The organism is Streptomyces sp. NPDC048650 (assembly GCF_043199095.1).
Classification (GTDB): Bacteria; Actinomycetota; Actinomycetes; order Streptomycetales; family Streptomycetaceae; genus Streptomyces.
This window is the reverse complement of sequence record NZ_JBICVM010000018.1, coordinates 1-57,671: the sequence shown is the minus strand read 5'-3', so window position 1 is coordinate 57,671 and position 57,671 is coordinate 1. Positions and strand designations below refer to the sequence as shown.

The following is a 57,671-nucleotide window of genomic DNA, read 5'->3' as shown; positions in this document are numbered from 1 at the left end:
CACCGAGTGTCGTGGTCCTACATGGACGCCCTGCCCCGGTGGCGGCACCTGAAGAAGGTGCGCGTCACCCCCGAAGCAGCCGCTCTGAAGGCCGGTGGCCAACTCGGCTTCGACTTCTGAGCGGTGCGGGACGTCAATTCGGTACCCGATGACGTGTCCCGCACTTACGTTTGATAGACATCCCTTTATGCCTCTCATCCCCGAGGAGCCTCAGATTCACGAGAGTGTCCCGGGTCCCCGCGCAACTCCGGCCGCCGGCCGTACCGCGCCGACCCCCCGCCCCGTTCCTGGTCCCGGCCCGCGCCCCGCGCCTCCGCGTGGTGCTCCCGCCTCCAGTGCGCGTCCGGGCAAGCCCGGACCCGCTGCCCCGCCGCGTGGGCCCGTCGCCGCACCGCCGGCGCAGCGCACCGGCCCCCCGCAGCCCGCAGCCGCCCACCCCGACGCCACCACAGAAGCGCAGCTCCAGCTGATCCCGGCACCCGCCGACGGCGCCATCGACGCCGCCGACGAAGCCGTCGACCTGCTGCTGGACGCCGGGCGGGCACCGTCCGAGATCCTGGTGCTCACCACGGGCGAAACCCACCCGTGGGCCGCCCACGAGCTGTCCTTCGGTGAGGCGTCCTACTGGGCCCAACACGACGCCGCGGACGACGTGTTCTACGCGGACGCCGCCGCCGACCGTGCGGCCGGACGTCCCGTGGTGGTCGTCGCCGTCAACGGTGGCACGGACGAGGTCGCCGCCCAGGCGCTGCCCTCGGCCATGGCCCGTGCCGGCACCCTGCTGGTCGTCTGCGGCGACCCGCAGCGCATCAACGCCGTTCTCGGCGCCAACGCCTGAGCGAAGTCCGCGCGAAGCAGCCCGTCGGCCACCGGCCGGTCGGGCCTGCTGGCGTTCCCGCAGCCCCGCGCGTCCGTCCCCGGCGCCGTCCGACGGCGATCAGCGGGCGGCGGTGTGCCGCTGGGCCTGAACGGCGCCGCCCCCGGAACACCGTGGCGCCGCACGGTTGCCGCCGAGCGGCGGCTCGGCCGACGGCAGCGCCCCCGACGCCGGCACACGCGGCGAGGGCAGATGAGGCGGCAGGTGCGGGGGCACGGTGAGAGCCGGCGCCCCCCGGCGTGCTTCCCCGCGGGCAGGCTCCGCGCGAGGCGCCCGCGGCCCCGGCGACACCGGTCCGTCCGGCCGCGACGGTCGCGGCCGCCGCCCGCCGCGTTCCTCTCCCAGCACCTGCCAGCGGTCCCGGGTCAGGGCGATGTACGGCCCGCACCGCAGCCCGTGCAGGGTGCAGGCATCGCGCAGTCCCCACATCCACGCCCCGTCCGCCTCCGTCCAACGAGGCTCGCCCTCACGGCAGTAGAGCAGCACGGCCGTCCGCACCGGGGACCGCAGCCGCAGATCATGCGGAATGACCCGGCGCAGATGCGCCAGCAGCACATTGCGGAACTCCCAGCCGTCGGGCAGGGTCGCGGGCTCCGTGAAGGATGCGCTGGCCGCCACCCGCTCCAGCGGATCCAGCACCGCCACGACGGCGGTCGACGGCCCTGGACGATGCCGGTCGTGCAGGCCGGTGACGACCTCCCGGGGGTTGCGCAACAGCGGAATACCGGCCGACGCCCACTCGGAGGGCTCCAGCATCCGGCTCAGCCGGGCAGCGGAATCGGCGGACGCGGGCCGGGAAACATTCGCGGGCGGGGCGAAACCGAAGACCACGGCTCTCCCTTCGTCTACGCGTCCACGTGACGGGCGACGGTCGGGCGCGAGCGCACCACGACACGGCCCTGCCTGACCGCGGACGGCCGGTACGGGAAGCAACTCCAATTCTTCCTGTCGTACACGCATGCGGCAACGAGCAATTCGCCGCACACCCCGGAATCGCCCGGTGCGTGTCGGTAATCCTGCCCGCCGCACCGGCCTCTGATGCTCGCCGGCCCCGGCTCCCGCCTCCGGGACGGCTAGCCCTGTACGGCGAGGACCAGCGGAAACACGCCCTCGGCACCCGCACCGCGCAGCAGTCGAGCGGCCACCGCCAGCGTCCAGCCGGTGTCCGCGTAGTCGTCCACCAGCAGCACCGGGCCGCCCGCCTCCGCCAGCGCCTTCGCCAACTCCGGCGGCACGCCGAGCGAACCGTGCAGCGCGCGCAGCCGCTGGGCGCTGTTGCTGCGCGGAATCCGGCCGTCCGCGCCGTCGTCCGGCGAGGTCACCGTGCCCAGGAACGGCATCCTGCCCACCGTCGCGATCCGCTCCGCGAGGGAGTGGATCAACTGCGGTCGGGTGCGCGAGGAGAGACACACGACGCCTCTCGGGCGCGCCGGTGCGTCCGCCGCTCCGGAGGCCCAACCCCCGGGCCCCTTGGCCCAGTCGGCGAGGACCGTGACCACGGCGGCCGCGACATCGTCGGGCACCGGGCCGTCCGCGGCCTGCGGCGTGAGCATCGGCCGCAGGCGGTTGCCCCAACCGATGTCGGACAGCCTGCCCAGGGCCCGGCCAGTGGCGGCCAGCTCACCCGCCGGGATGCGCCCCTTGAGGTCGACCCCGATCGCCGGAAGCCCCGTCGGCCACATACGCCGCGGCTCCACCTCCACACCCGGGCGCCCCAGCTCACCGCGCGCGGCATCCAGCGCCGTGGTCGACACCTCGGCGGTGAACCTGGCCCCGGCGCAGTTGTCACAGCGGCCGCACGCCACCGCCTCCCCGTCGTCCAGCTGCCGCCGCAGAAACTCCATCCGGCAGGCCGTCGTACCGGCGTAGTCGCGCATGGCCTGCTGCTCCGCCGCCCGCTGGCGGGCCACCCACGCATAGCGCTCCGCGTCGTACGACCACGGCCGTCCGGTGGCCGTCCACCCGCCCTTCACACGGTGCACCGCCCCGTCCACGTCGAGCACCTTGAGCATGATCTCGAGGCGGGAGCGGCGCAGCTCGACCTGCGGCTCCAGAGCCGGCAGGGACACCGGACGGTCGGCGGCCGCCAGAACGTCCAGCGTCCGGCGCACCTGCTCCTCGGGCGGGAACGCGAGCGAGGCGAAGTACGTCCAGATCGCCTCGTCCTCACGGCCGGGCAGCAGCAGCACCTCGGCGTGCTCGACGCCACGGCCCGCCCGCCCCACCTGCTGGTAGTACGCGATGGGCGACGACGGCGAGCCCAGGTGCACCACGAACCCCAGGTCGGGCTTGTCGAAGCCCATTCCCAGTGCGGACGTCGCCACCAGTGCCTTGACCCGGTTGGCGAGCAGATCGTCCTCGGCCTGCTGCCGGTCGGCGTTCTCGGTCTTGCCGGTGTACGCGGACACGGTGTGACCCCGGTGCCGCAGGAACGCCGTGACCTCCTCGGCCGCGGCCACCGTCAGCGTGTAGATGATCCCCGAGCCCGGCAGTTCGTGCAGATGGTCCGCCAGCCAGGCGAGCCGGTGCGCGGCGTCCGGCAGGGACAGCACCCCCAGACTCAGGCTCTCCCGGTCCAGCGGGCCGCGCAGCACCAGCGCCTCCGCCGTGCCCTCACCCGTCCCCAGCTGCTCGGCGACGTCGGCCGTCACCCGGGCGTTGGCAGTGGCGGTCGTGGCGAGCACCGGCACCCCGGGCGGCAGGTCGGCGAGCATCGTGCGCAGCCTGCGGTAGTCCGGCCGGAAGTCATGGCCCCAGTCGGAGATGCAGTGCGCCTCGTCGACCACCAGCAGGCCGGTGGCGGCGGCCAGCCTGGGCAGCACCTGATCGCGGAAGTCGGGGTTGTTGAGCCGCTCGGGACTCACCAGCAGCACATCGACCTCGCCCGCGGCCACCTCGGCCTGCACGCTCTCCCACTCCTCGGTGTTGTAGGAGTTGATCGTGCGGGCCCGGATCCCGGCCCGCGCGGCCGCCTCGACCTGGTTGCGCATCAGCGCGAGCAGCGGGGAGACGATCACCGTCGGCCCGCTGCCGCGCGCTCGCAGCAGCGCCGTCGCGACGAAGTAGACCGCGGACTTGCCCCAGCCCGTGCGCTGCACGACCAGGGCTCGGCGGTGGTCGGCGACCAGCGCCTCGATCGCCCGCCATTGATCCTCGCGCAGCCGGGCCTTTCCGTCGGGATCCCCGACGAGTCGGGTCAGGACGGCATCGGCCGAGGCGCGCAGGTCTTCGTTGCTCATGCCCCCATGCAACCCGATGCCACTGACAACGCGCGAACGCCCGCCCCAACCTGTGGAAAACCACGTCACCCGTGAGTTATCCACAGGGGTCGCGCGGCTCTGGCCGTCCGCGGGATCTTCGAGGCATGAATCCGCACAGCGAACCGTCCGAGCCCGACTCTCCCGACAACTCCTCGCCGGCCGGGCATGCCTCGTCCCACTCCTCTCATCCCTCCGGGCCCGCGGCATTCTCCGGCCCTGCCCGTCCCGCCGGCGCCACCTCCGGCCCGTCCTCCGGCGCCACTCCCGCCCCGCCCGCCGAGCCCCTGGTCATCCTGCGCGGCCCCGCCGAACTCGCCGACGCACTCCCGTACCTCATGGGCTTCTATCCGGACGACAGCGCCGTCCTCGTCGCCCTGCACGGGGAGCGCGGACGGTTCGGCGGCCGGGTCCGGCTCGGGATCCCGACGGATGCCGCGCAGTGGCCGGATGCCGCCGACCAGCTCGCCGACTGCCTGATCTCCGGCTCGCAGGACCGTGCCGGACGCCCCGACGCCGTCCTCGTCTTCCTGTGCCAGGAGCCCGCGGCGGGGGAGAGCGGCAAGGACGTCAAGGACCGGCTCCGCCCTCTCGCCCAGCGGCTCAGGACCGCCTGCGGAGCCCTGGACGTCCCGGTACTCGAAGCGCTGTGCCTCGCCAACGGCCGCTACTGGTCCTACTGCTGCCCGGACTTCCGCTGCTGCCCCGTCGACGGCACACCCCTGGTGATGCCCGGCACGTCCGTGATGGCCGCGGCCGCCGCCTACTCGGGAATGCAGGTGCGCGGCTCGCTCAAGCAGATGGAGGCCCGGCTGGCGCCCCGTACCGGCCCCCGGGGCGACGACCAGGAGAAGTCCCTCGACGCCGCGGCCGCCGCGCTCGTACCCAGCATGCTCCGCCCGGACGGAGCGGCCGCCGTCCGCCGCGACACCCTCGAGCTGGCCGAGACGATGATCCGCCGCTTCCGTCTGGACACCCCCTCCGGCAGCAACCGGGCCAGGGACGCCTGCGACGACGCGCTGATCACCGACGCCGAGGCGGCCGCCCTCATCCTCGGACTCCAGGACCGCCTCACCCGCGACCGGGCGGCGGAGTGGATGGAGGGCTCCGCGGCGGCGCCCGCCCTCAGGCTCTGGCGCGCCCTCGCCCGCCGCTGCGCCGGCGGCTATCTCGAACACGCCGTGGCACCGCTGACCCTCGCCGGATGGGTCTGCTGGGCCACCGAGGACGCGCCCTCGGCACGCGTCACGCTCGGCCGTGCCCTGAGCATCGACCCCGGCTACGCCTTCGCCGACCTGCTGCACCGCGCCATCAACGACGGCCTCGATCCGGAGCCACTGCGCCGCTGCCTGCGCGAGCAACGCACCGAGCACGCGGCGGCCCTCGCCCCGGGCTCGCCCACCACACCCGCCGAGGAGGCGCCCCGCCAGACCGCCCCACGGTCGCCGTCCACCCGATCCGGGGGCGCCGACCGCCCGCTCGGACCACGCGGCGGCACCCGTCCCGGCGGCCGTACGACCGGGGGACGCACCAGGCGCCGGGCCGGCCGGGACGGCGACCGGAGCCGGCGGTGAGCGGCGCGGCACTGCCCGGCCGGCGTGACCTGGGTCCCGGCCGGGCCGTTCACGAGGGGGGCGCAGGCCGTACGGAGCCCCGACACCACCAGGGAGCGCAGAGCGTGCCAGGCATCGTCCCCACCACCCCGCAGGCCCGCCGGCCGTCCGCCGCGCGGCGCCCTGCGCGACCCCGCATTCCCCAGCCCCAGCCCGTCCACTCCTCGCTGATCTGCATCTCCCTGCCCGCTCTCGCCGTCTCGTCCGCCTCGGGGCAGCTGACCGGCCACGGCCTGGACGGCTACTACCGCGACGGCCTGCGGATCCTGTCCCGCTGCGAGGTGCGGGCCGCGGGCGGGGAGCCCCTCGTGGTCCAGGGGCGACTGACGTCCGCACACTGCGCGCGGTTCGTCGCGACGATCCGCAGAACGGGCGACCGGGGCCCGGATCCGGAGATCCGGATGGAGCGGCTGCGGTCCGCCGACGGCACCGAGCAGATCACCTTCCGCAGCAGCGCACCCCGGCACGTTCGGCTGCCGGTCGAGATCAGGCTGGGCACCGACCTCGCAGAACTCGGCGCCGTGGCCGTCGGGCTCTCCGGCCCCGAACTACGGGCCGCGGTCCATGGTTCGGGGCTTCGCTGGTCGGGTGCCGGAGTCCACGCGGTGCTCTCCGCGACCCCGGCGCCCCAGGACGCGCTGGCGTCGGCGGGCCTGCTGCGCTGGGAACTGGACGTGCCGCCCGGCAGCCACCGCACCGTCGAACTGCGGGTCAGGCTCGAGCGGGACGCCGAACTCCCGCCGGAAGGCCACCTGACCGGACGGCGGCGGGGCGGGGGCACCTCGGCCCCCGCCCCGCGGGACACCACACCTGCCCTTCGCACCCGCGGCGACCGGCCGCCACGCCCCTGGTCGCACGCACGGCTGGAGTGCGACGACCACCGCGCCGACGCCCTCCTGGCGGGCAGCCTCGATGACCTGTACGGCTTGCTGACGCGCGACCCCGCAGCGCCCCAGGACGTGTACGTCGCCGGCGGCTTCCCCTGGCGGTGCGGCCTCGCCCCGGCAGAGGCGCTCTGGACCGCCCGGATGCTGCTGCCGCTGGGCACCCGGCTCGCCGGGGGCACCCTGCGAGCACTCTCCCGTACCCAACAAGCCACGCCAGGGGCGGATTTCGGCCGAATTCCGGGAGCGCTCCGGGACGCCGGACCGCACGCCCCGCCGAGCTGCACGGGTATCGAAGCCACCCTGCTGTTCCCCACCGTCCTCGCGGAGGCCCGCCGCTGGGGTCTGCCCGACCACGAGACGGAGCGGCTGCTGCCCGCCGCGGAACGCTGCCTGCGATGGCTGCGCACCGCTACCGAAGCGACGGGCGGAGAAGGCGGCGGTTACCTCCCCGACCCCGTGCCCGACGGACCGTTCCGCTGTGAGACCCAGGCCCACGCACACCGTGCCGCACTCCTGGGCGCCGATCTCCTCGATGCCGCCGGATACCGCGAAGCGGCGGAGCTGCGGGAGTGGGCAGCGGATCTGCGCGCCCGGTTCCGGACGGACTTCTGGCTCGAGGACCGTGCGGGCGGCCGTCCCGCCGCGCTGATCGGCGGCGACGGCCGGCCGCTGCCGCACCTCGGATCCACCGCGGCGCATCTCCTCGACACCGGCCTGCTCGGCGGTGGCGCCCTCGCCCCCGGCCTGCTGGACGCGGGGCAGACGGACCAACTCGCCCGGCTCCTGAGCGGCCCGGCCCTGGACACCGGCTGGGGCCTGCGCGGGCTGAGCTCCAAGGAGAGCGGTTACAACCCGTTCGGTCACCGCAGCGGCGCGGTCCGCGTGCACGAGACGGCGACCGCCGTCGCCGGCCTGGCCGCGGCCGGCCATGACAAGACGGCCGGCGTCCTGGCCCGCGGCGTCCTGGACGCCGCGGACGGATTCGGCCACCGCCTCCCGGAGATGTACGCGGGCGAGCAGCGCACCGCCGGCGCCGCCCCCGTCCCGCATCCGGCGGCCTGCCGACCCGCGGCCGTCGCTGCGGCCGGCGCCGCCCAGATATTGATCGCCCTGGCAGGCCTGCGCCCCGACGTCCCCGCGGGGACGGTGGCCCTCCGGCCGCTCGGCAGCGCGCCACTGGGCGCGATGCAGTTCACCGGCCTGAGGATCGCGGAACAGCCGTTCGCCGTACGGATCAGCAGACTCGGCATGGGAATGGTGGAAGTGGCGGCAGACGGTCTGCAACTGGGCTCCTGACAGACGACAAGACCTGTTTATCGTCAGGCGGACGACTATGATCGCGGGCATGCCTCCCTACGACCCGTCGGCCTTTCCGCCCTTCGCCGTCACCGTCGACCTGGTCGTGCTCACCGTGCGCGGCCATGCGCTGTGCGCGCTGGCAGTGCGCCGCGGTGAGCCGCCGTTCCAGGGCCGCTGGGCCCTGCCCGGCGGCTTCGTCCGGGTCGACGAGGACCTCGAGGAAGCGGCCGCGAGGGAACTCGCCGAGGAGACCGGCCTGCACGCGCAGTCCGCATCGGGTACGCCGCCTGCGTACGGCGCGCACCTCGAACAGCTCGCCACCTACGGCGACCCCGGGCGTGACCCCCGTATGCGGGTCGTCAGCGTCGCGCACCTCGTCCTCGCGCCCGACCTGCCCGCCCCGCGGGCCGGTGGCGACGCGCACAGTGCGCGCTGGGCACCGGTCGAGACCCTCCTGGACCAGGACGGCGCCCATGCCCGTGAAGGTGAACTGGCGGCGCCACTGGCCTTCGATCACGCGCAGATCCTCGACGACGGCGTCGAGCGGGCACGCTCGAAGATCGAATACTCCTCCCTCGCCACGGCCTTCTGCCCGCAGGAGTTCACCGTCGGCGAGCTGCGGCGGGTCTACGAAGCGGTCTGGGGCGTCTCTCTGGACCCGCGCAACTTCCACCGCAAGGTGACCGGCACCCCAGGCTTCCTGGTGCCCACCGGTGGCACGACAACCCGTCAGGGCGGCCGCCCCGCACAGCTGTTCAGGGCCGGCGGCGCGACGCTCCTCAACCCACCGATGCTGCGCCCGGAGGTCTGATCCGACCCCGGCGAGGACGGGACACGACGGAACATCATCACTCGGCAATTACGGGTAAATAGGACATATAGCGTTACCTTGGCCGAGTGAGCCCTCTCGTATCGCCCGTGACCGCCGAACGGTCTCACGCCCCGCGAGGGACGCGATGATCCAGGCCGTCGGACTGACCAGCGCCCCCCGCGGCGAACTCCCGCCCGCCGTCGACGACCTGACCTTCGAAGCGCGGCCAGGGCACATCACCGTGCTCCTGGGCGGCGCCGGAGCAGGCAAGACCACCGCCCTGCGGCTGATTCTGCAACTCGAACGCGGCCGCGGCGTCGCCCTCTTCCGCGGCCGCCCCCTGCACCGCATCCCGAACCCGGCCCGCGAACTCGGCGTCCTCCTGGGCGACGCCCCGGCCGACCCGTCCCGCACGGCCCGCACACATCTGCGCATGCTCAGCGCCGCCGCCGGAGTCCCGCCCACCCGAGCCGACGACGTCCTCGACCTCGTCGGCCTCAGCGGGCTGGCCGACCAGCGCCTGGGCGAGTTCTCCCGCGGCATGGACCGCCGGCTGGGCCTGGCCGCGGCGCTCATCGGCGACCCCCACACCCTCGTGCTCGACGAACCCGCCGACGGGGTCTCGCGGCGCGAAGCGGCCTGGATGCACGACCTGCTGCGCGGTTACGCGGCACAGGGTGGCGCCGTCCTCACCACCTCCCGCGATGCCAAGGAGAGCGCCCGGCTCGCCGACCGCGTCGTCACCGTCGGCGAAGGTCGACTTGTCGCTGATCAGGAAGCTGCCGACTTCGCGCGCACCCGCCTGCGCCCCCGGGTGGCCGTCCGTTCCCCACAGGCCGACCGGCTCGCCACCCTCCTCGTCGACGAGTCCCAGCGTGCCGACCACGCCGCGGACCCCGTCGTCGCGCGCGTCATCGAGGTCGTCCGCGAGAGCGGCACCCGCCTCGCCGTCTACGGCAGCAGCTGCGCCGCCGTGGGGGAGGCCGCCTACCGCCACGGCATCCTGGTGCACCAGCTCGCCGACGAGGTCGGCGACACCGGCCCGGTCACCCCGCTCGAGCGCGCCGACGGCCGCCCCTCGGGCCCTGCCGCCGGCACCCCGGCCACGCCCGCGCTCTCGGCCGACGCGCTCCCCGCGCCCGTCCCGAGGCCGATGGTCCGCGTCCTCCAGGCCGCCCGCGCCGCCATCGCCCCCAAGGGCTCGGACACCGTGTCCGACACCCTCACCCTCCCGGTCGTCGCGGCCACCGTCCCCGCGGCCCGCCCGGCCCGATCCTCGGCGCCGGCGGTCGAAAAGCTCGCCATCCCCCGCCTGCCCGCCCCCGGCCCCGCCTGGCCCCTGCGCTACGAACTGCGCCGCACGCTCAGCGACCGCGCCGGCCTGCTCGCGGCCGCCGCATCCGTCCTCCTCTCCCTGGGCCTGGCGCTGCTGCTGGCCCGGCACGGCGAGGCCCCGATGTCCCGTGTGCTCATGGGCTGGCCCCGTGAGCTGCCCTTCCCTCCGGCTGCACTCGGTGCCGGACTCCTCGGCGCACTCGCCTTCGGCCAGGAGTTCCGCTACCCCGCCCTCGCCGCCGAACGCGGCACCGTCCCCCGACGCCTGGGACTGCTGATCGCCAAGCTCCTGGTCAGCGGCGCCGCCGCACTGCTCCTCGGCCTCTTCGTACTCGTCGCCGACGAGGCCGGCGTCCGCAGCCTGTTCGGACCGCAAGCCGCCGTGAGCATCACCGAATGGCCACTTCTCGCCGCCGGTTGGATGGGGCTGCTGATCTGCTGCGCCTGGGCGGGCGTCCTCGCCGCCGGCGTATTCCGGTCCACCGCAACGGGGTTGGCCGCCGTACTCGCCGTGCCCGTCGTCGTCCTGCCGCTCGTGCAGAGCGCGGTCGCCGAGCCCGCGGCACGGTCACTGGTGGGGCTCCCGGGGCGACTGGGGTCGTCGGCTCTCTACCGCTGGCCTTCCGGAATCGACCAGGGCGTAACGGTCGTCATGCGACTTGTGACCCAACCCGTAGGCAGTGCGATGGCGTTGTCGCTGACCCTGCTGGTCTGCGCGTACGCCCTCACGATGTTTCGGGGATGGGCGCGCTGACCACGGATGGCGCCCGTTTCGCGGCCCTGTTGTTGCGCCGCTGTCCGCAAGTCACCACAGGCGGCGCGTTTCCTTCCGATAAAGCGTCAATTGAGAGATGACGGGCGATCACCCTTTCGTGTGCTTTTCACCAAAGACCTCAAGGGTGTTCAGGGTGTCGCCGACAAAAGAGGCGTGAGTACCCTTGCGCACACCATGATGACCGCGGCTCGCCCCGGCGACACCGGCCTCGCAGGTCCGGGCGAGCTTGACCGCTACTCCTACGCCAACGGTTCCCCTGCCGCGAACGCGACAGGCGTGGACCGCACCGAGCGCGTCTCGCCGGTGTGGGACGGCTCCGAAGCCGACATGGGCCGGGTCGGCCGGCGTGCCGCCGGCAGCCGCGGCCGCGGCCTGCACGGCCAACTCGTCCAGCAGCTGGGCCAGATGATCGTCTCGGGCGATCTCGGCGCAGACCGCCCGCTAGTCCCCGAGGAGATCGGCCAGCGCTTCGAGGTCTCGCGGACCGTCGTCCGCGAGTCGCTGCGCGTCCTCGAGGCCAAGGGCCTGGTCAGCGCCCGCCCGAACGTGGGCACCCGGGTCCGCCCGGTCAGCGACTGGAACCTCCTCGACCCCGACATCATCGAGTGGCGGGCCTACGGGCCGCAGCGCGACGACCAGCGCCGCGAGCTGTCCGAGCTGCGCTGGACCATCGAGCCGCTCGCCGCCCGCCTCGCCGCCTGCCACGGCCGCGAGGACATCCAGCAGCGGCTCGCCGACATGGTCGAGATCATGGGCCACTCCGCCGCCCAGGGCGACACCGTGACCTTCGGCCGCGCCGACGCAGAGTTCCACACCCTGCTGCTGCAGCTGGCCGGGAACCGCATGCTCGAGCACCTCTCGGGCATCGTCTCCTCCGCGCTCCACGTCTCCGGCGGCCCCTCGGGTGGCTGCGAGCGCCCGATCGAGACGTCCGTGGGCCAGCACATGCGGATCGTGGACGCCATCGGCTCCGGCGACGCCACGGCGGCCGAGTCCGCGATGCGCCAGCTCCTCGCCGCCCACGGTGAGGTCGGCCAGGGCTCCGGGACGCCCGACGGTCACGTCGTTCCCGCGCCCCGCGAGCACTGAAGGCCCGTACCCGAACACGTGCGGACCGTAGGCGCCGCGCGGGTGGGTGCCCCGCCGCTCCTTCGGTCGGGTGCGCCGGACGTGTCGAGGCGCGCGAGATCGTCGGATCCGGGAGCGTCGCCCGGATCCGACGATGCGCCTTAGGAGGATTGCATGTCATATGACTGGGAATGGGTCGTTATGGGGTGTGACTCGGGCCACGCAGATTGGGCGTAACGCTCTTCGGGGAAGCGCGATGACTTAAGAGGTGATAGCCGAGGAAGGAATGCGGACGGCGTTCGTGACGCTGTTCAACTCCCCGGTTGCCCGCGCGCCGTCGGTTCATCCCCACCGGCGGTCGTCGGCTCCGATCCACACAGGACGGGGTCGGAAGCCGTTTCCATCGTTCCGAGAGGTTGTTCGTGTCGGCCAGCACATCCCGTACGCTCCCGCCGGAGATCGCCGAGTCAGAGTCTGTGATGGCGCTCATCGAGCGGGGAAAGGCTGATGGGCAGATCGCCGGCGATGACGTGCGTCGGGCCTTCGAGGCTGACCAGATTCCGCCAACCCAGTGGAAGAACGTTCTGCGCAGCCTCAACCAGATCCTCGACGAGGAGGGTGTGACGCTGATGGTCAGTGCCGCAGAGGCGCCCAAGCGCACCCGCAAGAGCGTCGCAGCGAAGAGTCCGGCAAAGCGCACCGCCACCAAGACCGTCGCGGCCAAGACCGCCACGGTGAAGAAGGCCACCGCCGCGTCCGCCGCCCCGATGGCGGATCCGTCCGGTGAGACCGACCCCGCGCCTGCCAAGAAGGCAGCGGCAAAGAAGGCCGCAGCCAAGAAGACGGTCGCCAAGAAGACGGTCGCCAAGAAGACCACCGCCAAGAAGACCGCGGCCAAGAAGGACGTCGACGAGCTGCTCGACGACGAGGCCACCGAGGAGACCCCGGCGGCCGGCAAGGGCGAGGCCGCCGCCGATGTCCCCGAAGGCACCGAGAGCGCCGGCTTCGTCCTGTCCGACGACGACGAGGACGACGCGCCCGCGCAGCAGGTCGCCGCTGCCGGCGCCACCGCCGACCCGGTCAAGGACTACCTCAAGCAGATCGGCAAGGTCCCGCTGCTCAACGCCGAGCAGGAGGTCGAGCTCGCCAAGCGCATCGAGGCGGGTCTGTTCGCCGAGGACAAGCTGGCGAACGCCGACAAGCTCGCACCGAAGCTCAAGCGTGAGCTGGAGATCATCGCCGAGGACGGCCGCCGGGCGAAGAACCACCTCCTGGAGGCCAACCTCCGTCTGGTCGTCTCCCTGGCCAAGCGGTACACCGGCCGCGGCATGCTCTTCCTGGACCTGATCCAGGAGGGCAACCTCGGTCTGATCCGCGCGGTCGAGAAGTTCGACTACACCAAGGGCTACAAGTTCTCGACCTACGCGACTTGGTGGATCCGCCAGGCCATCACCCGCGCCATGGCCGACCAGGCCCGCACCATCCGCATCCCCGTCCACATGGTCGAGGTCATCAACAAGCTCGCGCGCGTCCAGCGCCAGATGCTCCAGGACCTGGGCCGCGAGCCCACCCCGGAGGAGCTGGCCAAGGAACTCGACATGACCCCCGAGAAGGTCATCGAGGTCCAGAAGTACGGTCGCGAGCCGATTTCGCTGCACACCCCGCTGGGCGAGGACGGCGACAGCGAGTTCGGTGACCTCATCGAGGACTCCGAGGCGGTCGTCCCGGCCGACGCCGTCAGCTTCACGCTCCTGCAGGAGCAGCTGCACTCGGTGCTGGACACCCTCTCCGAGCGCGAGGCCGGCGTGGTCTCGATGCGTTTCGGCCTCACCGACGGCCAGCCCAAGACACTGGACGAGATCGGCAAGGTCTACGGCGTCACCCGCGAGCGGATCCGCCAGATCGAGTCGAAGACCATGTCCAAGCTGCGTCACCCGTCGCGGTCCCAGGTGCTGCGCGACTACCTCGACTAGCCGAACGGCCACGGACCCTCCTGCGAGCCCGGTACCTCCTTTGTGGAGGGGCCGGGCTCGCCGCCGTCCGGGTGCGGGGGGCATCCGTTTGGGTCACTCTGGGTGGGCGACCACTGTCCCCAGAGTCAGGAGTCCGTATGCGTCCGTCCCACGCCGTTCTCGGAGCCCTCGCACTGGTCTTCGCCGCACCGACAGCCGCGACAGCGGACGGGTCGGTGGTCGGCGGCTCGCCGGTGGGCGTCTCACAGAGTCCATGGGCGGTCGCACTCGCCTCCCACACGCGGTTCGGTGCCGCGCGCTCCGGGCAGTTCTGCGGTGGCGTCCTCGTCGGCAGCTCGACGGTGGTGACTGCTGCGCACTGCCTGAGCAGAGAAGTGCTGGGTGTGCCCTGGCAGCAGGTGAGCGATCTGCGGATCGTCGTCGGACGTGACAACCTCGCTCGCCACGGCGGCCAGGAGATCAAGCCCGCCAAGATATGGGTGAACCCGGCCTACGACAGCTGGACGAACGAGGGCGACATGGCCGTCCTCACGCTGGCCAAGCCGGTCAGGAACCGCCCGATTCCCATAGCGAGCCAAGACGACGACGCCTACCAGGCGGGCAACGCGGCTACGGTCTACGGCTGGGGGGACATGACCGGTGAGGGCAGCTACGCCTCCCGGCTGAGGTCGGCCGAGGTGAATGTGCTCCAGGACGCGGTCTGCGCGAAGGCGTACCCCGGCAACGCCGACGGAACGTACAAGCCCGTTTCCATGCTGTGCGCGGGGGAGCCGGGGGGCGGGCGGGACGCCTGCCAGGGGGACAGTGGTGGGCCGCTGGTGGTGCACGGGCGCCTGGTGGGGTTGGTGTCGTGGGGGACCGGATGCGGCAAGGCCGGCAGCCCCGGCGTCTATACGCGTGCTTCCGCCCTGCTCCCGGCGGTGTCCGGGCACGGGGCGGGTTGAGTGGGGTCGGGGATGGAAGGAAGCGGCCGAGCGTACGAGTGCGGGCGGCCTCCCCGGTGGTGCCGGGGGACCGCCCGCCGCACGGCCTCAGCCGCTACTCGCTCGTCGGGGATGCGAAGTGTCAGCGTTCCTCGTCGGACGCGGACGCCGGAGGGGCGGTCAGCCGCTCCGTCTCGTCCTGTATTTCCGCGGCGATCTTCTTGAGTTCTGGCTCGAACTTGCGACCGTGGTGGGCGCAGAAGAGCAGTTCGCCGCCGGACATCAGGACGACGCGCAGGTATGCCTGGGCGCCGCAGCGGTCGCAGCGGTCAGCGGCCGTCAGCGGGCTCGCGGGTGTCAGAACAGTAGTCACGTCGCCTCTTCTCTAGCTCGACGAGCTGTCGTACCAGGGTCAACATCCAACCAGGCCGAAAACGTTCCCGCTTGTGCCTTTTCCTCGAAAAAACTTCTTCGAGGGGGCCGGGTGCTGCCGGGTGGCGGCGAATGAGCCGTATTGCTTGGTGGTCTGATTCACATTGGTTGTCGTTGTCAGCCCTCCCGGCTGGATTGCCGGTCGTTGATGAGGACGTGCCCGGAGCCTAAATGGTTCATGCCTGGAAGGGAACGTGATGTGCACGTCACTGGGACGTCATACTATCGAGGGATCGAACATGTGAGCGAAATCGGACTACCATGGACGTGGTTACGGGTGGCGTCACATCGGCTCTACCAGGCCTCGGTACCCTCTCACCGGTGACACCGCCACAACCGAGTCCGCGGAATGCGGACTGCCAGAAATTCAGCGAGGAGCGAACCGCGTGACCGCCGAGATGTCCGTGCCGTCCACCGCCGTGCTGACCGGGGCAGACCGGGACGGATCCAACTACACCGCGCGGCATCTGCTCGTCCTCGAGGGTCTGGAGGCCGTCCGCAAGCGCCCTGGCATGTACATCGGCTCGACGGACAGTCGCGGCCTGCTGCACTGCCTGTGGGAAATCATCGACAACTCCGTCGACGAGGCGCTGGGCGGCTACTGCGACCACATCGAGGTGATCCTCCACGACGACGGGTCGGTGGAGGTCCGAGACAACGGCCGAGGGATCCCCGTCGACGTCGAGCCCAAGACCGGGCTCAGCGGCGTCGAGGTCGTGATGACCAAGCTCCATGCCGGTGGAAAGTTCGGAGGCGGCTCCTACGCGGCCTCCGGTGGCCTGCACGGCGTCGGTGCCTCCGTCGTCAACGCCCTCTCCGCACGACTCGACGTCGAGGTCGACCGCAACAGCAAGACGCACTCCATCAGCTTCCGCCGAGGGGTCCCCGGGGTCTTCACCGAATTTGGCCCCGACGCCCCCTTCGACCCGGGCAACGGCCTGATCAAGGGCAAGCGCGTCGCCAAGGCGAAGACCGGCACCCGGGTCCGCTACTGGGCCGACCGGCAGATCTTCCTCAAGGACGCCAAGCTCTCCCTGGAGACGCTGCACGCCCGCGCCCGCCAGACGGCCTTCCTGGTGCCCGGCCTGACCCTCGTCGTCCGCGACGAGCGCGGCATCGACGGCGCCGGCAAGACCGAGGAGACCTTCCGCTACGACGGCGGCATCAGCGAGTTCTGCGAGTACCTCGCCCAGGACAAGGCCGTCTGCGACGTCCTGCGCCTCACCGGCCAGGGCAGCTTCAAGGAGACCGTCCCCGTCCTGGACGACCGCGGGCACATGACACCCACCGAAGTCACCCGCGAACTGGGCGTCGACATCGCACTGCGCTGGGGCACCGGCTACGACTCGACCGTCAGGTCGTTCGTCAACATCATCGCCACGCCCAAGGGCGGCACCCACGTCTCCGGCTTCGAGCGTGCGATCGCCAAGACCGTCAACGAGGTCCTGCGCGGCCAGAAGCTGCTGCGGGTAGCCGAGGACGACGTCGTCAAGGACGACGCCATGGAGGGCCTCACCGCGGTGGTGACGGTACGGCTCGCCGAGCCGCAGTTCGAGGGGCAGACCAAGGAGGTGCTCGGTACCTCCGCCGCCTCTCGGATCGTGGCGCAGGTGGTCAGCCGCGAGCTCAAGGCATTCCTGACCTCCACCAAGCGGGACGCCAAGCAGCAGGCCCGTTCCGTCCTGGACAAGGTCGTCGCCGCGGCCCGCACCCGCATCGCCGCCCGCCAGCACAAGGAGGCCCAGCGGCGGAAGACGGCCCTGGAGTCCTCTTCCCTGCCGGCCAAGCTCGCCGACTGCCGCAGCGACGACGTCGACCGCAGCGAACTCTTCATCGTCGAGGGCGACTCGGCACTCGGCACCGCGAAGCTGGCCCGCAACTCCGAGTTCCAGGCGCTGCTGCCGATTCGCGGCAAGATCCTCAATGTCCAGAAGTCATCGGTCTCGGACATGCTCAAGAACGCCGAGTGCGGCGCCATCATCCAGGTCATAGGGGCCGGATCCGGCCGCACCTTCGACATCGACGCCGCCCGCTACGGCAAGGTCATCTTCCTCGCCGACGCCGACGTCGACGGCGCCCACATCCGCTGCCTGCTGCTGACTCTCTTCCAGCGCTACATGCGGCCGATGGTCGAACAGGGCCGGGTCTTCTCCGCCGTACCGCCGCTGCACCGCGTCGAACTCGTCAGCCCCAAGAAGGGCCAGGACAAGTACATCTACACCTACTCGGACAACGAGCTGCGCCAGACGCTGCTCGAGCTCCAGCGCAAGAACGTCCGCTACAAGGACAGCATCCAGCGCTACAAGGGCCTGGGTGAGATGGACGCGGACCAGCTCGCCGAGACCACCATGGACCCGCGCCACCGGACTCTGCGGCGGATCAACATCAGCGACCTCGAAGCGGCCGAGAAGGCCTTCGATCTCCTGATGGGCAACGAGGTCGCCCCCCGTAAGGAGTTCATCACCAACTCCGCCTCCACGCTGGACCGCTCGCGCATCGACACCTGATCCGACCGCGGCCTCCCGTCGGGCGTCTCTCCACCCCCGGGTGGAGAGACGCCCGACACGTTTTCCACCCGCGGCCCACCCCTGCTCCGATCCGGCCGGCCGGGCCCTCTCCGTAGCGTCGGGAGCGTCGAAACTCCCCGTCCCACGGAGGCCCAGGCCATGAGCGGCTTGCTCACCATCGTCGCGATCACCGCGGTTGTCGTGCTCGTACTCGTGCGGCAGTTCACCGCCCGGCGCGTCACGTCGGAGGGCGGGAAGTGGTGGCTGATCCCCGTCGTCCTGACGGTCGTGGCGTGCCGGGAGCCCGGCCTGGTGGATCCCGCCCACCGCACGGCCTCCGTCGCGCTGCTCGGTGTGGGAATCCTGCTCGCGCTGGTGAGCGGAGCCGCCTGGGCCTGGACCACTCGTATGTGGACGGACGCGGACGGTGGTGTGTGGACCAAGGGAGGTTGGGCGACGGCGGGTGTGTGGTTGTGCGGCATGGCGGTACGTGTCGCGCTCCTGGGGGCCGGCTCGCTCATGGGCGTCCACCAGGGCAGCCCGGCACTCACCCTGTCGGTGGCCGCGATGCTGCTGTCCCGGACCGGCGTCATCGCCTGGCGGGCCCAGGCCGCGCAGCGGACGTACCGTGTCCCTGTCGCCGGCTGACCCCGTCGCGCGCCCCCCGACCGCCACACACCGATCACACACCGATCAAGGACCGCATGTGCCGCTGAACTCCTGGACGAGCTGGCCCCTGCGGGAGTCGCTGGCCCGTGAGGGCATCGGTGGGACCCGGCTGTGGATCGGCCGGGCGGTCCGTGCCCTGGTGGTGGTGGGACTGGTATGGACCACCCTCTCGGGGCGGAACTTCAGCGGCTGGGGGCTGGTGGCGGCGGCCGCCGGGATGGCCGGCGCCCTGCTGGCGTTCCGCAGCTTCTTCCGGATGACGCTGGCCCGCCGCCTGCTGCCGTCCATCGGGCTGTTCTTCCTGCTGGAGGGCGCAGCCCTCGCCTTCGAGCTCGCCGGGGCGCGGACACCGGCGATCGTGCTGTGGTGCGCCTGCGCCATCCTGGCGATGGAACGGCTGCCGCTGAGCGTCGCCGTGCCGTGCTCCGCCGTCGCCCTCGGTGCGTTCGCCGTGGTGAACACCGGCAACTGGTGGTCCACCGCCGCGACCACCGCGGGCCTGGCGCTGGCCGGATACGTCGTACGGCTGGACGCGGAGGCGCGCGGCAACTCCCAACGGCTGCTGGCCCAGGAACGCGCGGCCCGCTCGGCCGAAGCCGAATCGGCGGCCCTCGCCGAACGCGGACGGATCGCCCGCGAGATCCACGATGTCCTCGCCCACAGCCTCAGCGCCCAGCTGGTGCACCTGGAGGCGGCGCGGCAGTTGATCCAGCGCAGCCCCGACCTCGAGGCCGACCGAGATCAGATCCTGGAGCGGGTGGTCGCCTGCCGTGGAATGGCCCGCGAAGGGCTTGACGGGACACGTGAGGCGCTTTCCGCCCTCCGCGGGGACATGATCCCCGTCGAGGACTTCCTGCGCCGCCTGACGGCCGCTGAGGGCGCGCGGCTGGACGTCGCGGGCGAACGGCGCACCATGTCGGCCGAGGCGGGCCTCGCGGTTCGTCGGGTGGCCCAGGAGGCGCTGACGAACGCACGCAAGCACGCGCCGGGCGCCCGGGTGAGCGTACGGCTGGAGTACGCGGACGGCGGCGTGGGCCTCGAGGTGCGCGACTCGGGTGGTGACGGCACGCCCGCCGAGCTGGCGCGGAGCGGGTCCGGGTACGGTCTGCTGGGGATGCGGGAGCGCGCCGAACTCCTCGGCGGAACGCTGGAGTCCGGCCCCGATGAGGAGGGCTTCGTGGTGCGGTTGAGGGTGCCCGTATGACGGCACGCGTCGTGGTCGCCGACGATCAGACCGTGGTGCGCGAGGGAATCGTGATGCTGCTGGGGCTACTGCCGGGTGTCGAGGTCGTGGGATCCGCCGCGGACGGCGAGGAGGCGGTCCGCATGGTCGCCGAACTCGCCCCCGACGTCGTCCTGATGGACCTGCGGATGCCGCGCTGCGACGGCGTCGAGGCGACCCACCGCATCCGCACGGACCACCCTGGTACCCAGGTGGTGGTGCTCACCACCTACGCCGACGACGACTCGCTCTTCCCCGCACTCCGGGCCGGAGCCCGCGGCTACCTGACGAAGGACGCGGACGGCGACGAGATCGTCCGCGCGATCGACGACGTGCTCTCCGGTGAGGCAGGGCTGTCACCGAAGATCCAGCGCCGCCTCCTGGAGCGCTTCGCCGAGCCCGCGCGCGCCCTGCCGCAGCCCCCGGACGAGCCCCCCAACGGGCTGACCGCCCGCGAGACGGAAGTGCTGCGCCTGGTTGCCGGCGGGCGCTCCAACCCGGAAATCGCCCGCACCCTCCACGTCTCCACCGCCACCGTGAAGACCCACATCAACAACATCTTCGCCAAGGCGGGGCTGCGGGACCGAGCCCAGGCGATCCACTACGCATACCGGCACGGACTCGCACAGCCGCCCGGACAACCCACCTGATCCGGTGAAGCTTTCGGAATGAAGAGTCCCGGATCTTCCTTTCTGTCCATCCTTGGTGCACACGGTCAACGGGCCGGTGCAACAAGGAGTGTTCGGTGGACAAGCAGGATGGCCGAACGGCCGGTGAAACGGGCGACGTTCGGCTCGACGACGACCCCTGGTACGAGGCACTCGCCCCCGGGTGGGGCGACTGGGAGGGTGACCCGACGGACGAACGGGGCGGGCCGGACCGCACCCCGACATCCGCGACCGTTCCGCAACCGCGGCCCGCGGCGCACGACGAGGTGTACCTGACGGTCCAGCGCAGCGCCGCCTTCCAGGAAGTGCGCAGCCGCTACCGGCGCTTCGTCGTACCGGCCACGGCCGTCTTCCTGGCCTGGTACCTCGCCTACGTGATCGCGGCCACCACCGCACCGGGTCTGATGGCACGCCCCGTCGCCGGCGCACTCAACGTCGCCATGCTCGCCGGACTCGGACAGTTCGCCACGACCTTCGTGCTCACCTGGGCCTACGCGCGGCACGCGCGGCTGCGCCGGGACCGCGCGGCACTCGACATCCGCTGGGAGACCCAGGAACTGACCGGAGGGAACGTCCGTTGACCGGCGACCACCAGACCCTGGCGCTGCTCCTGTTCAGCGCGTTCATCGCCGTCACCCTGGCGATCACCACCTGGGCGGGCCGCCGCAGGCGCGGTTCGGCCGAGGAGTTCTATGCGGGCGGCCGGCTCTTCTCGCCGATGGAGAACGGTTTCGCCATCGCGGGCGACTACATGTCCGCCGCGTCCTTCCTCGGCATCTCCGGCGTGATCGCCCTCTTCGGTTACGACGGCCTGCTCTACTGCGTCGGCTTCTTCGTCGCCTGGCTGGTCGTCCTGTTCCTGGTCGCCGAACTGGTCCGCAACTGCGGCAGGTTCACCCTTGCCGACGTCGTCGCCGCCCGAATGCGGGAGAGGCCGGTCCGGATCGCGGCGGGCGCGGCCTCCGTCACCGTCTCCGTCCTCTACCTGGTGGCCCAGATGGTCGGCGCCGGCAGCCTGGTGGCGCTGCTCGTCGGCGGCGCGGGCGAGCAGGCACGCACCTGGATGGTCGTCGGGGTCGGCGCGCTGATGGTGGTCTACGTCGCCCTGGGCGGCATGCGGGCGACCACGTGGATCCAGATCGTCAAAGCGGTGCTCCTCATGGGAGGTGCGGTTGCCCTGACCGTCCTGGTGGTGGCCCGGTTCCACGGAGATCTCAACGGCCTGCTCAACACGGCCGCCGAACACAGCGGCCACGGAAGCGAGTTCCTCGCACCGGGGCTCAAGTACGGCAGTGACTGGACCTCGCGCCTCGACTTCATCAGCCTCGGCCTGGCACTCGTCCTGGGCACCGCCGGGCTGCCGCACATCCTGGCCCGCTTCTACACCGTGCCCACGGCGCGGTCGGCCCGCCGCTCCGTCGTCTGGTCCATCGGCCTGATCGGCGGCTTCTACCTGATGACCATCGTGCTGGGCTTCGGCGCCGCCGCGGTGCTCGGCAGCGACGCCGTCCGGGCATCCAACAAGGCCGGCAACACCGCGGTTCCGCTGCTCGCCCTGGAGCTGGGCGGCGGCGCCGGTTCGACCGGAGGAACGGTTCTCTTTGCCGTCGTGGCCGCGGTCGCCTTCGCCACGATCCTGGCCGTGGTCGCCGGCATCACCCTCGCCTCGTCCGCTTCCGTCGCCCACGACCTCTACGCCTCGCTACGACGCACCCGCGGCACGGCACAGGACGAGCAGCGCAGTGAGGTGGCGGTGGCTCGGGCCGCAGCGGCGGCGGTCGGCGCCGTAGCCATCGGCCTGGCGCTGCTCGCTCAGGACCTGAACGTCGCCTTCCTGGTGGGCCTGGCGTTCGCGGTCGCCGCGTCGGCCAACCTTCCGGTGCTGCTCTACACCCTCTTCTGGCGTCGCTTCACCACGCGTGGGGCTGTGTGGTCGGTCTACGGCGGCCTGCTCCCGGCGGTCACCCTGGTCGTCCTCTCGCCGGTGGTCTCAGGAACCCCGGAGTCGCTCTTCCCCGGAGTGGACTTCGCGTACTTCCCACTGGAGAACCCCGGCGTCGTGTCGATCCCGCTGGGCTTCCTCATGGGGTGGCTCGGAACCGTGCTCTCCCCGGAGCCCGCCGACAAAGCCCGGCACGCGGAGACGGAGGTCCGGTCGCTCACGGGTGCCGGGGCCGCCTAGGTGTATTGATCACGAGCGTTGTTAACAGTCGCGGGTCTTGATCAATGACGAAGACCTCCGGTGTGGTGGAGGTGTCTAGGCTTCACCGCACAACGGAGGTCTTCGTGTCTCACCGTAATGCCCGGCTGACGGTTCATGGCAGGCGGCTGCTGGTCGAACGTGTCGGTGCAGGCCGTCCCATCGCACATGTCGCGGCAGAGATGGGCATCTCGCGCCCGACAGCCCACAAGTGGGTCCGCCGTTGGCGATCGGAGGGCGAGGCCGGTCTGCACGATCGCTCCAGCAGGCCCCTACGGACACCGCACCGGACCGCGACAGCGGTGGAAGCCCGGGTCTGCCGACTGCGCCAGGACCGCAAACTCGGCCCCGCCCGCCTCGGTCCGATCCTGGACCTGCCCGCCTCGACCGTGCACCGCATTCTGGTCCGGCACGGCCTGAACCGCCTGGCCTTCCTGGACCGGCCTACCGGCCAGGGCATCCGCCGCTACGAGCGCGACCGACCCGGTGAACTGGTCCACGTCGACGTCAAGAAACTCGGCCGGATCCCCGAGGGCGGCGGACACGAGGTGCTGGGCCGCCGAGCCGGCCGGGACAGGCGCAGCAGCATGGGCTTCGACTACGTCCGCTCCGCCGTCGACGACCACAGCCGCCTGGCCTACAGCGAGGTCCACGGCGATGAGAAAGCCGCCACCTGCGCGGCCTTCCTCGACAGGGCGGCGGCTTTCTTCACGCCTGTCGTCCGGAGGGGAGCCGCGGCCACCGGGGGGCGCGCCCCGCGACGCCTGCTGACCGGACTGGGCTCCTAGGCCCACTCGTAACGGTGCTCGGGGCGCCCGGTCTCGCCGTATCTGAGGGTCAGACGGACCCGGCCGGTGCGTTCGAGGAGCTTGAGGTACCGCTGGGCCGTCTGCCGGCTCAGCCCCGCCTGGACAGCGACCTCCTGCGCGGAGAGTGGAGCCTCTGCCGAGCGCAGCACCGAGCGCACCCGGTCGGCGGTCGCCGTGGAGTGACCCTTGGGCAGTTCGGCCGGAACCGCTCCGGCACCCCCCAACGCACCGAAGATCCTGTCGACTTCGGACTGCTCGGCCTGGCCGCCGCCCTCGAAGGTACGGTGCAGGGCCGCGTAGCCCTCCAGCTTGGAGCGCAGGCCCGCGAAGGTGAAGGGCTTGACGAGGTACTGCAATGCGCCATGGCGCATTGCGGCCTGCACGGTGGCGATGTCCCGGGCGGCCGTCACCATGATGACGTCGGTGAGCAGACCGCGCCGCCGCAGATCACCCACCATGTGGAGTCCCGTTTCGTCGGGCAGGTAGTGGTCCAGGAGGATCAGATCAACGGGGTGCGTCTCGAGGGCGGTCAAGGCTTCGGCCGCGGTGTGGGCGATGCAGCTGACACGGAATCCGGCGACCTTGGCGACATACGCGGCGTTGATCTCCGCCACTCGCACATCGTCGTCCACGACCAGTACGTCGATCACCGCCCGCCTCCTGGGACATCCGGGGCCTCGGCGGCGCCGGCTGCCCTGTCGGCGTGATGGGTGCCGCGGGCGTGGTCGCGCCTCCCGGTGACAGCGGCGTCGGTGTGGCCCACACGACCCGACGGCTCTCGCGTCGACGCGCCGATTTCTTCGGCCAGCGCGTCGGGGACCGTCACCGTGAACACCGCACCGCCGCCGTCGCGGTCGCCGACCGTGACGCTGCCGCCGTAGCGCTCGGCGAGGCGGCGTACGAGGGCCAGGCCGATACCGCGCCCGCCGTGGGACGGGGCTTCCTTGGTCGTCCAGCCCTCGGTGAAGATTTCCGCCCGACGTCCCTCGGGCACACCGGGACCGTTGTCGCAGACCTGGACGACGGCCGTCCGGCCGTCGGCGCGGAGCTCCACTTCCACGCGCGCGTCGCGTTTGCCCACCGTGGCATCCAGAGCGTTGTCGACAAGGTTGCCGAGAACGGTCACGAGGCAGTGCGGGTCGACCAAGCGGTCGGGCAGGTCCGTCTGGGGGGAGAGGCTCAACGACGCGCCGCGCTCGGTGGCGACGGTGGCCTTGCCGACCAGGAGGGCGGCCAGCAGCGGATCGTGGATGCGTTCGGTGACCTGTTCCGCCGTTGCCCGGTGCACGCCGACGGCCTGGGTCACGAACTCCACGGCTTCCTCGTGCAGCCCCAGTTCGAGCAGGCCGAGGAGCGTGTGCAGCCGGTTGGCGTGCTCGTGGTCCTGCGCGCGCAGGGCGTCGATCAGCCCGCGGGTGCCGTCCAGTTCACGGCCCAGCCGTTCCAGTTCGGTCCGGTCACGCAAGGTGACTACGGCGCCTCCGTCGTCGGTGGGCATGCGATTGGCCACCAGGACGCGGTGCCCGCTGACGGCGAGTAGATCCGCGCCGGATACCCGGCCGGCCAGAACGTCCGTCGTGCGTCCCGGTGGCAGGGCCTCGTCCAGGGGGCGTCCGGTGTCCTCGGGGCACAGGTCGAGGAGACGCTGCGCCTCGTCGTTCATCAAGCGGATCCGACCGCGCTTGTCCAGGGCAACGAACCCCTCACGGATGCCGTGCAGCATCGCCTCACGCTCCGTGAGCAGTGCGGAGATGTCGGAGAAGGCCAGGTCGTGGGTGCGGCGCTGCAGCCGGCGAGCGACCAGATAGGCGGCAAGGGCGCCCACGGCGATGGATCCGGCCGCGTACACGAGCAGCTCGGGCACGGTGGAAAGCAGCCGTCCTCGCACGCTCTCGTACGCGATGCCGACCGACACGGCTCCGATCACCTTGCCGTCCTCGTCGCGCAGCGGGACTTTGCCGCGGGCGGAACGGCCGAGCGTGCCCTCATCGATCTGCATGACCTCCTTGCCCGACAGCGCGACGCTCGGGTCGGTGGAGACGTGGCGCCCGATTTCATCGGGGTCGGTGTGGGACCAGCGCACACCTCGGTTGTCCATGATCACCACATACTCGGCGCCGGTGGCGTCACGTATCCGCTCGGCCTCTTTCTGGACCGGTCCGTGCCGCGTCGGACGGGAGGACTTCAGGGCGTCGTCGAGGTGCGGTTCGACTGCCGTGGTCTGGGCGATGGCGAGCGCACGGTGCATCGCCTGATCATCGAGTTCGGCGCTGAGCGGGGCGAGGAACAGGCCGGTCGCGAGCGCGGCGACTCCCGTCGCGATGGCCAGCTGCACCATCAGCACCTGGGAGAAGACACGGCGCGGCCAACCCAGGCGCAGTCTGGTGCCGGTCCGTGGTTCGGCTGTGCGGGCGCGTGCATCCGATGGGGTGCCCTCGCGTCGGTCCGTACTGCTCGGCAGCCCTGCGGCAGTTTCGGAACGTGATGCTTGGCCCGAGGACCCCGCGGTGCTCGGGCGCGAGACCGACTCGCCCTTCTCGCCCATACGTACGAACAGTAAGGGCGGACCGGGCCGACCGGGTAATCCCTGCTGGACCGGATACGGAGAGTGCCGGGATGTTGTGGATACCGTTTCCGGAGGGCGGTACCCGGCGGGGCTCGCGGCTGGTCTGCCCCTCGGACCGGCCCGGGCCACGAGGAGCCCCGCGCAGCCGGCGGCGGATGGGCTCGCCCCGCTCACCGTGTCCACGATGGCGACGGGATCGGTCATCACCTGAGCGTCAGGATCGATGTGCCCAGGCAGGGCACACGCACTCGACGACGAGCTGCCCTGCCGGTGCTGCGGGAGTTATCCACAGGCCTGTCGGTTGCGGACTGTGTGCGCTTAGCCTCGCAAAGTGAAACGTGGACGGTTCGTGGTGTCCGGCAGCCGCAGCAGGTTTGAGGCTGGGTGGGTCGGGCGTGCGGGATGTGCGGAGGGGAGCGCTCGTGTGGTCGATGTGGGCTGGGCGCGGCAGGGTTCGGGGCGCGGCAATGGGGGGTGTTCGCGGCTCGGTCGCCGCTTCGGACGCCGGTGTGCCGGTGATGGCCGGTCTTGGGCTGGCACTGACCCTAGGGGTGGCCCGTGGGCCTGCTGATGCGTGATGGGAAACGCGGCGCCGGCGCTCCGCCGGCAGTGGCGTGCCGCTGCCAGCGTCGTGCGCCAGAAGGTGAGCGGGGTGGGCCCCCGGTGTCAGGCGACCGGAAGGGCGAGCGAGGCGGTCCAAGGGGTCCGCGCGGAGGCGGTGATGTCCGAGGTGGGCGTGATGGAGGTGACCGCCATGCGCGCCGGTGGACCGAGCGGCGCACCACAGCTGGCGGGCGCCGGAGCACCGTCGGCCCGTTGCTCGACCGCGACGCGCCACGAGCGGCCGTCGGTGTGCGCGACAAAAACAGACCAGGCCGGACCGATCCTGGGAACCGTCCCGCCCGCGGGCGCGCGGTCATCGGACCGCACAAGTTCGGGCCGCACCGAGTCGGTCCGTACGACGTCGAGTGCGTCCGCCCGCGTCTCCCGGATCAGCTCCCGGACCGCGAGGTCGGCCGCTTGCGCCGGCCGCTCCCACGTGGAGCGGCCACGGCAGTGGTCGAAGGTGACCCGGCCGTCGCGCGCCGCCTCCACCGCGTCCTTGACGAGATGGGCCGAGGCCCGTCCGTAGGCGTAGCCGTACGGGAGGACGAAGAGGGTGGGGGAGAAGCGGTGGCCCCCGATGTGGGTGACCTCCCAGGCTTCGGCCCCGCTGGCGGCGAGCTCGGCGGCCAGCGGTCGGCCGAGCAGCGCGCAGCAGCGGTCCCGCTTGCCGTTGGTGCAGACCAGGACCAAGGGTTCTCCGGTGTACGCATCCCAGAGGTCGCCGTGTTCCCCGGTGCCCAGGGCGGTGAAGTCGAGTTCGAGGATGGTTCGCGGATCGCTGACGGTCGTGGTGCGGATCCAGGACCGACCCGGCGCGGTGTGCGCGACGAACACCCGGTGCCCCGCCGCGCCGTGGCAGTCGGCGTGCCGTCCGGGGCGGCGGATCAGGGCGATACGTACCCCCGTGTCCGCTGCCGCGGCATCGAGGGCGCGGCCGATGTGCGGATCGAGGTGGCTGTCTGTCAGCGCGTTGGCCCCCCACGGGCCGGTCTGCTCGATGAGCAGCCAGGTGCGGGCGGTGGCTGCGGTCCCGGCGACGGGTTCGGTCGATTCACGGGAGGTGGTAGCGCAAGTGCTCACGAAGGCAAGCCTAACCTGAGTTGTCGCCGAGGCGCTTCGGGCGTCGGCGCCACTCGCCGTCAAGGTAGTGGTTGTGGCGGCCGGGGGCCGTTGTACTGCCCGCTTGGCCGCATGCGCAGTGGGGGTTCTCCGTACTCCTCCAGTGCGTGCGCGATCCAGCCGGCCGTTCGGGCGACGGCGAAAACCGTCTCGCCTGCTTCGACCGGCATCCCTGCCGAAACGGTCAGTACCGCGAGCGCCAGGTCGACGTTGGCGTGCAGTTCGGTCTGCCGCGCGGTGGTCGTGATCACTTCGCGTGCGGCCTGCAGCGCCGACTGCGCCTGCGGAACGTCTTCCAGCAGTCCGAAGAGCGCACGGGCCCGCGGGTCTTCCCCCGGGTAGAGGGGATGGCCGAGACCTGGAATGTGGCGCCCCGCCCTCAGGTGGTCGGCGACGACGGCTGCCGCGCTGCCTCGTTCCAGCACTTCCACCAGCATGCGGTGGGCGAGTCCGCTGGCCGCGCCGTGCAGCGGGCCGTCCAACGCCCCGAATCCGGCCGACAGAATCGCGTAGGGGTGTGCCCGCGCTGAGGCCGCGACCCGGACCGCGAGAGTCGAGGCAGCGAGATCGTGGTCGATGAGCAGGACCAGTGCTGCATTGAGCGCGTGGAGCGATGCCGCGTCGGTCGGCGACGGGGTCAGCCGCGACCACAGCCGCGATGCGAGCGCCTCCGTGCGCGGTGGATCGGGTGTCTGCGCCGGAAGGGCCCCGACGAGGGTGGGGATCAGAGCGCGGGCGGTGTCGAGAACGGCCTCCTCGGACAGGTCGAAGCGAAGCGGGTCGGCGGCCGCCGCGGCAACCACGGCGAGCCGTAGCCGGTCCATGGGGCCGCTGTGCTCCGGCAGCGCCTGGACGGCGCGGCAGGCGGCGGAGAGCACGTCGGGCGGTGCGGTGAAGCGCATACCCCGGTGCAGTTCGCCGGTCCACAGCCACTCGGCGACTTCCTCGTAGTCGTAGCGAGCGGCGAGTTCCGCGGTGTCGACGCCGCGGAAGTAGCAGTGGGCGCGGTCGATCAGGGTGATGCCGGTGCGTACCGCCAACTCGCTGGCAGCGGTGGACGGTTCGCGCCGGCTTCCGCGTCGCGCGAGTGCCTCGACCTCCTTCGCGTCGAAGGTGCTGCCGCGGCCTCCGGGGCTGCGGTGGCTGGTGAGCTGGCCGCGACTCACGTAGGCGTACACCGTCTCCGGCTTCACGCCGAGCCGGTCTGCTGCCTCCCCGGTGCTCAATCGCTGCCCAGCCGAGTCATGAGACCTGTCTTGATCCGCCATGGGTTCACCGTATCGAGCAGATTCATATTGATTCAATCAATATTGACAATGATTGAATCCAGAGTGGACAGTCGAATCAATATTTGGGGGAGGAAGAGCGAGGAGCTCCGCAATGACGGTCACCGAGACGAACACACCGGTCAACGCGCCCCGTGGTCTCGCGGGGGTCATCGTCACCGAAACCGAACTGGGTGATGTCCGAGGTCGGGAGGGCTTTTACCACTACCGCCAGTACTCCGCCGTCGAGCTGGCCACGGCCCGCACCTTCGAGGACGTGTGGTACCTGATGCTCCACGGCGAGCTGCCGGATGCCGAGCAGCTCGCCGCCTTTACGGCGCGGACCGCGGAGCTGCGCACACTGCCCGCCGCAGTACGCGACGCCCTGCCCGATGTCGCCCGGGCCGGTGCGGTGTCCGGCCCGCTCGCCGGACTGCGTACGGCGCTCTCGCTGCTGGGGGCGACGGCAGGCTTTCGCCCGCTGTACGACATCGACATCGACCACCGGCGTGCCGATGCACTGGCCGCCTGCGCCGCCGTACCGACGATGCTCACTGCGCTGCACCGGCTCGGCCAGGGACAGGAGCCGGTGGAACCGCGGCCGGACCTGACGTACGCCGCCAATTACCTCTACATGCTCACCGGCCAGGATCCCGAGCCACAGCGCGTCCGGGCCATCGAGGCGTACCTGATCTCCACGGTCGACCACGGCTTCAACCCCTCGACCTTCACCGCTCGCGTCATCGCCTCCACCGGTGCCGACCTCGCGGCCTGCCTGGTCGGGGCGGTCGGCGCGCTCTCCGGCCCCCTGCACGGCGGCGCTCCCAGCCGTGCCCTCGACACGCTCGATGCCATCGGCACGCCGGACCGCATCGACTCCTGGATCCGCGACCGGGTCCTGCGCGGCGAGCGGATCATGGGGTTCGGGCACGCCGTCTACCGCACCGAGGACCCGCGATCGCGGATGCTGCGCGCCCTCGCCGAGCAGTTCGGCGGCCCACGTGTGGAGTTCGCAGTCCAGGTGGAGGCACGGATCGAGTCCCTCCTGGCGGAACTCAAGCCGGGGCGTGAGCTGCACACGAACGTGGAGTTCTACGCCGGCGTCGTCATGGAACTCTGCGGACTGCCGCGCGAGATGTTCACGCCCACCTTCTGCGCGGCCCGCATCGTCGGATGGAGCGCCAACATCCTGGAGCAGGCCGAGGACCCGAAGATCATCCGGCCGGCCGCCCGGTACGTCGGCCCCCCGCCGCCGCAGCCGCTGCCGTTCGGAGCGCCCCGCTAGCAGCCGTACGCAGCGAGGGACCGTAAGCGAGGGACCGTAAGGGGGAGGCCGGTAGGGGGAGGCCGGTAAGGGCGAGGGACGGTGGAGGGGAGTGGGCCATCGTAGGCCGGGCGGACTCCGGTCGGTCGCAGCGCGCGGCTGCGCCGGAGACCGTCGGCCGCCGACAGGCGAGGCGGGGGCGCGTCAGCGGGGGTCCGTTACGATCGGGTGCTCATCCGCCGCCTGTCCGTGCGGCCCGCCACCCGCTTCATGGAGGCGCCCCCTTGGCCATGCAACAGATCCCGGTCGTCGTGCTGGCGGGGTTCCTCGGCTCGGGTAAGACCACCCTCCTCAACCACCTGCTCCGTGCGCGCGCCGGTACTCGCATCGGGGCCGTCGTCAACGACTTCGGCAGCATCGAGATCGATGCCATGACGGTTGCCGGGCAGGTGGACTCGATGGTCTCCCTCGGCAACGGCTGTCTGTGCTGCGCCGTCGACACCAGCGAACTCGACACCTACCTGGAGCGGCTGGCGCGCCCCGCCGCCCGGATCGACGTGATCGTCATCGAGGCCAGCGGTCTGGCCGAGCCCGAGGAACTCATCCGGATGATCCTCGCCAGCGACAACGACCGGATCGTCTACGGCGGGCTGATCGAGGTCGTCGACGCCGCCGAGTTCACGGCCACCCGTACCCGGCATCCCGAGCTGGACCGGCATGTGGGTATCGCGGATCTGGTGGTGCTCAACAAGGCCGACCGGATCGCCGGTACGGCGCGCCAGGAGCTCATGGACACGCTCGCGGATCTCGCACCGGGCCGGCCCGTGGTCTGCACGGCGTACGGGCAGATCGACCCGGAGCTGTTCTTCGACCGTGGCGAGGGCGAGGACCTCGATGCGGCGGTGAGGCAGTTGTCGTTCGAGGATCTGCTCCGGGAGACCGGAGCAGCGGCCACCACCGGCACCGACCACTCATCCGATGCGCACCACGGCCATGACCACGGCCCGGGGGAGCCCTGCGCCCACCTCCACGCCGCCTACCAGAGCGTGGAGTTCACCTCGTCGGAGCCGATGCATCCGCGCCGGCTCATGGAGTTCCTCGACAGCCGTCCCGCCGGCCTCTACCGGATCAAGGGTTTTGTCCACTTCGACGTCCCGGGCAGCCGGCAGAAGTTCGCCGTGCACGCCGTCGGTGACTTCCTGCGCTTCTACCCCTCGCCCTGGGGACGGGACGAGGAACGCAGCACTCAACTCGTCCTGATCGGCAGCGGGACCGACACGGCGGCGCTGCACAAGGAGCTGGCGGCGTGCCGAGACGCCGGTTCGCAGGAGACCTCCGAGCACAGCATGTGGGGTGTCCTGCGCTACGTGGCCGCCCGCGAGGAGTGACCGCAAGCCCCCGCCTGGCAGCCCGCACAACATGCGCAGCCAGCAGCCAGCAGCCAGCAGCCAGCAGCCAGCAGCCAGCAGCCAGCAGCCAGCAGCCAGCAGCCAGCAGCCAGCAGCCAGCAGCCAGCAGCCAGGGTTCAAGAGCCAGCGGCCACCGGTGAGCAGCCTGCAGCACCGCACTTCCACCGCCCCGGACCAGGCTTCGCACCCAGCGCCCGCTTCCCGGCTCCCGCCCCCGAGCAGCACCGGCCGGCCCCGAAGGACCGGCCGGCACCATCCGTTGACGAACCCGCCGACGAACCCGCCGACGGCCAACCCCTACACGGGACCCGCCAGCGACGCGATCGGCTTGAGCAGTGGCACCCCGGAGCCGTCCCGGCGCGGATCCACCTCCGGCAGATCCACCGGCACGCCCTTGGCGTCCGCGGCCCGTACCGGTGCCGTCCCGGCCCAGGCCATGGTCAGGCAGTCCTCGCCCTTCAGGAACCGCTGGCAGCGCACCCCACCGGTCGCCCGGCCCTTGCGCGGATACTGGTCGAACGGTGTGAGCTTGGCCGTGGCCACCGAGTCGTCCAGGGTGCCGTGCGAGCCGGCGACCGTGAACACCATGGCGTCGGCGGCCGGGTCGACCACGCCGAACGCGATCACCTTCGCGCCCTCGCTCAGCTTGACGCCCGTCATGCCGCCGGCGGGCCGCCCCTGCGGCCGCACCTGCGACGCCTGGTAGCGCAGCAACTGCGCCTCGCTGGTGATGAAGACCAGATCCTCCTCACCGGTACGCAGCTCCGCCGCCCCGACGATACGGTCGCCGTCCCTGAGAGTGATGACCTCCAACTCCTCCTTGTGGGAGGGATAGTCGGGCACCACCCGCTTGACCACACCCTGTTCCGTGCCGAGTGCCAGGCCGGGTGAGGATTCGTCCAGGGTGGTCAGACAGATCAGCCCCTCGCCGTCCTCGAGCGTGAGGAACTCCGAGAGCTGCGCGCCACCGGAGAGGTTGGGCGCCGCCGCGGTGTCCGGGAGCTGCGGCAGGTCGATCACGGAGATGCGCAGCAGCCGCCCGGTGGACGTCACCGCGCCGACCTCGCCGCGGGTCGTGGCGGGCACGGCCGAGACGATCGCGTCGTGCTTGACCCGCTTCGCCTCGGCGTCGTACGGCACCTCGCCGGTGACCGTACGCGCCAGCAGGCCCGTCGAGGACAGCAGCACCCGGCACGGGTCGTCGGAGACCTCCAGCGGCACCGCGCCGACCGTGGTGCCGACCGACTCCAGCAGGACCGTCCGGCGGTCCGTGCCGTACTTCTTCGCGACCGCGGCCAGTTCGCCGGAGACCAGCTTGCGCAGCTCCGCGTCCGAGTCCAGGATCTGCGTCAGCTTCTCGATCTCCTCCTTCAGACGGTCGCGCTCCGACTCCAGCTCGATGCGGTCGAACTTGGTCAGCCGGCGGAGCGGGGTGTCGAGGATGTACTGCGTCTGGATGTCGCTCAGCGAGAAACGCTCGATCAGCCGCTCCTTGGCCTGCGCGCTGTTCTCGCTGGAGCGGATGAGGCGGATGACCTCGTCGATGTCCACCAGGGCCGTCAACAGGCCCTCGACGAGGTGCAGCCGGTCGCGCCGCTTGCTGCGCCGGAACTCGCTGCGCCGGCGCACCACGTTGAAGCGGTGGTCGACGTAGACCTCCAGCAGCTCCTTGAGGCCCAGCGTCAGCGGCTGACCGTCCACCAGCGCGACGTTGTTGATGCCGAAGGACTCCTCCATCGGCGTGAGCTTGTAGAGCTGCTCCAGGACGGCCTCGGGGTTGAAACCGTTCTTGATCTCGATGACGAGTCGGAGGCCGTGCTCGCGGTCGGTGAGGTCCTTGACGTCCGCGATGCCCTGCAGCTTCTTCGAGCCGACCAGGTCCTTGATCTTGGAGATGACCTTCTCGGGGCCGACGGTGAAGGGGAGTTCGGTGACCACCAGCCCCTTGCGGCGGGCGGTGACGGTCTCCACCGTGACCGTGGCGCGGATCTTGAAGGTGCCGCGGCCCTTTTCGTACGCGTCCCGGACACCGCCCAGGCCGACGATCCGGCCGCCGGTGGGCAGGTCGGGGCCCGGCACGAAGCGCATCAGGGTGTCGAGGTCGGCGTTCGGATGCTTGATCAGATGGCGGGCGGCCGCGATCACCTCCCCGAGGTTGTGCGGCGGCATGTTCGTCGCCATCCCGACCGCGATGCCGGACGTGCCGTTGACCAGGAGGTTCGGGTACGCGGCGGGGAGGGCGACCGGCTCCCGCTCCTGGCCGTCGTAGTTCGGTGCGAAATCGACGGTGTCCTCTTCGATGGACTCCGTCATCAGGGACGTCGCCGACGCCATCCGGCATTCGGTGTACCGCATCGCGGCGGGCGGGTCGTCATTGCCCAGCGAACCGAAGTTGCCGTGGCCGTCCACCAGGGGCAGCCGCATCGAGAACGGCTGGGCCATGCGCACCAGCGCGTCGTAGATGGACGCGTCGCCGTGCGGGTGGAGCTTGCCCATCACCTCGCCGACGACCCGGGCGCACTTGACGTACGAGCGCTCGGGCCGCAGGCCCATCTCGTTCATCTGGTAGAGGATGCGGCGGTGCACGGGCTTGAGACCGTCGCGGGCGTCCGGCAGGGCGCGGGAGTAGATGACCGAATACGCGTACTCGAGGAAGGAACCCTGCATCTCGTCGACGACGTCGATGTCGAGGATCCTCTCCTCGAAGTCGTCCGGCGGCGGGGTCTTCGTGCTGCGGCGGGCCATCGCGGCTGCGGCTCCTTCTGCTGCGTCTACTGCCGATGTGGGATCAACAGGCTCGGGTCGGTCAACACTGCCCGGGCGACCGGAATTGCCGGCCGCCCGGATGCCGGGCCGACCGGCGGGCGGGTCGATCGGTCAGGGGACCGGCCTGTGAGTCTGCCTGAGTCTGACGCGGACCATTGTGGACCGCCCCACTGACAACGCCGACCGCGACTCCCCTTTCGGCCTCCGGGACCGCCACACACGCCCTCCGTACGGGTCCGCTCGTCCGGGAACTTCGCCAGATGTCGGCGCGCTTGCATACAGTGACAGAACTTCCTCGCAAGCGGATCGAAGGGACGTACATGCCCATGGGTCACACGGCCACAGAACGAGCCGGTTCCGGCGGCTTGACAGCGACCGAGCACCGGCTGGCCAACGGCCTGCGCGTGGTGCTCTCCGAAGACCACCTGACCCCGGTCGCAGCGGTGTGCCTGTGGTACGACGTCGGCTCCCGCCACGAGGTCAAGGGCCGTACGGGCCTGGCTCACCTCTTCGAGCACCTCATGTTCCAGGGCTCCGCGCAGGTGAAGGGCAACGGCCACTTCGAGCTCGTCCAGGGCGCCGGCGGATCGCTGAACGGCACCACGAGCTTCGAGCGCACCAACTACTTCGAGACCATGCCCGCCCATGAGCTGGAGCTCGCGCTCTGGCTGGAGGCGGACCGCATGGGCTCGCTGCTCAGTGCGCTCGACGACGAGTCCATGGAGAACCAGCGCGACGTCGTCAAGAACGAACGCCGCCAGCGCTACGACAACGTCCCCTACGGCACGGCCTTCGAGAAGCTGACGGCCATGGCCTACCCGGAGGGCCACCCGTACCACCACACGCCCATCGGGTCGATGGCTGACCTGGACGCGGCCTCCCTGGAGGACGCGCGGGCGTTCTTCCGTACGTACTACGCGCCCAACAACGCGGTCCTGTCGATCGTCGGGGACATCGACCCCGAGCAGACGCTGGCCTGGGTGGAGAAGTACTTCGGCTCGATTCCCTCGCACGACGGCAAGCAGCCGCCGCGCGACGGCACGCTGCCCGAGGTCATCGGCGGCGAGCTGCGGGAGGTCGTCGAGGAGGAAGTGCCCTCCCGCGCCCTGATGGCCGCGTACCGGCTGCCGCACGACGGCTCCCGTGAGGCGGACGCCGCCGATCTCGCGCTGACCGTTCTGGGCGGCGGGGAGTCCTCCCGGCTCTACAACCGCCTGGTGCGCCGCGACCGGACCGCCGTGGCCGCCGGGTTCGGCCTGCTGCGGCTGGCCGGGGCGCCCTCGCTGGGCTGGCTGGACGTGAAGACGTCCGGCGGCGTGGAGGTCCCCGCCATCGAGCGCGCCGTCGACGAGGAGCTGGCCCGCTTCGCCGCCGAGGGGCCGAGCCCCGAGGAGATGGAGCGCGCCCAGGCCCAGTTGGAGCGCGAGTGGCTGGACCGCCTGGCGACGGTCAGCGGTCGCGCCGACGAACTGTGCCGCTTCGCCGTCCTGTTCGGCGACCCGCAGCTCGCGCTGACCGCCGTCCAGCGGGTCCTGGACATCACCCCCGAGGAGGTGCAGACGGTCGCCAAGGCCCGGCTGCGCCCCGACAACCGCGCGGTGCTCGTGTACGAGCCCACCGAGCCGACCGCTCCGGCCGACCCGGCCGCCGACACCGAGGACGAGGAGGCGGACCGGTGAGCGACTCCACCACCCGCGCAGATTCCGCCGTGACCACCATGGACTTCCACCCCCAGCCCCGGGGCGGCGCGCCCAGGCCCTGGGCGTTCCCGGCCCCCGAGCGCTCTCAACTCCCCAACGGGCTCACCCTCCTGACCAGCCACCGCCCCGGCCAGCAGGTCGTCGCCGTCGAGATCAACCTCGTCGCCCCGCTGGAGGCCGAGCCCGAGGGCCTGGACGGCATCGCCACGATCATGGCGCGTGCGCTGTCCGAGGGCACCGACAAGCACGACGCCGAGGAGTTCGCCGCCGAGCTGGAGCGCTGCGGCGCCACCCTGGACGCGCACGCCGACCACCCCGGCCTGCGGGTCTCCCTGGAGGTCCCGGTCTCCCGGCTGCACCGTGCGCTCGGCCTGCTCGCTGACGCGCTGCGCGCCCCCGCCTTCCCGGACAGCGAGGTCGAGCGGCTGGTGCGCAACCGTCTCGACGAGATCCCGCACGAGCTCGCCAACCCGGCGCGGCGCGCCGCGATGTCACTGTCCAAGGAGCTGTTCCCGGCCACCTCCCGGATGTCCCGGCCCCGGCAGGGCACCGAGGAGACCGTCGAGCGCATCGATGCCGCCGCCGTACGCGCCTTCTACGACGCCCATGTACGGCCCGCCACGGCCACCGCGGTGATCGTCGGCGACCTCACCGGCGTCGACCTCCAGGCGGCGCTCGACGACACCCTCGGCGCCTGGCAGGGCTCCACCGCCGAGCCGCTGAAGCCCTCGGCGATCACCGCCGACGACGCGGGCCGCGTGGTGATCGTGGACCGTCCCGGAGCGGTGCAGACGCAGCTGCTGATCGGCCGTATCGGCGCCGACCGCCACGACCGGGTCTGGCCCGCGCAGGTGCTCGGCACGTACTGCCTGGGCGGCACCCTCACCTCGCGGCTGGACCGGGTGCTGCGCGAGGAGAAGGGCTACACCTACGGGGTGCGGGCCTTCGGGCAGGTGCTGCGCTCGTCCGCGGACGGCAGCGGCGCCGCGATGCTCGCCATCAGCGGCTCGGTGGACACCGCCTCCACCGGCCCGGCGCTCCAGGACCTCTGGCAGGTGCTGCGCACGCTCGCGGCGGAGGGGCTGACCGATGCCGAGCGGGATGTCGCCGTGCAGAATCTGGTCGGTGTCGCCCCACTGAAGTACGAGACCGCGGCGGCCGTTGCGGGCACCCTCGCCGACCAGGTGGAGCAGCATCTCCCCGACGACTTCCAGGCGCAGCTGTACGCCCGGCTCGCGGAGACCGGGACGGTCGAGGCGACAGCGGCGGCCGTCAACGCCTTCCCCGTGGACCGGCTGGTGACGGTCCTGGTGGGTGACGCCGCGCAGATCGCCGAGCCGGTCAGGGAACTCGGCATCGGCAAGGTGACGGTCGTCACCGGCTGATCCCGGCGGCCTGACTGCCGGTCACCAAGCAACCGGCCATATCTCGACAAAGCGGCTCCCGTGGTGCATGTCCGCCACGGGAGCCGTCGTATGTCCGGAATGGTGCGGCTGGTTGCCCGATGCCCCTGTGGCGTACGGCACAAAGCTCCGGTTCTGTTTGCCGATTGAAAGATGTCCCGATTAGCGTCGGTCCGGCTGTTCGTCACAAGTCCGCCACAACAGTGGCACCGGGCAGCCATCGCCGAGTCCCCGTACGGCGCGAGCCAGGGGAGCCGGGGACCCACATGTCCCCTGGGGTGAATCGGTCCCCTCTCCGGAGGAGCCCGTAGGAGACCTTCCTGCTCCGAACCCGTCAGCTAACCCGGTAGGCGAGAAGGAAGGAAAGGACAAGCCAGCAGATGGCGTTCACCCGTGCCACCGGGAAACATCGTCGTCCGAGCCGCACCGCTCGGACGACCCGCAAGTTCGCAGGCGTGGCCACCCTCGCGGCCACCGGTGTCGTCGCCTCCGTGGCCTCGCCGGCGCTGGCCGCCACCAGCGAGGCGCACGCCGAGGACACCGGCCTGCAGCAGGCCGTCGTGATGGGCGACGAGCTCGCCAGCCGCGTCGAGGCCCAGGCCGACGCGCAGCAGGCGGTCGCCGATGCCGCCGCCGCGCACGCCAGGGCCGAGGCGGTGGCGAAGAAGGCCGCGGCCGAGGCCAAGCGGCTCGCCGAGGCGGCCAAGAAGAAGGCCGCGGCGGAACACGCGGCCAAGGAGCGTGCGGCCCGCGACGCGGAGCGCAAGCGCCTCAACGCCTTCGTCGCCCCGGTCACCGGCTCCTACGTCTCCACCGGCTACAAGGCCTCCAGCGGCCTGTGGTCCTCCGGCAGCCACACCGGCATCGACTTCCACGCCGCCACCGGCACCTCCGTCCACGCCGTCGGCTCGGGCACCGTGGTGGAGGCCGGTTGGGGCGGCTCGTACGGCAACAACATAGTGATCAAGATGCATGACGGGACGTACACCCAGTACGGCCACCTGTCGTCCATCGGTGTCTCGGTCGGTGAGAGCGTCACCCCGGGCCGGCAGATAGGTCTCTCCGGCGCCACCGGCAACGTCACCGGCCCGCATGTCCACTTCGAGGCCCGCACCGGCCCCGACTACGGGTCGGACATCGACCCGATCGCCTACCTGCGCTCGCACGGCGTCAGCGTCTGACGTCCCGCGCGCACCGCGAAGCCCCGGCCCACGGCCGGGGCTTTTCGCATACCGAGCGCGAGATACGACGACCCTCCCGCTCGTGGCCAAAAAATATCCATGAATTTCCGGAGGCTGTCGGAAAACCCGGCCCGGTCGAATAGAGTCACGGAAAACCCGCCGATCGGCGGCGTTTCCCGGGAATTACGGCGGAGGCACGGACGATGCGAGGCCATCTTTCCGCGCATGCGGTGTGCACGGCGATTCGCGACGACATCGTCTCCGGTGCGCTGGCACCGGGGAGCCGGCTGGTCGAGGAAATTCTCGCCGCCCGCTACGGCGTCTCCAGAGTTCCGATCCGGGAGGCGTTGCGCACCCTGGAGTCCGAGGGCTTCGTCACCACCCGCCATCACGCGGGCGCCTGCGTGGCCGAGCCCACCGAGCAGGAGGCGGCCGATCTCCTGGACATCCGCGCGCTGTTGGAGCCGCTCGGCGCCGCCCGCGCCGCCGCCCGCCGCAGCCCCGCCCATCTGAAGGTGCTGCGCGGTCTCGTACGGCTCGGCCGCGACCGGGCCCGCCACGGCCTACCGGCAGATGTGCGCCAACTCGACGCCTGGTTCCACGAGACGCTCGCCCAGGCGGCCGGCAGCCCCAGCCTGACGGCGCCGCTCACCCAGCTACGGCGCAAGATCGAGTGGGTGTACGCGGTGGAGCCGCCGGCGCGGACCGCCGACTCGTGGGACGAACACGGCGCGGTCCTGGACGCGGTCGCCCGCGGCGACGCGGAACGGGCCCGCGCCCTGATGGCGACTCACATCGAGCGCTCGCTCCCGGTGTACCGGCTGCGCCGCCCGTCCGCGGACGCGGTGAGGGATGCGAAACGGTCCGTCAACACGGCGCGTGCCCGCACTTAACATGCGGCCTGTATACAAAGGGGTGCGGAATGCGAGAGGGCGCGCACCATCGACCGTTTTCCGGGATTTGCTTTCCCTCGTATGAAGGCTACTGAAGCCCAGTGAAGGCTGCGGCGGGTAATTCGCCATTCGCTATTCGCCATTCGCTATTCCGGCGTGCCGTGCGCAGAATGCGAGCGGCCCGGTGACGTATCGGCCGGACGGTGTTCCGGCACCGAACACGCCGCATCGAATCCGGCCCGCCGAATTTCTTCGCGCTCGGGCGCCGGCCGGCGAACCGCCCTTCGGCGTGACGTTGCGCGGCGGCCCGCCACCGAAAGGGACTGCCGCCGAAGCGGACCGCGCGCCGGCAGAGCACCTCACCAGAGCACCCCGGTCGGGCAGCCAGTGGAACGGCTCCCACAGAACGGCCCCGCCGCGGCGGCCGTTTCCGGTCACCGCGACGGGGCCGCGGGCAGAGCGGTCAGGAAGAACCTGACGGTCTCGGACGGGCTCAGACGGTCTCGGGGAGCTCGTCCAGGCCCTCGGAGACGAGCTTCGCCAGGCGGTCGAGCGCAACGTCCGCGCCCTCGGCGTCGGAGGCCAGCACGATCTCCTCGCCACCCTGGGCGCCCAGGCCCAGGACCGCGAGCATGGAGGCCGCGTTGACGGGGTTGCCGTCGGCCTTGGCGATCGTCATCGGGACGCCGGACGCGGTGGCCGCGCGGACGAAGATCGAGGCGGGGCGGGCGTGCAGCCCCTCGGCCCAGCCGACATTGACGCGGCGCTCAGCCATGGTGATGCCCTTCAAGTCGCGTGACTGTTGTCTAGACCAGTCTCTCACGCTGCCAGGAGTGCTCCGGCAGTCCTCCGTCGGGACCGAGCGTACGCACACCGAGCCGGTTGGCGATGCCCCGCCGTACGCTGTCCGCATGCAGACGCAGCCGGACCACGCGTACCCGACGCACTGGGAAGCCGACGTGGTGCTGCGCGACGGCGGCACGGCGCGGATCCGCCCGATCACCCCCGACGACGCGGAGCGGCTGGTCTCCTTCTACGAACAGGTTTCGGACGAGTCGAAGTACTACCGCTTCTTCGCGCCCTACCCGCGCCTGTCGGACCGTGACGTCCACCGATTCACCCACCACGACTACATCGACCGGGTCGGTCTCGCAGCCACCGTGGGCGGCGAGTTCATCGCCACCGTCCGCTACGACCGGATCAACGACCAGGGCCTGCCCGCCAAGGACCCCGAGGACGACCAGGCCGAGGTCGCCTTCCTGGTGCAGGACGCCCACCAGGGCCGCGGCGTCGCCTCCGCGCTCCTGGAACACATCGCCGCGGTGGCCCGCGAGCGCGGCATCCGCCGGTTCGCCGCCGAGGTGCTGCCCGCGAACTCCAAAATGATCAAGGTGTTCACGGACGCCGGGTACACCCAGAAGCGCACTTTCGAAGACGGCGTCGTCCGGCTGGAATTCGACCTCGAGCCCACCGAACAGTCGATGGCCGTGATGCGCGGCCGCGAGCAGCGGGCCGAGGCCCGTTCCGTCCAGCGCCTGCTGGCCCCGGGCTCGGTCGCCGTCATCGGGACGGGCCGCGCCCCCGGCGGGGTCGGCCGCTCCGCCCTGCGCAACCTCCTCGACTCGGGCTTCACCGGCCGCGCCCACGCCGTCAACCACGCCTTCCCCGAGGACATGGACCGCCTCGAACCCGAAGGCGTGCCCGCCGTCCGCTCGCTGCGGGAGATTCCCGACCCGGTCGATCTGGCGGTCATCGCCGTCCCCGCGGACCGGGTCCCGGATGCGGTCCGCGACTGCGGCGAGCACGGCGTCCAGGGCGTGCTGATCCTCTCCTCCGGCTACGCCGAGGCGGGTCCCGAGGGCCGCGAGCGCCAACGCGCCCTGCTCCGCCAGGCCCGCTCCTACGGCATGCGGCTCATCGGCCCCAACGCGTTCGGCATGATCAACACAGCCCCGAGTGTCCGGCTGAACGCCTCCCTGGCGCCCCAGATGCCCGGTGCCGGCCACATCGGCCTGTTCACGCAGTCCGGCGCGATCGGCATCGCCCTGCTCAGCGGGCTGCACGCGCGCGGCCCCGGGGACGGTGGCATCGCCGGCATCTCCGCCTTCGTCTCGGCGGGCAACCGTGCCGACGTCTCCGGCAACGACCTGCTCCAGTACTGGTTCGACGACCCGGACACCGACGTGGTGATCCTCTATCTGGAGTCCATCGGCAACCCCCGGAAATTCGCCCGGCTGGCCCGCCGCACCGCCGCCGTCAAACCGGTCGTGGTGGCCAAGGGCGCCCGGCACAACGGCACCGCCCCGCCGGGCCACACCGTGCCCACGGTCCGGATCCCCGACAGCACCGTCGCCGCCCTGATGCAGCAGGCCGGCGTGATCCGCGTCGACACGGTCACCGAACTGATCGACGCCGGGCTGCTGCTGGCCTCGCAGCCGCTGCCGGCCGGCCCGCGCATCGCCATCCTGGGCAACTCCGAGTCACTCGCGCTGCTCGCCTACGACGCCTGCCTGACCGAGGGCCTGCGCCCGCTGCGCCCCCATGTGCTGGCGCCCGCCGCGACGCCGGAGGACTTCCGGGCCGCGCTCGCCCAGTCGCTCGCCCGCGACGGCTGCGACGCCGTCGTCGTCACGGCCATTCCCTGGGTGGGTGAAGCGGACGGCGCCGTTCCCGGTGCGAGCGAAGGAGCCGCACTCGCCGCCGCCCTGCGTGCCGCGGCCGCCGCCGACCCGGCCAAGCCGGTGACGGTCGTCCACCTGGCGATGGAGGGCCTGGCCGAGACCCTGGCGGCACCGGGGGAGCCATCCGGGCCGACGGCCCCGTCCCAGGACGGTCCGCCGGCCCCGCCCCGGGAACCGGCGCAGGCCCCGCCCGCCGCAGCGCCCCCGTCCGACCCCGGCGCTCCCGCACGGTCGTCGAACGACGGCCCCGTCCGGACGGCGCCGCACCCCCCGCGCCCCGTCTACCCGCCGCACCCCCCGCGCCCGCCGGCCCGGCCCTCCGCGCCCGCCCAGATCGCCGCCCCGGCCCCGTCGCGTCCCCGCCCCGCACCCGTCCGCATCCCTGCGTACCCGGCCGCCGAGCGGGCCGTCCGCTCGCTCGCCGAGGCGGTGCGTTACGCGGCCTGGCGCCGGGGGGCCGCCGAACCAGGCCGGGTGCCGGAGTACGACGACATCCAGGAGACGGCCGCCGGGGACGACATCGAGCGGCTGCTCGGCCGCCTCACCCCCGGTGTCGACCCGGGCCGTTCCATCCGGCTGCCGGCCGACGACGCCGGGGAGCTCCTCGCCCGCTACGGCATCCGCACCCGCCCCGCCCTGCCGGCCCCCGACGCCGACGCGGCGGTCCGCGCCGCCGTCCGGCTCGGCTTCCCGGTCGCCCTCAAGACCACCGCCCCGCATCTCAGGCACCGTGCCGACCTCGGCGGCGTCCGCCTCGACATCGCGGGCCAGAGCGAACTGCGCCGTACCTACGCCGAATTGACCGAATTCCTGGGTTCGCCCGAAGTGCTGCGCCCGGTCGTCCAGGCGATGGTGCCGCGCGGCGTCGACACCGTCATCAGCGCCGCCATCGACCCGGCCGCGGGGGCCGTGCTCTCCTTCGGGCTGGCCGGTGCCCCTTCCCAGCTGCTCGGCGACATCGCCCACCGGCTGATTCCGGCCACCGACCGCGATGTCACCGACCAGATCCGGTCGATCCGCGCGGCCCCCCTCCTGTTCGGCTGGCGCGGCTCGCAGCCGGTGGACACCACCGCGCTCGCCGATCTGCTGCTGCGCGTCTCCCGACTGGTCGACGACCACCCGGAGGTCGTCGGCGTGGACCTCGAGCCGGTCGTCGTGGCCCCGCACGGCCTCTCCGTCCTGGGAGCCTCCGTCCGGCTCGCCCGTCCCCCCGCCACCACCGACCTCGGGCCCCGCCGCCTACCCGTCTACTGAGGCTCTCGCGGCCCGGTGAGCCCCGTAAGATGGACTCCATGGCTAAGACCGGTACGACGACCCAGGGGCTGCGCGCGGCGATCGAGCGCAGTGGCTATTACCCGACGCTCGTGGCCGAGGCGGTGCAGGCCGCGGTGGGCGGCGAACCGGTCGTGTCGTACCTCGTCCATCAGGAGACGACGTTCGACGCCAACGAGGTCCGTCGCCATGTCACCGTCCTGGTGCTGACCGGCACCCGCTTCATCGTCAGCCACACCGACGAGCAGGCCGCCGACGCCACCAGCCCGTCGCCGTACGCCACCACCTCCACGGAGTCCGTCAAGCTCGGCCGGATCTCGTCGGTGGTTCTCAGCCGCGTGGTCGCCAATCCCGAGTCGTACACCCCGGGCCAGCTGCCCCGCGAGGTCGTCCTCACCATCGGCTGGGGCGCCGTCGCCCGCCTGGACCTGGAGCCCGCCAGCTGCGGCGACCCCAACTGCGAGGCGGACCACGGCTACACGGGCTCCTCCACCGCCGACGACCTGTCGTTGCGGGTCAGCGAGGCGGGCGACGGTCCGGACTCGGTCCGCGAGACGCTCACCTTCGCCCAGGCGCTCTCCGAGGCCACCGCGGCCACCACCAGCCCCCGCTGATGGTGCACACCGCCTCCGCCTGGCCCGAACCAGCACCCCTCGACCCGCTCACCGCCCCCGTGCCCCGGTACGGCACGGGCTCCCTCGCCGATCTGCTGCCCGCCGTCGTGGCCGGCCAGGGAGTGCGGGATCTCGCCACCTCGATGGAACTGGCGCCCGCCGACCGCGCCTGCGTCTTCCTCGTCGACGGCCTCGGCTGGGAACTGCTGCGGGCCCACCCCGAGGAGGCGCCGTTCCTCACCTCCCTCCTGGCGACCTCCTTCAACGGCACCGGCCGCCCGCTCACCGCCGGCTTCCCGGCCACCACCGCCACCTCCCTCGCCTCCGTCGGCACCGGCCTGCCGCCGGGCGCCCACGGACTCGCCGGATACACCTGCGAGGACCCGGCCACCGGCGCGCTGATGAACCAGCTGCGCTGGCAGCCATGGACCGACCCGTACGACTGGCAGCCCCACCCGACGGTCTTCCAGCTGGCCGATGCCGCGGGCATCCACACCTGCCAGGTCTCCGCCCCGGACTTCCAGCACACGCCGCTCACCAAGGTGGCGCTCAGCGGCGGCACCTTCCACGGCCGGCTCTCCGGTGAGGAGCGGATGGACCTCGCCGCCGAACAGCTCGCCGCCGGCGACCGCTCGCTGGTCTACACCTACTACTCCGAGGTCGACGGCAAGGGACACCGCTACGGCGTCGACTCCGACGCCTGGCGCGGCCAGTTGATGTACGTCGACCGGCTCGCGCAGCGGCTGGCCGAGCAACTCCCGCCGCGCTCCGCGCTGTACATCACCGCGGACCACGGCATGATCGACATCCCCTTCGACCCCGAGTCCCGGATCGACTTCGACGAGGACTGGGAACTGAGCGCCGGGGTGCGCCTGCTGGGCGGCGAGGGACGGGCCCGCCATGTCTACGCCCAGCCGGGTGCGGCCGGCGACGTGCTCGCCATCTGGCGCGAGGTGGTCGGCGAGCAGATGTGGGTCGCGAGCCGCGAAGAAGCCATTGCCGCAGGGTGGTTCGGGCCGCACGTCGACGACCGGGTGCACGGCCGGATCGGCGATGTGGTGGCGGTCGCGCACGCCGACATGGCGATCATCGCGTCCCAACGCGAGCGGGGCGAGTCGGCGATGGTCGGCCTGCACGGCTCCATGACCCCCGCGGAGCAGCTGGTGCCGCTCCTGGAAGTCCGTACCTGACCCGCCCGGTCCCTGCCCCTCCCTCCCCCACGAGCCCGAAAGGCCCGCTGCCTCCCATGCCCGAGCTGGTGTTCTTCTCCGGAACGATGGACTGCGGAAAGAGCACCCTCGCTCTGCAGATCGAGCACAACCGCTCGGCCCGCGGGCTGCAGGGCCTGATCTTCAGCCGCAACGACCGGGCCGGGCACGGCAGGCTCTCCTCCCGCCTGGGCCTGGTCACCGAAGCCGTCGAGGCGGCGGACGGCACGGACTTCTACGCCCACATCGTGGGCCTGCTCTCCTCCGGTGGCCGGGTCGACTACGTCATCGCCGACGAGGCGCAGTTCCTCGCCCCCGACCAGATCGACCAGCTCGCCCGCGTCGTCGACGACCTGGATCTGGACGTCTTCGCGTTCGGCATCACCACCGACTTCCGCAGCAAGCTCTTCCCCGGCTCGCAGCGGCTGGTCGAACTCGCCGACCGGATAGAGGTGTTGCAGGTCGAGGCGCTGTGCTGGTGCGGCGCGCGGGCCACGCACAACGCCCGTACCGTCGACGGCCGGATGGTCGTGGAAGGGGCACAGGTCGTCGTCGGCGATGTCGCCGGGCCCGATGCGGCGCGTGCGCAGGCCGAGGTCGGCTACGAGGTGCTGTGCCGCCGCCATCACCGCCGTCGGCAGACCTCCGCCGCCGCCCGTGCGGCCGCGCTCTCCCCGGACGTCCTGCCGGTCGACGCGCCCCGTTAGGCCGCTGCGCCGTGGCGGTCAGTGTTTCTGGATGATCGTGAACGACGCGCCTTCGCTGTCGGCGACCGTCGCCACCCTGCCGTGGGCGGAGTCCTGGGCCGGCCGCAGTACCCGCCCGCCCAGTTCGGTGACCCGGCGCGCCGCGGCGTCGGTGTCGGAGACCGCGAAGTACGTCATCCAGTAGGGCCCCCGGTCCCGCAGCGGGCCGGCTCCCACGCCATGGATCCCGGCCACCGGCGCTCCCTTGATGCGCAGTGTCCGGTAATCGAGGCCGGGGCTGTCCACGGGGTCCGGCTCGAGGCCGAAGACCCGTTCGTAGAACGGCTCGACGACACCGGTCTCTTGGGTGACGAGTTCGTTCCACACCGGTGTGCCCGGCTCGCCGGTGACCGCGGTTCCGCGCATCGACCGGGCCTGCCAGATGCCGAAGATCGCGCCGTGCGGGTCGGAACCGATGGCCATCCGCCCCGCTTCGTCCGCATCCAGCGGCCCGACGGCCACCGTGCCGCCGCAGGAACGGATCTGCTCGGCCGTGGCATCCGCGTCGTCGCTCGCCAGGTAGGTGGTCCAGGCGACGGGCAGCCGGCGGCCGCCGGTCAGCTCGCCGATCCCGGCCACCTCCAGCCCGTCGAGACAGGCGCGGGCGTACGGACCGAAATGCTGCGGCCCCGGGCGGAACTCCCAGCCGAAGAGCGCGCCGTAGAACTCCTGCGTCGCGGACAGGCTGTGTGCCAGGAGGCTCACCCAGCAGGGCGCGCCGGGCATCCGCCGAGTCGCTGCCTCGGTCGTCATCGTCTGTTGCTCCTCGGGGCGTCGGGGGCTGGCCATGGGGGTACGGGCGCGGGTCCCGTGCAGATGCTCGCACCCTGTGACCTGCTGTGTGCCCCGGCCGCGCCGTCCTTGCCGCGTTCGCGAGGAAGAATGCCCGTTTTGCTGGTTTTCATCCGTTCTGGTGGCGGCGTCAACGCACGCAACTCCGCCGTACGGAGGGTGGGCTCCCGTCTTCTGTGCGTAGCCACCGCTACGCAAGGATGGGGCCCATGAATGCCATCATCACCGCTACCGAACTCGCGAGCGACTTGGCGGGGACCGCCGCTCCGGTGCTCCTGGACGTCCGCTACCAGCTCGGTGGCCCGCCCGGCCGTCCGGAGTACGAGGCCGGACACGTGCCCGGCGCGGTCTACGTCGACCTCGACGGCGAGCTCGCCTCGCCCCCCGGCCCCGCGGGCCGCCATCCGCTCCCCGACCTCGATGATTTCGCCGCCGCGATGCGGGCCGCCGGCGTCGGCGCCGACCGCCCCGTGGTCGTCTACGACGGCGGCCAGGGTTGGGCCGCGGCACGCGCCTGGTGGCTGTTGCGCTGGTCGGGTCATCCCGATGTCCGGGTGCTCGACGGCGGGCTCGCCGCCTGGCGCGAGTCCGGCGGCGCCATGAGTGTCGACATGCCGACTCCGCGGTCCGGTGACTTCACCCCCGCCCCGGGTGCGATGCCGCTGCTGACGGCGGACGAGGCGGCCGCCCTGGCGCGCCGGGGTGTCCTCCTGGACGCGCGCGCCGCCGAACGCTACCGGGGCGAGGTCGAGCCCATCGACCGCGTCGCCGGCCACATCCCGGGTGCCGTGTCCGCCCCGACGACGGAGAACCTCGTCGACGGCGGCACCACATTCCGCGACGCGTCCGAGCTGGCCAAGCGGTTCGCGGCGCTGGGCGCCACCGACGGTGCCGAGGTCGGCGTCTACTGCGGATCCGGCGTCTCCGCCGCCCAGGAGGTGCTCGCCCTGGCGGTGGCAGGGGTCCCCGCCGCGCTGTATGTCGGTTCGTGGAGCGAGTGGTCCGGCGACCCGTCCCGCCCCGTGGCCACCGGCGCCCAGCCGGGCTGATCCGGCGGGGCGGCCGCAGCCACCCCCGACAAGCATGTCGCCCGCCCCCTGGCTCCAGGGGGCGGGCGCACGGCGACTGCGGCGGGGCGGAGGCTACTCCGGCTTCTTGCGCCGGGTGCCGAAGACGATCTCGTCCCAGCTCGGCACGGCGGCCCGGCGACCCGGCCGTACGCCGTCCGCCTCCGCCTGCCGGTCGGTCGTCCCGGTCAGCCGATCACGGTGCCCGGCCACCGCCCGAGGCATCAGCACATCGGCGTACGCGGAACCCGCCCCTGCGCTCGCCGCCGGAGCGGCCGGCTCCTCCAGCTCTTCCTCCGGCTCCTCGTCGTTCTGCGGCGCCTTGACGGTCTCGGGTACGACCATGTCGCCGCGGAAGCTCGGTACGGCCTCGAGCAGGCTGGTCAGCGAGTCACGCTCACGCTCGCCGGTGGCCTGCTCCGCCGTCCGCGGCCCGCTCTCCTCGTCGTCCGCCTGCGCCGACCGCTCGCCGCGGTCCGGCATCTGACGGTCCAGGGCGCGGTCCAGCGGCCGGTCGCGCGGCAGGCGCGCGATGCGGGGCACGAACGGGAAGCTCGGCTCGGGGGTGTCGTCGCTCTCGCCGATCAGCGCGCGTGCCTCGTCGTCCACGGCCTGGACGAGCCGCCGGGGCGGGTCGTACGTCCAGCACGCGGAGTGCGGTTCGGCCGCGACACGGTAGACCAGCAGCACTTCCCAGGTGCCGTCGTCCCGGCGCCAGGAGTCCCACTGGACGCTGTCCTTGTCGGCGCCGCGCAGCAGCAGCCGTTCGGCGACGGCCTCACCCAACTGCGGCCCGGTGTTCTCGCCGGGGCGCCGTACGGGTGTCTTGCGGGCCCGCTCGGCCATGAACGCGCGCTCGGCGAGCACCGGGCCCTCGAAGCGGCGCACCCGGTCGACGGGGATGCCGGCGAGCTGGGCGACCTCCTCAGCGGAGGAGCCGGCTCGTATCCGCGCCTGGATGTCCCGCGGGCGCAGGTGGCTCTCGACCTCGATCTGGCCGAGGCGTGCGCGGTCGTTACGGACCGCGGCGCGCAGCCGCTCGTCGATCGGAAGCGTGTACTCGGTGCTGTCCGCAGCTTTGAGCACCAGCCGTGTGCCGTCGTTGGAGACGGCCACGACACGCAGTTCGGGCATGGGGACCTCCCGGGTGGTGCCTGCCGACGTCACGTGCGTCGCTGCTTCCGCTAGTCGAGTGTGGCCTGCCCGGGTGCAGCCTGCCACAACATTGCCGAGTTACCCGGCGAGTCGAGCCTTGGCCCAGAAACGCCGTAAATGACACAGTTACCAGTTTGCAACGTGCGGTGACCATGTCGTGTTCCCGGCGACCGATCACCCGTGCCGAGCGGCGGTGCTCCAGGTCGGGCGCCGCCGTGAGGGCCCCTTCCCGCAGATCCGGGCAGCCGGACGGGATCCCGGGCCAGGGCTCGCCACAGTACTCCATTTGGGCCACTGGGGTGGACCGCCGCGCCGCCGAACGTGCGAGGGGGTAACGGAGTTGGGTCGCCTTGTCGATCTCTCTACCGCCGTCACAGGTGGTCATATTCACAGAATCTCCAGAATCGGAACCATCCGCTTCGCCAAAAGGTCACTTCTCCGTGCAAGCTGGATCGAAGGGGCTATCAAAGGTTGGAGATGGACGAAGAAACCGAAAGCGACCGCAAGAAGAAGGAGAGGCGGATCGACCTGAGCATCGCCCAGGTCGCGGGCAGTGCTCTCGCGGCGGCCATCGCCGCGTTCCTCGCGGGGCGGCTCGGGGTGTACGGAACCATCATCGGCGCGGGCGTGGTCAGCGTCGTGGCCACGACCGGTGGCTCGATATTCCAGCATCTGTTCCGGCGTACCGGCGAGCAGCTGAAGGAGGCGACGGTCACCACCAGGCCGAAGCCGCGCCGCTCCTCTTCCGCCCACCCTCGATCCACAACCGGAACGGCGGCCCGTGCCGAGCGCGCGATGGTGCTGCCGACCTTCGACAGAGACGGCGCGCCGGACGATGTGACCGCCGTCGCTGCCAGGACCCCGGGTCCCGACCCGGACCGCACCCGGCTGCTTCCCCAGGCCACCCAGGCGTACCGCCGCGACCCCGCCGGTGCCCATCCGGCGCCGCGGTCCGACGAGGCGACGCGGGCGCTGCGGCCGACCGCGGCCGTGGGTGCCGACCGGCCCGCCGACCGACGGCAGCTGGTGCCGAGACTGGACGAGCGGACGATGGCATTGGGCCAGGCGCCCCCGCGCGCGGCCGACGCCACCGCCGTACTGCCCTGGCCCGGCGAGACCGAGGACGCCGGACGGCCCGAGGTCGCCGCGCAGCCCGCGGAGGTCAGCACCGCGACGTACGGCACCCGCCTGCGCGGCTGGAGGCGGCCGGCGCTGGGCGCCCTCGCCGTCTTCGCCGTCGCCATGGGCGCCGTCACCGGTACGGAGCTGATGGTCGGGACGACGCCGGACGGTCAGCAGGGCACCACGCTGGGTCACCTCACCGGCGTGGGAGGTGCCGGGCGTCATCAGCCCGGCGGGCGCACGGTGCCGGAGCCGGACCACTCCACCGGCGACGGCACACACGGCGGCCGTCGTGGCGAGCCCAGTCCGGATCCCAGTGGTTCGGGCCGTACCGGCAGCAGCAGTGAGCCCGGGGACGGCACCGGGTCACCGACGCCGACCCCCTCCGACGGCGGCAAGAGCTCGCCCGGCTCCGGGTCGTCCCCGTCCGGGGAACCGTCTCCGGACCACTCCTCCGGGAGCGGTGACGAATCCGGCAGCGGAGACGGTTCGACCGGCGGCCAGGACCAGGGCGGCCAGTCGACCGGACAGGGCGCCGAGCAGGGGACTCCGGCACCGGATCCCTCCTGACCGGGACCGCGACGGCAGTGGCCCGGCACCCCAAAGGGCGCCGGGCCACTGCCGTCGTCGTCAGTCGCCCAGCACGCGCCGCAGATAGCCGTTGGTGAACCGGCGCTCGGGATCCAGCCGGTCGCGCAGCGCGGTGAACTCACCGAACCGCGGATAGGCGTCGGCGAGATGGCCGGCGTCGCGGGTGTGCAGCTTCCCCCAGTGCGGGCGCCCGCCGTGCGCTGTCATGATCCGCTCGGCGGCAGCGAAATACGCCTCGTGCGGTGTGCCGCGGTACATGTGCACGGCGATGTACACGGTGTCGCGGCCGGAGGCGGTGGACAGCGCGATGTCGTCCCCCGGGGCGGTGCGCACCTCCACCGGGAAGCTCACCTTGAAGTCCGAGCGCTCCACCAGCGCCTTGAGCTCGCCCAGCGCCGACACGGCGGTCTCGCGGGGCAGCGCGTACTCCATCTCCACGAACCGCACCCGCCGCGGCGAGGTGAACACCTTGTAGGGGATGTCGGTGTACGTACGGGCCGACAGGGCGCGGCTGGAGATCTTGGCTATGCCGGGTATGGCGGCCGGTATCGCCCGTCCGACGCTGCAGGCCACCTGGAAGACGCCGTTGGACAGCAGCTCGTCCTCGACCCAGCCGCTGATCCGTCCGGGCGGTGCGGCCGGGCCCTGGCTGCGGTTGTTGCGCTTGGTGTTGCAACTCCCGGTGTGCGGGAACCAGTAGAACTCGAAGTGTTCGTTCTCGGCGACCAACTCGTCGAACCGGCCGGTCACCTCGGCGTAGGGCATCGGCTCCTCGCGGGCGGTCAGCAGGAACTCCGGCTCCACGGCGAAGGTGAGCTCGGTGATCACGCCCAGCGCGCCCAGGCCCAGCCGCGCCACCGCGAAGATCTCCGGGTTCTCTTCGGCCGAGCAGGTCAGCACCGAGCCGTCGGCGGTGACGAGTTCGAGGGCGGTGATCTGGGCGGCGAGGGAGGCCGAGTCCCGGCCGGTGCCGTGTGTGCCGGTGCTGGTGGCCCCGGAGACGGTCTGCTCCATGATGTCGCCCATGTTGGCCAGCGACAGCCCGTGCGCGGCCAGCGTCTCGTTGAGGAGCTTGAGGGGCGTGCCGGCGGCCACCGTCACGGTGCCGGCCTCGCGGTCCACCTTGCGGACGCCGGTCAGCAGCTCGGGGCGGATCAGCAGCCCCTCGGTGGCGGCGGCCGCGGTGAAGGAGTGGCCGGTGCCGGCCGCTTTCACCGTCAGCCCGTCCGCGGCGGCGGCACGCACGGCGGCCGCCACCTCTTCGGTACCGGCCGGGGCGACGGTCCGTGCGGGACGGGCGGTGACATTGCCCGCCCAGTTGCGCCACGCCCCACTGGGACCGCGCCCTCCCGAGCCGCCGACGGCGTTGCTGGCTGCCATGGTGACGTCCCCTCCCTCCGCGCGGGCAGGCCGAGTTCGGCCGCCGTTGGTGTCAGCGCATGATGTCAGTCACCGATGCGACATCCAGCGGGGGTGACGGGAATCACATGATCAAGGAATCGGCCGGAATCGCCCGGCTCCGGGACATGTCGTACCGGCGGTAACGGGCGGGTCGGGGTGCCAGGGAGGCGGCACTTCGATGGCGGCCGCCGGCTAGCCGACCGGCTCTTCGTCCGGCTGCGCCGCCACGGGGGTCGGCCGCGCAACGGCCGTGCCCGGCGCCGAGGGTTGCGGGCGCAGCCGACGGTGGCCCACGAGCGCCACCAGCGCGGCCAGTACACCGGCCGCGCCGGGCACCAGATAGCCGCGGGCGGCCCCGAGGGAGTCCACGACCCAGCCGGCCGCCGCCGAGCCGAGCGCGACGCCGACCGCGAGCCCGGTGCTCGTCCACGTCATGCCCTCGGTCAGCTTGGACTGCGGCACATGCTCTTCGACCAGCGCCATCGTGGTCACCATCGTCGGTGCGACGGACAGGCCCGCGAGGAACAGCGCGAGTGCCAGCAGCGGCAGCGAGCCGGCCAGTTGGAGCGGCACCATGCTCACGGCCATCGCGCAGACCCCCGCCACCCAGCGGCGGGACGGGTGCCCCTTCAGGTGCAGCAGTCCGAAGACCGCGCCGGCCGTGCAGGAGCCGAGCGCGTAGACCGCGAGCACCAGGCTGGCCGCCGACTTGTGGCCCAGCTCCTCGGCGAACGCGACGGTCACCACGTCGACCGCCCCGAAGATGGCCCCGGTGGCCACGAACGTCACCACCAGCACCTGCAGCCCCCGCGAACGCAGCGCCGAGCCCTTGGTGTGCTGCTCGCGGGGGTGCGTGCGGGGTTCCGTACGGCGCTGAGCGGTCAGCCAGCAGACGCCGGCCGCCAGGAAGGCACCGGCCAGCAGCGGGCCGGCCTCCGGGAACCACGCCGTCGACAGCCCGATGGACAGGATCGGGCCGAAGATGAAGCAGGTCTCGTCGACGATGGACTCCCACGAGTACGCCGTGTGCAGCTCCCGCGGCGAGCCCCGGTATATCTCGGCCCAGCGTGCCCGGACCATCGAGCCCACGCTCGGCACACAGCCCGCGCACGCCGCGAAGACGAACAGCGTCCAGTCCGCCCAGCGTTGCTGCGCGCTCAGCAGCAGTCCGGCGACCGCGGCGAGGGCGACGAGGGTGGCCGGGCGCAGCACCCGCCGCTGGCCGTGCCGGTCCACCAGCCGGGAGATCTGCGGGCCGATGACGGCCGCCGACAGCGCGACCGTCGCGGACAGCGCTCCGGCCAGGCCGTAGCGGCCGGTCAGCTGGGAGACCATCGTGACGATGCCGATGCCCATCATCGACAGGGGCATCCGGCCCAGCAGCCCGGCGGCGGAGAAGGACTTGGTGCCGGGGCGGCCGAATATGGCGCGGTAGGGACTGGGCAACGGGTGCTCCGGATGCGGACCGGGTTCGGTGAGGAATACAGCCGGTAAGGAATGACTGGGACCGATACAGCTTACGGGCGGTGTCGCGCCGGCGCCTCCAGGATTCCGCGACCCCCCGGCCCGCCGGGCGCTCAGGGGGTCTCCCCGCCGCACCGGGGGAAGGGTGGCAGGATCGGTGACATGCCCGAACAGTGCGACCCCCGCCCCTATGACGCCCTCCTGCTGCTGTCCTTCGGAGGTCCCGAAGGCCCCGATGACGTCGTCCCGTTCCTGGAGAACGTCACCCGCGGTCGGGGTATCCCCCGTGAGCGCCTCAAAGAGGTCGGCCGGCACTACTTCCTGTTCGACGGCGTGAGCCCCATCAACGCGCAGAACCGCGAGCTCTTGGACGCGCTGCGCAAGGACTTCGCCGAGCACGGCCTGGACCTGCCGGTCCACTGGGGCAACCGCAACTGGGCGCCGTATCTGACCGACACGCTGCGCACGATGGTCCGGGACGGCCACCGCCGCATCGCCGTCCTGGCGACCAGCGCATACGCCTCGTACTCCGGCTGCCGGCAGTACCGCGAGAACCTCGCCGACGCGCTCGCCGCCCTCGAGACCGAGGGGCTGCCCGTGCCGCAGGTCGACAAGCTCCGGCACTACTTCAACCACCCTGGTTTCGTCCGTCCGATGGTCGACGGCGTGCTGGCCTCGCTGGCCGAACTGCCGCAGGACGTCCGTGAGGGGGCGCATCTCGCCTTCACCACGCATTCGATCCCCACGGCCGCCGCCGACACCTCCGGCACGCCCGCCGAGCACACCCCGGACGGCGAGGGCGGCGCGTACGTCGCCCAGCACCTGGACGTCGCACGCGAGATCGCCGCCGCCGTGCACGCGGAGACCGGGGTGCGCCACCCGTGGCAGCTCGTCTACCAGTCCCGCAGCGGCGCCCCGCACATCCCCTGGCTGGAGCCGGACATCTGCGACCACCTGGAAGAGGTGCACGCCGCGGGCGCCTCCGCCGTCGTCATGGCCCCCATCGGGTTCGTCTCGGACCACATGGAGGTCAAGTACGACCTGGACACCGAGGCCACCGCCAAGGCCGCCGAGCTGGGGCTGCCGGTCGCCCGGTCCGCCACCGTCGGCGCCGACCCGCGGTTCGCCGCGGCCGTCCGCGACCTCCTCCTGGAGCGCGCGGCCACCGAGCGGGGCCGCTCCCCGGAGCGCTGCGCCCTGGGCGCCCTCGGCGCCTCCCACGACCTGTGCCCGGTCGGTTGCTGCCCCGCGCGGGCGCCGCGTCCGGCCGCCGCCGGAGCGGACTGGCACGGCCCGGTCGCCGAGGCCCAGGCGTAGTCCCCGCAGCCCGCCCCGAGCGCCCGCGCAAGCCCGTACGTCCCTACGTCCGTACGCCCGCCGACCACCGCTCGCCCGAGCAAGGAGCAACGTGCCCGACCCGACGCAGACCGACGCCCTTCACGACGAACTCATCGAACTGGCGCTGGAGGCCGCCCGTCGCGCGGGCGACCTGCTGCGCGACGGCCGGCCCGCCGACCTGGGCGTGGCCGCCACCAAGTCCAGCCCCATCGATGTCGTCACCGAGATGGACATCGCCTCCGAGAAGCTGATCACCGGCTTCCTCGCCGAGCGCCGGCCCGACGACGGCTTCCTGGGGGAGGAGGGCGCCAGCGTCGAGGGCAGCAGCGGCGTCCGCTGGGTCATCGACCCCGTCGACGGCACCGTCAACTACCTCTACGATCTTCCCTCCTGGGCGGTGTCCATCGCCGCCGAGAAGGACGGCGAGACCGTCGCCGGCGTCGTCGCCGCCCCGATGCGCGGCGAGACGTACCACGCGGTCCGGGGCCGTGGCGCGTTCAACAACGGCCGGCGCATCCGCCACCGGCCCGCGCCGCCGCTCTCCCAGGCGCTGGTCGCCACCGGCTTCGGCTACCTCACCGACCGCCGGGCCGGCCAGGCCGAGGTCGTCCGCACCCTGCTGCCGCGGGTCCGCGACATCCGGCGGGCCGGCTCGGCCGCCATCGACCTGTGCGATGTGGCCTGCGGCCGGCTGGACGCCTACTACGAGCGCGGACTCAACCCCTGGGACCTGGCGGCCGGTGTGCTGATCGCCCAGGAGGCCGGTGCGCTCACCGGGGGACGTCCCGGCCGGGCCGCCTCCGGCGAGCTGACCGTGGCCGCCTCGCCGGAGGTCTTCGCGGAGCTGCAGCCCCTCCTGGACGAGCTCGGTGCCTGGCACGACTGAGCCCTGCCGGAGGCGCCACGGGCACACGAAAGCGCCCCGGCACCCGGTCGTGCGGTGTCGGGGCGCTCCCGTCGTGGGTGGCCGGGAGGGGCCGGGAGGTCAGGCGGTGCTGACCGCGCGGACCTCCACGCCGTGCTCGGTGGCCAGGCGCTGAAGGTCCTCGAGTTCTGCCTGTTCGACCTCGGCGAGGAAGTCGTCGCCCGACGCGCGGGCCCGGTCCAGATCGGCTTCGGTGCTCTTTATGCGCTGCAGAATGCCTGCGGTGAACGCGTCCATGGTGCGCCCCCTCGTCGTGGGTCGGTGGCACGGGGGTGTGCCGACGGGTGGGTCGATCACGGCGTGGTCCCTGCGGTGGATCAGCCGTCGTGAGACGCCAACAGGGCGTGATCGCGGGTGTGCAGTCGTCCTCCCCACCCCGAACCTCACGGAAACCTCAACGCGCGCGGGGATCCCCGCGCGAACCCGCGGGGATCCGGTTGCCGGCCCCCCCCCGGAAGCCGCCCTCCACCCGCCCCCACCCCTCTTACCGCCGGTTTATGGCTCTTCGGGGCAGGATGGAAGGGCTCTGAGACATTGATGTGCCCTGCCCGAAAGGGCCCTGAGGAAGGACTAGCGACGTGCGTGTTCTCGTCGTCGAGGACGAGCAGCTGCTCGCCGATGCGGTGGCCACCGGACTACGCCGGGAGGCCATGGCTGTCGACGTCGTCTACGACGGTGCCGCCGCCCTGGAGCGGATCGCGGTCAACGACTACGACGTCGTCGTCCTCGACCGCGACCTGCCGCTCGTGCACGGCGACGATGTCTGCCGCAAGATCGTCGAGCTGGGCATGGCCACCCGGGTCCTGATGCTCACCGCCTCCGGTGACGTCAGCGACCGGGTGGAGGGCCTGGAGATCGGTGCGGACGACTACCTTCCCAAGCCGTTCGCGTTCACCGAGCTGACCGCCCGGGTGCGCGCCCTGGGACGTCGTACGACGGTCGCTCTGCCGCCCGTGCTGGAGCGGGCCGGGATCAAGCTCGACCCCAACCGCCGTGAGGTCTTCCGGGACGGCAACGAGGTCCAGCTCGCGCCCAAGGAATTCGCGGTGCTGGAGGTGCTGATGCGCAGCGAGGGCACGGTCGTCTCGGCCGAGCAGCTCCTGGAGAAGGCCTGGGACGAGAACACCGACCCGTTCACGAACGTCGTCCGGGTCACGGTCATGACCTTGCGCCGCAAGCTCGGCGAGCCCGCCGTGATCGTCACGGTCCCCGGCTCGGGATACCGGATCTGACCGGCGATGCCTTCCCTGCCCTCGTTCTCCAAGCCGCACACGCCGCCGCCCACCACCCCGCCCAAGCCCACCTGGGATCCGCAGCCGGTCAACGTCCGGCCCTTCCCCTGGCTGCGCCCCACGATCCGGATACGGCTGACGCTGCTCTACGGCGGCATGTTCCTGATGGCCGGCATCGTGCTGCTGACGATCATCTACATGCTGGCCGCGGACGCGCTGCACGACGGCAGTGCGCTGCCGCTGAAGATCCTCGGCGGCAAGTTCCAGTCCACCAGTGACATCTGCGACCTGCCCACCAACACCTACGGGCCGTTGCTCCAGGACGCCGTCAACCAGTGCCTGGACCACCAGCGCACCATCGCGCTCAACACCCTCCTCAACCGCTCCCTGCTGGCACTCCTCGGGCTGACGGTGGTCGCCTTCGCCTTCGGCTATGCCATGGCCGGGCGGGTGCTGTCGCCGCTGGGCCGCATCACGCGTACCGCCCAGCGGGTGGCCGGCTCGGACCTGCACCGGCGGATCGAGCTGGGGGGCCCGGACGACGAGCTCAAGGAGCTCGCCGACAC

Annotated in this window: 45 protein-coding genes, 1 pseudogene and 1 riboswitch (1 of these 47 running past the window's edge); of the genes and pseudogenes, 32 read left to right on the top strand and 14 right to left on the bottom strand. The window is 71.9% G+C overall.

Annotated features, from left to right (window positions below):
* Together ACGFML_RS33770 and ACGFML_RS33765 are read left to right on the top strand one after the other, a co-directional pair.
* On the top strand, positions 1–120 hold the end of the coding sequence (locus ACGFML_RS33770) for a ribonuclease HII (RefSeq protein WP_393549466.1). It extends 582 nt beyond the left edge of the window; the window shows 120 of its 702 coding nt (coding positions 583–702); the start codon falls outside the window, past its left edge; its stop codon occupies positions 118–120.
* Between the two features lie 67 nt (positions 121–187).
* Complete coding sequence (locus ACGFML_RS33765) at positions 188–838, top strand: hypothetical protein (RefSeq protein WP_393549465.1); 651 nt, start codon at positions 188–190, stop codon at positions 836–838.
* A gap of 99 nt (positions 839–937) precedes the next feature.
* Here the strand turns inward: ACGFML_RS33765 and ACGFML_RS33760 are convergent, their stop codons facing one another.
* Both ACGFML_RS33760 and ACGFML_RS33755 read right to left on the bottom strand, forming a co-directional pair.
* Positions 938–1,708 carry a hypothetical protein gene (locus ACGFML_RS33760; RefSeq protein WP_393549464.1) on the bottom strand — a complete coding sequence of 257 codons (771 nt, stop codon included), beginning with the start codon at positions 1,706–1,708 and terminating at the stop codon, positions 938–940.
* 242 nt (positions 1,709–1,950) lie between these two features.
* Positions 1,951–4,116, bottom strand: coding sequence for a RecQ family ATP-dependent DNA helicase (locus ACGFML_RS33755; RefSeq protein ID WP_393549463.1), 2,166 nt, complete (start codon positions 4,114–4,116; stop codon positions 1,951–1,953).
* A 125-nt stretch (positions 4,117–4,241) separates the two neighbouring features.
* Here ACGFML_RS33755 and ACGFML_RS33750 point away from each other — a divergent pair, with 125 nt between their 5' ends.
* From ACGFML_RS33750 to ACGFML_RS33720, 7 genes are all read left to right on the top strand, one after another.
* Positions 4,242–5,708 carry a DUF4192 domain-containing protein gene (locus ACGFML_RS33750; RefSeq protein WP_393549462.1) on the top strand — a complete coding sequence of 489 codons (1,467 nt, stop codon included), beginning with the start codon at positions 4,242–4,244 and terminating at the stop codon, positions 5,706–5,708.
* Positions 5,709–5,923: 215 nt separating this feature from the next.
* Complete coding sequence (locus ACGFML_RS33745) at positions 5,924–7,930, top strand: glycogen debranching N-terminal domain-containing protein (protein ID WP_393549527.1); 2,007 nt, start codon at positions 5,924–5,926, stop codon at positions 7,928–7,930.
* Between the two features lie 49 nt (positions 7,931–7,979).
* Positions 7,980–8,744 carry an NUDIX domain-containing protein gene (locus ACGFML_RS33740; RefSeq protein WP_393549461.1) on the top strand — a complete coding sequence of 255 codons (765 nt, stop codon included), beginning with the start codon at positions 7,980–7,982 and terminating at the stop codon, positions 8,742–8,744.
* Between the two features lie 145 nt (positions 8,745–8,889).
* Positions 8,890–10,833, top strand: a complete 1,944-nt coding sequence (locus ACGFML_RS33735; protein WP_393549460.1) for an ATP-binding cassette domain-containing protein — start codon at positions 8,890–8,892, stop codon at positions 10,831–10,833.
* A gap of 120 nt (positions 10,834–10,953) precedes the next feature.
* Complete coding sequence (locus tag ACGFML_RS33730) at positions 10,954–11,943, top strand: FadR/GntR family transcriptional regulator (RefSeq protein WP_393549459.1); 990 nt, start codon at positions 10,954–10,956, stop codon at positions 11,941–11,943.
* A 395-nt stretch (positions 11,944–12,338) separates the two neighbouring features.
* Positions 12,339–13,895, top strand: coding sequence for an RNA polymerase sigma factor (locus ACGFML_RS33725; protein ID WP_393549458.1), 1,557 nt, complete (start codon positions 12,339–12,341; stop codon positions 13,893–13,895).
* 137 nt (positions 13,896–14,032) lie between these two features.
* The gene (locus ACGFML_RS33720) at positions 14,033–14,839 is read left to right on the top strand and encodes a S1 family peptidase (protein ID WP_393549457.1); all 807 of its coding nucleotides are present in this window, start codon (positions 14,033–14,035) and stop codon (positions 14,837–14,839) included.
* Between the two features lie 121 nt (positions 14,840–14,960).
* On the opposite strand, the gene ACGFML_RS33715 is transcribed toward ACGFML_RS33720, so the two are convergent.
* Positions 14,961–15,191: a hypothetical protein gene (locus ACGFML_RS33715; protein WP_033267354.1), complete on the bottom strand. Its 231-nt coding sequence runs from the start codon at positions 15,189–15,191 to the stop codon at positions 14,961–14,963.
* A gap of 445 nt (positions 15,192–15,636) precedes the next feature.
* Here ACGFML_RS33715 and ACGFML_RS33710 point away from each other — a divergent pair, with 445 nt between their 5' ends.
* The 7 genes and pseudogenes from ACGFML_RS33710 to ACGFML_RS33680 form a co-directional block, all read left to right on the top strand.
* Positions 15,637–17,757 (top strand): type IIA DNA topoisomerase subunit B, encoded by a 2,121-nt coding sequence (locus ACGFML_RS33710; RefSeq protein WP_393549456.1) that lies wholly within the window; start codon positions 15,637–15,639, stop codon positions 17,755–17,757.
* Positions 17,758–17,916: 159 nt separating this feature from the next.
* Positions 17,917–18,405, top strand: coding sequence for a DUF1453 domain-containing protein (locus ACGFML_RS33705; RefSeq protein WP_393549455.1), 489 nt, complete (start codon positions 17,917–17,919; stop codon positions 18,403–18,405).
* A gap of 58 nt (positions 18,406–18,463) precedes the next feature.
* Positions 18,464–19,630 carry a sensor histidine kinase gene (locus tag ACGFML_RS33700; RefSeq protein ID WP_393549454.1) on the top strand — a complete coding sequence of 389 codons (1,167 nt, stop codon included), beginning with the start codon at positions 18,464–18,466 and terminating at the stop codon, positions 19,628–19,630.
* Positions 19,627–20,298, top strand: coding sequence for a response regulator (locus tag ACGFML_RS33695; RefSeq protein WP_393549453.1), 672 nt, complete (start codon positions 19,627–19,629; stop codon positions 20,296–20,298). Before ACGFML_RS33700 ends, ACGFML_RS33695 begins: the two co-directional genes overlap by 4 nt.
* A 95-nt stretch (positions 20,299–20,393) precedes the next feature.
* Positions 20,394–20,897: a DUF485 domain-containing protein gene (locus ACGFML_RS33690; RefSeq protein ID WP_393549452.1), complete on the top strand. Its 504-nt coding sequence runs from the start codon at positions 20,394–20,396 to the stop codon at positions 20,895–20,897.
* Complete coding sequence (locus tag ACGFML_RS33685) at positions 20,894–22,498, top strand: cation acetate symporter (protein ID WP_393549451.1); 1,605 nt, start codon at positions 20,894–20,896, stop codon at positions 22,496–22,498. Before ACGFML_RS33690 ends, ACGFML_RS33685 begins: the two co-directional genes overlap by 4 nt.
* Before the next feature lie 104 nt (positions 22,499–22,602).
* Positions 22,603–23,301 (top strand): annotated as a pseudogene (locus tag ACGFML_RS33680) (leucine zipper domain-containing protein); the annotation flags it as partial.
* Here the strand turns inward: ACGFML_RS33680 and ACGFML_RS33675 are convergent.
* From ACGFML_RS33675 to ACGFML_RS33660, 4 genes are all read right to left on the bottom strand, one after another.
* The gene (locus ACGFML_RS33675; RefSeq protein WP_393549450.1) at positions 23,301–23,975 is read right to left on the bottom strand and encodes a response regulator; all 675 of its coding nucleotides are present in this window, start codon (positions 23,973–23,975) and stop codon (positions 23,301–23,303) included. The pseudogene ACGFML_RS33680 and the gene ACGFML_RS33675 overlap by 1 nt on opposite strands.
* Positions 23,972–25,663 (bottom strand): ATP-binding protein, encoded by a 1,692-nt coding sequence (locus ACGFML_RS33670; RefSeq protein WP_393549526.1) that lies wholly within the window; start codon positions 25,661–25,663, stop codon positions 23,972–23,974. Before ACGFML_RS33670 ends, ACGFML_RS33675 begins: the two co-directional genes overlap by 4 nt.
* 894 nt (positions 25,664–26,557) lie before the next feature.
* Positions 26,558–27,577, bottom strand: a complete 1,020-nt coding sequence (locus ACGFML_RS33665) for a sucrase ferredoxin (protein WP_393549449.1) — start codon at positions 27,575–27,577, stop codon at positions 26,558–26,560.
* Positions 27,578–27,636: 59 nt separating this feature from the next.
* The gene (locus tag ACGFML_RS33660; RefSeq protein ID WP_393549448.1) at positions 27,637–28,884 is read right to left on the bottom strand and encodes a citrate/2-methylcitrate synthase; all 1,248 of its coding nucleotides are present in this window, start codon (positions 28,882–28,884) and stop codon (positions 27,637–27,639) included.
* 112 nt (positions 28,885–28,996) lie between these two features.
* Between ACGFML_RS33660 and ACGFML_RS33655 the strand changes: the two genes are divergently transcribed.
* Both ACGFML_RS33655 and ACGFML_RS33650 read left to right on the top strand, forming a co-directional pair.
* Positions 28,997–30,166 (top strand): citrate synthase/methylcitrate synthase, encoded by a 1,170-nt coding sequence (locus ACGFML_RS33655; protein ID WP_393549447.1) that lies wholly within the window; start codon positions 28,997–28,999, stop codon positions 30,164–30,166.
* A gap of 263 nt (positions 30,167–30,429) precedes the next feature.
* Entirely contained in the window at positions 30,430–31,533 is a 1,104-nt protein-coding gene (locus ACGFML_RS33650; RefSeq protein WP_393549446.1) for a CobW family GTP-binding protein, read from the top strand.
* Positions 31,534–31,851: 318 nt separating this feature from the next.
* On the opposite strand, the gene ACGFML_RS33645 is transcribed toward ACGFML_RS33650, so the two are convergent.
* Positions 31,852–34,299, bottom strand: a complete 2,448-nt coding sequence (locus ACGFML_RS33645) for a DNA topoisomerase (ATP-hydrolyzing) subunit A (protein ID WP_393549445.1) — start codon at positions 34,297–34,299, stop codon at positions 31,852–31,854.
* Positions 34,300–34,646: 347 nt separating this feature from the next.
* On the opposite strand from ACGFML_RS33645, the gene ACGFML_RS33640 reads away from it, so the two are divergent.
* From ACGFML_RS33640 to ACGFML_RS33625, 4 genes are all read left to right on the top strand, one after another.
* Positions 34,647–35,999: a M16 family metallopeptidase gene (locus ACGFML_RS33640; RefSeq protein ID WP_393549525.1), complete on the top strand. Its 1,353-nt coding sequence runs from the start codon at positions 34,647–34,649 to the stop codon at positions 35,997–35,999.
* Positions 36,000–36,037: 38 nt separating this feature from the next.
* A complete protein-coding gene (locus tag ACGFML_RS33635; RefSeq protein WP_393549524.1) occupies positions 36,038–37,405 on the top strand; it encodes a M16 family metallopeptidase in 1,368 nt (455 codons plus the stop codon).
* A 229-nt stretch (positions 37,406–37,634) separates the two neighbouring features.
* Positions 37,635–37,791: riboswitch (cyclic di-AMP (ydaO/yuaA leader) on the top strand.
* 12 nt (positions 37,792–37,803) lie between these two features.
* Complete coding sequence (locus ACGFML_RS33630) at positions 37,804–38,604, top strand: M23 family metallopeptidase (protein ID WP_393549444.1); 801 nt, start codon at positions 37,804–37,806, stop codon at positions 38,602–38,604.
* A 203-nt stretch (positions 38,605–38,807) separates the two neighbouring features.
* Positions 38,808–39,497: a GntR family transcriptional regulator gene (locus ACGFML_RS33625; RefSeq protein WP_393549443.1), complete on the top strand. Its 690-nt coding sequence runs from the start codon at positions 38,808–38,810 to the stop codon at positions 39,495–39,497.
* A gap of 493 nt (positions 39,498–39,990) precedes the next feature.
* On the opposite strand, the gene ACGFML_RS33620 is transcribed toward ACGFML_RS33625, so the two are convergent.
* Positions 39,991–40,272, bottom strand: a complete 282-nt coding sequence (locus ACGFML_RS33620) for an HPr family phosphocarrier protein (protein ID WP_393549442.1) — start codon at positions 40,270–40,272, stop codon at positions 39,991–39,993.
* A 136-nt stretch (positions 40,273–40,408) separates the two neighbouring features.
* On the opposite strand from ACGFML_RS33620, the gene ACGFML_RS33615 reads away from it, so the two are divergent.
* The 4 genes from ACGFML_RS33615 to ACGFML_RS33600 are packed head-to-tail and all read left to right on the top strand — an operon-like array spanning position 40,409 to position 45,979.
* Positions 40,409–43,432, top strand: coding sequence for a GNAT family N-acetyltransferase (locus ACGFML_RS33615; RefSeq protein WP_393549441.1), 3,024 nt, complete (start codon positions 40,409–40,411; stop codon positions 43,430–43,432).
* A gap of 38 nt (positions 43,433–43,470) precedes the next feature.
* Positions 43,471–44,064 (top strand): DUF5998 family protein, encoded by a 594-nt coding sequence (locus ACGFML_RS33610; RefSeq protein WP_393549440.1) that lies wholly within the window; start codon positions 43,471–43,473, stop codon positions 44,062–44,064.
* A complete protein-coding gene (locus ACGFML_RS33605) occupies positions 44,064–45,254 on the top strand; it encodes an alkaline phosphatase family protein (protein WP_393549439.1) in 1,191 nt (396 codons plus the stop codon). The genes ACGFML_RS33610 and ACGFML_RS33605 overlap by 1 nt, the downstream gene beginning before the upstream one ends.
* Before the next feature lie 56 nt (positions 45,255–45,310).
* Complete coding sequence (locus ACGFML_RS33600; RefSeq protein WP_393549438.1) at positions 45,311–45,979, top strand: thymidine kinase; 669 nt, start codon at positions 45,311–45,313, stop codon at positions 45,977–45,979.
* An 18-nt stretch (positions 45,980–45,997) separates the two neighbouring features.
* Here the strand turns inward: ACGFML_RS33600 and ACGFML_RS33595 are convergent, their stop codons facing one another.
* Positions 45,998–46,771 carry a VOC family protein gene (locus ACGFML_RS33595; RefSeq protein ID WP_393549437.1) on the bottom strand — a complete coding sequence of 258 codons (774 nt, stop codon included), beginning with the start codon at positions 46,769–46,771 and terminating at the stop codon, positions 45,998–46,000.
* Between the two features lie 248 nt (positions 46,772–47,019).
* Here ACGFML_RS33595 and ACGFML_RS33590 point away from each other — a divergent pair, with 248 nt between their 5' ends.
* Positions 47,020–47,859 (top strand): sulfurtransferase, encoded by an 840-nt coding sequence (locus tag ACGFML_RS33590; protein WP_393549436.1) that lies wholly within the window; start codon positions 47,020–47,022, stop codon positions 47,857–47,859.
* A gap of 93 nt (positions 47,860–47,952) precedes the next feature.
* On the opposite strand, the gene sepH is transcribed toward ACGFML_RS33590, so the two are convergent.
* The gene (sepH, locus tag ACGFML_RS33585) at positions 47,953–49,011 is read right to left on the bottom strand and encodes a septation protein SepH (protein ID WP_393549435.1); all 1,059 of its coding nucleotides are present in this window, start codon (positions 49,009–49,011) and stop codon (positions 47,953–47,955) included.
* 498 nt (positions 49,012–49,509) lie between these two features.
* On the opposite strand from sepH, the gene ACGFML_RS33580 reads away from it, so the two are divergent.
* Positions 49,510–50,724, top strand: coding sequence for a hypothetical protein (locus tag ACGFML_RS33580; protein ID WP_393549434.1), 1,215 nt, complete (start codon positions 49,510–49,512; stop codon positions 50,722–50,724).
* Between the two features lie 60 nt (positions 50,725–50,784).
* Here ACGFML_RS33580 and ACGFML_RS33575 read toward each other — a convergent pair whose 3' ends face one another.
* Positions 50,785–52,125, bottom strand: a complete 1,341-nt coding sequence (locus tag ACGFML_RS33575) for a D-arabinono-1,4-lactone oxidase (RefSeq protein ID WP_393549433.1) — start codon at positions 52,123–52,125, stop codon at positions 50,785–50,787.
* Positions 52,126–52,338: 213 nt separating this feature from the next.
* Positions 52,339–53,592, bottom strand: a complete 1,254-nt coding sequence (locus ACGFML_RS33570) for an MFS transporter (protein WP_393549432.1) — start codon at positions 53,590–53,592, stop codon at positions 52,339–52,341.
* A gap of 180 nt (positions 53,593–53,772) precedes the next feature.
* Here ACGFML_RS33570 and ACGFML_RS33565 point away from each other — a divergent pair, with 180 nt between their 5' ends.
* Together ACGFML_RS33565 and ACGFML_RS33560 are read left to right on the top strand one after the other, a co-directional pair.
* The gene (locus ACGFML_RS33565; RefSeq protein ID WP_393549431.1) at positions 53,773–54,927 is read left to right on the top strand and encodes a ferrochelatase; all 1,155 of its coding nucleotides are present in this window, start codon (positions 53,773–53,775) and stop codon (positions 54,925–54,927) included.
* A gap of 91 nt (positions 54,928–55,018) precedes the next feature.
* Positions 55,019–55,834 carry an inositol monophosphatase family protein gene (locus ACGFML_RS33560; RefSeq protein WP_393549430.1) on the top strand — a complete coding sequence of 272 codons (816 nt, stop codon included), beginning with the start codon at positions 55,019–55,021 and terminating at the stop codon, positions 55,832–55,834.
* A gap of 99 nt (positions 55,835–55,933) precedes the next feature.
* On the opposite strand, the gene ACGFML_RS33555 is transcribed toward ACGFML_RS33560, so the two are convergent.
* Positions 55,934–56,110 carry a hypothetical protein gene (locus tag ACGFML_RS33555; protein ID WP_393549429.1) on the bottom strand — a complete coding sequence of 59 codons (177 nt, stop codon included), beginning with the start codon at positions 56,108–56,110 and terminating at the stop codon, positions 55,934–55,936.
* A 341-nt stretch (positions 56,111–56,451) separates the two neighbouring features.
* On the opposite strand from ACGFML_RS33555, the gene ACGFML_RS33550 reads away from it, so the two are divergent.
* Positions 56,452–57,105 (top strand): response regulator transcription factor, encoded by a 654-nt coding sequence (locus ACGFML_RS33550; RefSeq protein WP_393549428.1) that lies wholly within the window; start codon positions 56,452–56,454, stop codon positions 57,103–57,105.
* Between the two features lie 6 nt (positions 57,106–57,111).
* On the top strand, positions 57,112–57,671 hold a 560-nt coding region (locus ACGFML_RS33545; RefSeq protein ID WP_393549427.1), incomplete at its 3' end, for a HAMP domain-containing protein.

Bases quoted from the DNA above. Each gene is read 5' to 3' on its own strand.
- ACGFML_RS33765 (WP_393549465.1), top strand. From the start codon at position 188: ATGCCTCTCATCCCCGAGGAGCCTCAGATTCACGAGAGTGTCCCGGGT.
- ACGFML_RS33755 (WP_393549463.1), bottom strand. From the start codon at position 4,116: ATGAGCAACGAAGACCTGCGCGCCTCGGCCGATGCCGTCCTGACCCGA.
- ACGFML_RS33750 (WP_393549462.1), top strand. From the start codon at position 4,242: ATGAATCCGCACAGCGAACCGTCCGAGCCCGACTCTCCCGACAACTCC.
- ACGFML_RS33740 (WP_393549461.1), top strand. From the start codon at position 7,980: ATGCCTCCCTACGACCCGTCGGCCTTTCCGCCCTTCGCCGTCACCGTC.
- ACGFML_RS33735 (WP_393549460.1), top strand. From the start codon at position 8,890: ATGATCCAGGCCGTCGGACTGACCAGCGCCCCCCGCGGCGAACTCCCG.
- ACGFML_RS33720 (WP_393549457.1), top strand. From the start codon at position 14,033: ATGCGTCCGTCCCACGCCGTTCTCGGAGCCCTCGCACTGGTCTTCGCC.
- ACGFML_RS33705 (WP_393549455.1), top strand. From the start codon at position 17,917: ATGAGCGGCTTGCTCACCATCGTCGCGATCACCGCGGTTGTCGTGCTC.
- ACGFML_RS33695 (WP_393549453.1), top strand. From the start codon at position 19,627: ATGACGGCACGCGTCGTGGTCGCCGACGATCAGACCGTGGTGCGCGAG.
- ACGFML_RS33670 (WP_393549526.1), bottom strand. From the start codon at position 25,663: ATGGTGCAGCTGGCCATCGCGACGGGAGTCGCCGCGCTCGCGACCGGC.
- ACGFML_RS33660 (WP_393549448.1), bottom strand. From the start codon at position 28,884: ATGGCGGATCAAGACAGGTCTCATGACTCGGCTGGGCAGCGATTGAGC.
- ACGFML_RS33655 (WP_393549447.1), top strand. From the start codon at position 28,997: ATGACGGTCACCGAGACGAACACACCGGTCAACGCGCCCCGTGGTCTC.
- ACGFML_RS33645 (WP_393549445.1), bottom strand. From the start codon at position 34,299: ATGGCCCGCCGCAGCACGAAGACCCCGCCGCCGGACGACTTCGAGGAG.
- ACGFML_RS33640 (WP_393549525.1), top strand. From the start codon at position 34,647: ATGGGTCACACGGCCACAGAACGAGCCGGTTCCGGCGGCTTGACAGCG.
- ACGFML_RS33635 (WP_393549524.1), top strand. From the start codon at position 36,038: ATGGACTTCCACCCCCAGCCCCGGGGCGGCGCGCCCAGGCCCTGGGCG.
- ACGFML_RS33630 (WP_393549444.1), top strand. From the start codon at position 37,804: ATGGCGTTCACCCGTGCCACCGGGAAACATCGTCGTCCGAGCCGCACC.
- ACGFML_RS33625 (WP_393549443.1), top strand. From the start codon at position 38,808: ATGCGAGGCCATCTTTCCGCGCATGCGGTGTGCACGGCGATTCGCGAC.
- ACGFML_RS33620 (WP_393549442.1), bottom strand. From the start codon at position 40,272: ATGGCTGAGCGCCGCGTCAATGTCGGCTGGGCCGAGGGGCTGCACGCC.
- ACGFML_RS33615 (WP_393549441.1), top strand. From the start codon at position 40,409: ATGCAGACGCAGCCGGACCACGCGTACCCGACGCACTGGGAAGCCGAC.
- ACGFML_RS33610 (WP_393549440.1), top strand. From the start codon at position 43,471: ATGGCTAAGACCGGTACGACGACCCAGGGGCTGCGCGCGGCGATCGAG.
- ACGFML_RS33605 (WP_393549439.1), top strand. From the start codon at position 44,064: ATGGTGCACACCGCCTCCGCCTGGCCCGAACCAGCACCCCTCGACCCG.
- ACGFML_RS33600 (WP_393549438.1), top strand. From the start codon at position 45,311: ATGCCCGAGCTGGTGTTCTTCTCCGGAACGATGGACTGCGGAAAGAGC.
- ACGFML_RS33595 (WP_393549437.1), bottom strand. From the start codon at position 46,771: ATGACGACCGAGGCAGCGACTCGGCGGATGCCCGGCGCGCCCTGCTGG.
- ACGFML_RS33590 (WP_393549436.1), top strand. From the start codon at position 47,020: ATGAATGCCATCATCACCGCTACCGAACTCGCGAGCGACTTGGCGGGG.
- sepH (WP_393549435.1), bottom strand. From the start codon at position 49,011: ATGCCCGAACTGCGTGTCGTGGCCGTCTCCAACGACGGCACACGGCTG.
- ACGFML_RS33580 (WP_393549434.1), top strand. From the start codon at position 49,510: ATGGACGAAGAAACCGAAAGCGACCGCAAGAAGAAGGAGAGGCGGATC.
- ACGFML_RS33575 (WP_393549433.1), bottom strand. From the start codon at position 52,125: ATGGCAGCCAGCAACGCCGTCGGCGGCTCGGGAGGGCGCGGTCCCAGT.
- ACGFML_RS33565 (WP_393549431.1), top strand. From the start codon at position 53,773: ATGCCCGAACAGTGCGACCCCCGCCCCTATGACGCCCTCCTGCTGCTG.
- ACGFML_RS33555 (WP_393549429.1), bottom strand. From the start codon at position 56,110: ATGGACGCGTTCACCGCAGGCATTCTGCAGCGCATAAAGAGCACCGAA.